Origin of the sequence: Microbispora sp. H10836, assembly GCF_012999525.1 — a bacterium.
GTDB lineage: Bacteria > Actinomycetota > Actinomycetes > Streptosporangiales > Streptosporangiaceae > Microbispora.
This window is the reverse complement of sequence record NZ_JABBWU010000016.1, coordinates 57,672-113,735: the sequence shown is the minus strand read 5'-3', so window position 1 is coordinate 113,735 and position 56,064 is coordinate 57,672. Positions and strand designations below refer to the sequence as shown.

The following is a 56,064-nucleotide window of genomic DNA, read 5'->3' as shown; positions in this document are numbered from 1 at the left end:
CACGCGACCTCTACCGGATCCCCGCGTTCCGCGAGACCACCGACTTCGCCGCGTTCCGGCTCGGCGCCAGGCCCGCCCGGCAGGGCGGCGGTCCGGTGCGGATCGCGGTCGAGCCACACGAGGCCGACTGGGACGAGCCGCACGGACGCGAGGCGCTCGCGGGGGAGCACGCGTGACAGAGGTGTCCTGGGGGTCACCCTCCCGCTGCCGGGACTCGGGCCGCACCTGCACAGAGAGATCGTCGAGGCGCCGGCCGCGTCGCGGGCGGCCCCGCACACCCTGCCGGACGTGCTGAAGGCCCTGCGGGCTCACCAGCGCGGTCAGAACAGGGCCGGGCCGGCGCCGCTGACGCGGTGCCGGCCCGGCCTTGGTGGCGGTGGCGATGTCCGTCAGGCGCCGGCGTCCGCCCACGCCTGCGCGAGCAGGTCCTGGGACCGGACGCGGTCCGTGTGGTCGTGCGCGATCGTGGTGACGAGGAGTTCGTCGGCCCCGGTCGCCTCCTTGAGCACCCGCAGCCCCTCCACCACCTTCTCGGGCGTGCCCGCGAACCGCGTGTCCAGCCGGTCCGCGACGAGGGCCCTGTCCTCCTCGGTCCACTCGTACGCGGACGCCTCCTCCGGAGAGGGGTACTTCATCGCCCCGGCGCCGGTGCGGATGCTCCTCACCCACAGCCCGTACGGCTCGCCGACGCGGCGGGCCTCCTCCTCGGTGGGGGCGACCAGGACGTCGGCGGACACCATGACGTGTGGCGCGGGATACGCCTGCGAGGGCTTGAACGCGTCGCGGTAGGCGTCCACCGCCTCCAGCACGGTGGCCGGGCTCACGTGGTAGTTCGCCGCGAACGGCAGCCCGCGCTCGGCCGCGACCTGCGCGCTCTGGCCGCCGCTGCTGCCCAGGACCCACAGCTCCAGTTCGGCGCCCTCCCCGGGCTGGGCGTGCGCCTCGTGGCCGTCGTCCGAGCGGTAGCTCCCGGAGAGGAACGCGACGGTGTCGTCGACCTGCTCGGCGAAGTCGGGGCTCTGGGCTCCCGGCTGCTGCAGCAGCGCCAGCGCCAGCGCGAAGATCGGCGCCTGCGTGATGGCCGGGGTGAACGAGAACGGCGGCGGGATCAGCAGGCCGTTGACCGTACGCGCCGCCGCGGGGGCGGCCGGCTCGGGCGGAGCCTCGCGCAACTCGCGCGCACGCTGCCCGGAGCGGCCGATCCCCAGATCGATGCGGCCGGGGTAGAGGGCGTCGAGCGTGCCGAACTGCTCCACCACGGTCAGCGGGGTCTGGTGCCCGAGCTGGACCGCGCCGGAGCCGACCCGGATCCGCCGGGTGGCGGCGGCCACCGCGCCGATGAGCACCGCCGGCGCGGAGCTCGCCACGCCGGGGGTGAGGTGGTGCTCGGCCAGCCAGTAGCGGTGGTATCCGGCGTCCTCCGCCCGGCGGGCGAGGTCGACGGTGTTGCGCAGGGCGTCCCCGGCGGTGCCGCCGGACGAGATGGGGGCGAGGTCGAGGACGGACAGGCGGGTCATGACGGACCTCCGGTGGGGAACGGCCTGCTGGGGATCTCCTTGCGCAGGACGGGGGCGATGTCGCTCTGGAACAGTTCGAGCGACGCCCGGTGCTGCGCGCCGGTCAGCCCGTCGGCCTCCGCCGACACGTGCATCACCTCGTGGCCCAGCCGTTCGTGGTAGCGGTGCACCTTGTCGATGATCTGCTGGGGGCTGCCGACGAGGATCGAGCCGCGCTCGATGGCGTCCTCCAGCGTGGGGAACACGGGGTCGAGCCCCTGCTTGCGCAGGAACGCCACCCGGGCGTCGAAGATCGGCCGGTAGGTCTCGACGGCGTCCTGCGATCTCGGTGTGGCGTAGTAGCCGGCGCTGCCCGCCCCGACCAGGGCGTCGGCCGGGTCGTGGCCGTGGTGCTCCCACCGCTCCCGGTAGTAGGCGACCAGCTCCGCGTACGGTTCGACGGAGTTGGTCACGTTCGCGGAGAACAGGGGATCGCCGTAGCGGGCGGCGAGCTCCACCGACTCCTTGCTGGTGGCGCTGCCGTGCCAGATCCGGATGGGCCGCTGCAGCGGCCGGGGGAGCACCTCGGCGTCGGTCAACGGCGGGCGGAAGCGGCCCGACCAGGTCACCCTGTCCTCCCGCCAGAGCCGCCGGAACAGCTCGTAACCCTCGCGGTTGCGGTCCCACTGGTCCTGGTCGGTCACGTGGAACAGTTGCGCCTGGGCGGCGCCGTTGCCCTTGCCGATGATCAGCTCCAGGCGTCCGCCGGACAGGTGGTCCAGGGTCGAGTAGTCCTCGAACGCGCGGACCGGGTCGAGCAGGCTCAGCGTGGTCACCGCGGTGAACAGCCTGATCGTGCTGGTGTGCGCCGCGACGTGGCTCAGCACCACGGGCGGGGCCGAGGACAGGAACGGCCGCTCGTGCCGCTCGCCGAAGGCGAACCCGTCGAAGCCCAGCTCCTCGGCGACGACGGCGGCGGCCACGATCTCGCGGAACCGCTCGGTCACCGGTTTCAGCTCGCCGGTCAGCGGGTGGGGCAGATGGAATCCGAGTGTCATCGCGAGGAACTTCACGACCGGCCGTCCTCCTTCGTCGCGTGGATCGTCCGCGCCGGCGCGGCGGCCCCTCGCGTCTTTCCCGTGCCGGATGCGGCGCTCATGACGCCTTCGCGTAGCGGCTGGCGGGGCGGGCGAGGCCGAGCCGTCCGCGCAGGTCCCCCGTGTCGTACGCGGTCCGGAACGCGCCTGCCGCCCGGAGCTCGGGCACCAGGCCGCGGGTGATCGCGGCCAGGTCGTGGGGCAGCACGCCCGGCCGGAGACGGAAGCCCGCCAGCCCCGCGTCGCGCCAGTCGAGCAGCAGCGCGGCGAGCTCCCCGGGGGTGCCGGTGAAGACGCGGGCGTCCGACTCGAGCTCGGCGCCGTCGAGGTCGTCCAGCCGCGCCTTGCGGCCGGCCGCGTCGCGGGCGTCGAGGAAGACCACCAGGTCCGCGAGGATCCGCAGCGGCGGCTCGGTGCGTCCGACGGCCGCCTCCGCCGCCCGGACGCGCTCGACGATCGCGGTGGCGTCCTCGCGGTCGCGCGGCGTGACGTACACGACGTCGGCCCCCTTCGCCGCGAACTCGTACGGCACCGTGTCGTGGGCGAGAGAGGTGACCAGCGGCTGGCCCTGGGGGGAGCGCGGCGTGATCGAGGGACCTTTCACGCTGAAGCGGTCGCCGCTGAAGTCGATGTAGTGCAGCTTGTCGCGGTCGATGAAACGGCCGGTGGCGACGTCGCGGATCTCGGCGTCGTCCTCCCAGCTGTCCCACAGACGGCGGACCACCTCGACCACGTCGGCGGCCTCGGCGAACAGGTTCCGCACGTGCTCGCCGAAGGCGCTGTCCCGATCGGGGGAGTAGTCCTGCGGCGGAAACGGCGGGCGGCGGCCGAAGTGGGCGACCTGGTCGGGGCGGCCGGAGACCTGGGGCCGCCACCCGGCCCTGCCGCGGCTGATGTGGTCGAGCGAGGCGATGCCGATCGCGACGTGGAACGGCTCGGTGTGGGTCGTGCCGGCGGTCGGCACGAGGCCGATCCGCGAGGTCAGCGGGGCCACCCGCGACGCGATCAGCACCGCGTCGAGCCGCCCGCGCACCTGGTCGAGGCGTCCGTCGGGCTCGTTGAGATGGGAGGACTGGAGGCCGAGGGCGTCTTCGAAGGTGACGAAGTCGAGCAGGCCGCGCTCGGCCTCCGCGACGAGGTCGGCCCAGTAGCCGGGGGTGAACAGCCGGTCCGGCCGCGCGCCCTCGGCCCGCCACGCGGCCGGGTGCCAGCCGGCCCCGTCCAGTGCGACGGCGAGATGCAGCGTCATCAGATCTCCTCGGTGCGGTTCGGAGTGCGGGGGGAGAGGCCGAGGTGGTCGCGGAGCGTGGGCCCGGTGTAGTCGGCCCGGAACACGCCCTTCTCCTGAAGCAGGGGGACCACCTTGCCGACCAGGTCGTCGAGCCCGCCGGGAGTCAGGTGCGGCACGAAGATGAAGCCGTCGGCCGCGTCGGTCTGCACGAAGCGATCGATCTCGTCGGCCACCGTGCGCGGTGTCCCGATGAAGGTCTGCGGTGCGGAGACCTCGATGGCGAGCTCGCGGATCGACAGGTTCTTCTCCTCGGCGAGGGCGCGCCACTTGGCCACCACCTCGCCGCGGTCGCGGCGGAACGCCGCGTGTCCCTTGGTGACGCCCTCGTCCAGGTTCGGCTCGACGTCGGGCAGCGGGCCGTCGGGGTCGTATCCCGACAGATCGCGGCCCCACACGGCCTCCAGGAAGTAGATCGCGGTCTGCGGGCTGACCTGTGCGCGCCGGATCTCGACGGCCCGTTCCCGGGCCTCGGCCTCGGTGTCGCCGAGTACGTAGGTCACCGCGGGGAGGATCTTCAGGTCCTCGGGCCGCCGTCCGTAGGCGGCGAGCCTGCGCTTGACGTCACGGTAGAAGGCGCGGCCCTCCTCCAGCTTGCTGTGCCGGCTGAAGATCACGTCAGCCGACGACGCGGCGAACTCCCGGCCCTCGGCGGAGTCGCCGGCCTGGATGATCACCGGGTGGCCCTGCGGGCCCCTCGGCGTGGTGAACAGCCCCGCGATGTCGAAGTGCCGGCCCTGGTGCCGGAAGGGCGCGACGCCGCCGGGCCGGAGGAACCGCCCCGACTCCCGGTCCGCGGCCACGGCGTCGGGCGCCCAGGAGTCCCAGAGCTCCCTCGCGGTCTGCAGGAACTCCTTCGCTCTGGTGTACCGGTCGGCCTCGGCGAGGAAGCCGCCCCGGCGGAAGTTCTCCCCGGTGAAGGCGTCGAAGCTGGTCACCACGTTCCACGCGGCCCGGCCGCCGCTCAGGTGGTCGAGCGTGGCGAGCCGTCGCGCCACCTCGTACGGTTCGTTGAAGGTGGAGTTGACCGTCGCGGCGAGCCCCAGGTGGGTGGTGACGGCGGCGAGGGCGGACAGGACCGTGAGCGACTCCGGGCGGCCCACGACGTCCAGGTCGTGGATGCGTCCCTTCGCCTCGCGCAGCCGCAGTCCTTCGGCCAGGAAGAAGAAGTCGAACTTCCCGCGCTCGGCCGTCTGGGCCAGCTGGCGGAACGAGTCGAAGTCGATCTGACTGCCCGACGCGGGGTCGGACCAGACCGTCGTGTTGTTCACGCCGGGGAAGTGCGCGGCGAGATGGATCTGCTTGGTCACGGGGACTCCTGACAGTTCGGCCCGGTGAAACCTATTAATACAGTAGGAAAATAAGGTTTTGTCGTCAATTGGCACCCATGTCGCCCAGGAAGGCGGCCTCAGGGTCGGCGGGCGTTCACGCGACCGGCACGTCGGCGGGCACGCGGACGGTCGCGAACGTCGTCCGGCGGCGAAGGTGGAAGCCGAGCCCCTCGTACACCCGGATCGCGGACGTGTTGCTCGCGGCGGCGTGCAGGAACGGGGTCTCGCCGCGGGCGCGGATGCCGGCGGCGACGGCCGGCACGAGCCGCGACGCCAGGCCCTGGCGGCGGTAGGCCGGATCGGTGCAGACCGCGCTGATCTCCGTCCAGCCGGGCGGGTGCAGCCGTTCCCCGGCCATCGCGACCAGTGCGCCGTCACGACGGATGCCCAGGTAGGTGCCCATCTCGACGGTGCGCGGCCGGAACGGGCCCGGCTGGGTGCGCGCGACGAGGTCCAGCATCTCCGGCACGTCCGCCGGCCCCAGGCGGACCGCCTCCTCGTCCGGTGCCGGGATCACGTCGTCGCCGGTCAGCTGCACGCCCGCGCCCTGTGCCACCACCTCCCACCCGTCCGGCGGTGCGAGGGCGCCGCCGGTGACCGGGACGATCGCGCCGGGTCCGGCGAGGGCGGCGAGGTCGTTCCAGTCCGTGGGGCCGGGTTCGCCGGGCAGCGCGAAGAACGGCGAGACGTCGTCCGGGTAGCGCAGCGCGTTGCCGTACCGTTCGGCGAAGCGCGCGTGTGGCCCGGTGAGCGACGCCCATACGGGGTTGTCCAGGAGGTGCCGGTCGCTCACCGCGGCTCTCCCCACGCCACGTCGCCGTGGCCGGCGCTCACGCGCCCTCCTCGTGCCGGCGCCTCCGTCTCGGGGCGGCCGTATCGGATGAACACGCATGTCCGCGGCATCGGACCTCCTGTCGCTCGTACGCCTGCGGAGAGATCGTAGACTATTACCTACTAAACAAGTAGGTCTTGACGGTATATCGATCTCTGTGCTGAAGATAGGGACATGTCGGGACGCCCGCGATCAGACGCGGTCGCCGGGAGGACTGATCCATGACCCCCGAGCCCCACGTGCTCACAACCGTCCGTTCGTTCGCCACCGCGGAGGCACGATGACCGCGCCCGCCGTGATCGAGGAGGAGGCGGCGGAGTCCGCCGGCTCCCTGACCGTCGTCAAGGCGCGTCACCCGGGGCGCTGGATCACCGGCGCCGTGGTGGCGGTGCTGCTGGCGATGGCGGTCAACGCGTTGATCACCAACCCGGCCTGGGACTGGCCGGTCGTCGGCGCGTACCTGTTCCATCCCTCGGTGCTGCACGCGGTGCTGTTCACCGTCGAGCTGACCGCGCTCGGCATCGTGCTCGGCTTCCTGCTGGGGACCGTGCTCGCGCTGATGCGACTGTCCCGGGTGCCGCTGCTCACGTCGGTGGCCTGGGGCTACGTGTGGCTGTTCCGCTCGGTGCCGCTCATCCTGCAGCTGCTGTTCTGGTACAACCTCGCCGCGCTGTACAAGCAGATCTCGTTCGGGGTGCCGTTCGGGCCCGCGTTCTTCTCCGTCGACTCGATGGAGCTGATCGGACCGGTGACGGCCGCCGCGCTCGGCCTGGCGCTGCACCAGGCGGCGTACGCCGCGGAGATCGTGCGCGGGGGCTTCCTGTCGGTGGAACCGGGTCAGCTGGAGGCGGCCGCCGCGCTCGGCATCCCGAGGGCCAGGCAGATCCTGCGGATCCGGCTTCCGCAGGCCATGCGTTCGATCGTCCCGGCCGCCGGCAACGAGATCATCGGCCTGGTCAAGGGCACCTCGGTCGTCTACATCATGGCGCTGCCCGAGCTGTTCTACCAGGTGCAGGTGATCTACAACCGCAACGGCCGGGTGATCGCGATGCTGCTGGTGGCCGCGATCTGGTACCTCGTCCTCACCACGGTCCTGTCGGCCGCGCAGTACTACGTGGAACGCAGGTTCGGCCGGGGCCTCGCGCGGGCCCTGCCGCCCACGCTGGTGCAGCGGGCGCGCCGGATCCTCACCGTACGGCGGGCCGCCCGGCGGCAGCGCCTGGCCGCGAACGGAGGCGGGCAGCGATGAGCACGCCCATGGTCGACGTGCGCGGCGTCCACAAGAGCTACGGCCCGCTGGAGGTCCTGCGCGGGGTGGACCTGCGGGTCCAGGCCGGCGAGGTGACGGTCGTCATCGGTCCTTCCGGCTCGGGCAAGTCGACGCTGCTGCGCAGCATCAACCATCTCGAGAAGATCGACCGCGGGTACGTCACCATCGACGGCGAGTTCGTCGGCTACCGGCGCTCCGGAGACCGTCTGTACGAGCTGCGGGAACGCGACATCCTGCGCCAGCGCACCCACATCGGCTTCGTCTTCCAGAACTTCAACCTCTTCCCCCACCTCACCGTCCGGCAGAACGTGACCGAGGCCCCGGTCTCGGCCCAGGGCCGGCCCCGCGACGAGGCCGAGGCGCTGGCGACCGAGCTGCTCGCGCAGGTGGGCCTGTCCGACAAGGCCGGCGCCTACCCGCGGCAGCTGTCCGGGGGACAGCAGCAACGCGTCGCGATCGCCCGGGCCCTGGCGCTGCGGCCCAAGGTCGTGCTGTTCGACGAGCCCACCTCGGCACTCGACCCGGAGCTGGTGGGCGAGGTGCTGGAAGTCATGAAGGCCCTGGCCCGCAGCGGCACCACCATGATCGTCGTGACCCACGAGATCGGCTTCGCGCGCGAGGTCGCCGACACCGTGGTCTTCATGGACGCCGGCCGGATCGTCGAGCAGGGCCCGCCCCCGCAGGTGCTCGACCGGCCGAGGCACGACCGTACCCGCGCCTTCCTCAGCAAGGTGCTCTGACCTCCAAGGAAATCGCATGTCTTCCGCATCCCGGTTGTCCGTGCTCGGCCTGTCCGCCCTGCTGCTGCTCGTCGCCTGCGGTACGGTCCCCGACGACGCCGTGACCGACGCGGCCCCCGCGGCAGCGGCCCCGCCCGGCGTACTGAAGATCAACACGAGTCCGGAGCAGAACCGGATCCGGGCCACGAAGGTGGAGGCGATCGCCGCACAGGTGCCCGCCGCGATCCGGGCCAAGGGGGAGCTCCTGGTCGGCACCACCACGTTCAACCCGCCGCTGTCGTTCCTCGCCGACGACAACGTCACCCCGATCGGGGTGGAGGAGGACATCGCCTCCCTCGTCGCCGACGTGCTCGGCCTGAAGCCACGCTTCGAGGCCACGTCGTGGGAGAACCTGTTCCTCGCCGTGCGGTCCGGCAAGTACGCGGCCGGCTTCTCCAACATCACGGTCACCGAGGAGCGCAAGGACATCTACGACTTCGCCACCTACCGCCTCGACCAGCTGGCCTGGGAGGTGCCGAAGGACGGCGCGATCACCTCGATCGCCAAGCCGGCCGACGTCGCCGGGCTCAGCGTGGCCGTGGGCTCGGGCACCAACCAGGAGAAGATCCTGCTGGGCTGGGACAAGCAGAACCGCACCGTCGGGCTGAAGCCCGTCCGGATCCAGTACTACAAGCAGCCGGCCGACACCTACCTCGCGCTGAAGTCCGGCCGGATCCAGGCGTACTTCGCACCCAATCCCACCTCCGCGTACCACGCCGCGGTGAGCGGCGACACGAAGATCGTCGGCACCTACTCCGGCGCCGGCCCGTCGCTCCAGGGGCTCATCGCCGCGATGACGCAGAAGGGCAACGGGCTGGCCGAGCCGATCAGCGACGCCGTCGACGCCCTCATCAAGGACGGCACCTACGGCAAGGTCCTCGCCCGGTGGGGCCTGCCCAACGAGGCCGTCCCCGAGTCCCTGGTCAATCCGCCCGGCCTGCCCCGCGAGCAGTAGGTTCCCCGGCGCGCCGGAAGCGAGGTTCTTCTTCAGGTGCGGGTTCCGTCCCGGAGACATGCCAGTGCCCGCCCCCGGCAGCCGGGGCGGGCACTGGAGTCGATGGGCCGTGAGGTCCGGTGGGGTTACTTGAGGATCGGGAGGCGGCGGACCAGGGTGGTGTTGGTCCAGGTCGTGCCGAGTCCGAGGGTGGTGCCGGCGCCGGTGAGGGTCAGGCCGATCAGGACGATGGCGTAGACGATGTGCTCGTCCATGAAGGGGTTGGTGGTCAGGGGGAGTTCGGCGGCCCACATCAGGAGCAGGAGCAGGGTGCCGGTGGTGGCGGCGATGCGCATTCCGATGCCGAGGATGAGGGCGGTGCCGATGCCGGCCAGGCCGGTCATGAACAGCCAGTCGACCCAGGGTTGTCCGGCGAGGGTGTTGAACAGGCCGCCGAAGGTGTTGTCGGCGGTGCCCTTGAGGAAGCCGGTGGTGGGGCTGCCTCCGTTGATCCAGGCCTTGGCGGCGGGGGTGGCGAAGCCGAAGCCGAAGGTCTTGTCGAGGAAGGCCCACAGGAACACCCAGCCGATGGCGATGCGGGCGGCGGCCCAGGCGTAGCGGGCGGGGCCGGCGGTCGTCCGGGGCGCAGTGGCGGGGGTCGTCTGGGGCGCGGTGGTGGCGGCGTCGAGGTGAGTCCTCTGGTTACGCCTCTCGATGGTGGCCATGACCGGCCCCTTTCAACGTTTCGCGTCTTTGCTCTGTTTTGACATCTCAAGCAAACCGCGATCACCGGCCCTGCCGCAGGAGCCGTACGGCACGCCACGGCCGCCCCGAAGTCCCATGATCGTGGGACCTTCGGCCCAGGCGGTTCTCCTCGCGCGGGCACACGCACATACCCCGGGCCTGGGCCCGGGCTTGTTGGACGAGCCGGGCGGAAGGTCCCGTACGACGGTGACCAGCGGCCCTGCGTCCCGGCTCGGCGCGGACGGTCGAATGGGGACGGATAGGAGGAGGAGTCATGACCAAGCCTGTCATCGTCGCCACCGACGGCTCCAGCGCGGCGGTCGCCGCGGTGGAGTGGGCCGCCGGCGACGCCGCACGCAAGGGCCTTCCGCTGCGGATCGTGCACGCCGTCGACCGGTCGCCGTTCGAGCCGGCCCGCCACCCCGTCCCCGGTGACGATCAACTGCTCTGGGCGGGCCGGCGCGTCCTGGAGGAGGCCGCGCGGACGGTCCGGGAGACCCATCCCGCTCTGCGTGTCGACACCGTCCTGCTGGAGGGCCGGCCGGTCACGGTGCTGCGCCGGGAGGCCGCCGGTGGCGTGGAGCTCGTGGTCGGCAGCAGGGGCCACGGCGGGTTCGCCGGCATGCTGCTCGGCTCGGTCAGCACGCATCTCGCCGGTCAGGTTCCGGTCCCGTTCGTGGTGGTGCGGCCTGAGGTGTCGGCGCCGCACGAGCTGATCGTGGCCGGTGCCGACGGCTCCGCCGAGGCGGAGGCCGCGTTGACCTACGCGTTCGAGGAGGCGTGGTCGCGTGGATGCCGTCTGCTGGTCCTGTACGCGTGGCAGTTGCCGGTGCACGCGTACGCGCCGGAGATCTCCTACGGGATCGACGAGGTGCGGCGGGCCCAGGAGGAGCACGTGGCCGCGGTGCTGGCGACCTACCGCAGAAGCTATCCCGATGTGGACGCCGAGATGCGTAGCGTGTGCGCCCACCCCGTCCCCGTGCTCGTCGACGCCGGTGAGAAGGCAGACCTCCTCGTGGTCGGATCCCGCGGCCACGGCGCCCTCGGTTCCGCGGTGCTCGGCTCGGTGAGCCGCGCGCTCCTGCACCACGCGCGCTGCCCCGTCGCCGTCGTTCGGCCTCCCGCAGCCGAGAAAACCGAGGAGTGGTGAGATGGCGCGGACCACGCTGACGTGGTCCGCGCTCTTCAACCGCGACAGAACCCGCGGACCACGGTCGTTCTCGCCCCGGGCGGCTCTTTCGCGCGTGGTGACGGGGCGGGGCCGACAGGACCGTGCCCGAGCGCGAAGCGCCATCACGGCGGAGGCGGAACGCTCATCGCCCGGGCCGGCCGGCTGAGCCGCGCAGCCGGCACCGGGCAGGGGATGCGTCAGCGGTGGCGCCAGGTGTGGGTGTCGTCCTCCTCCCACTCCAGCCGGTCGACCACGTCGACGACACCGTTGACCCCGCGCGCCAGCCGGGCGGCCGTCAGGGCGTCGCTGCGCCGGCGTAGACGGCCGGCCAGCGTAACGACGCCCTGGTCGACCGTCACGTCGACCATGCTCATGTCCCGGAAGAGGGAGCGGCCGAGGATGTCGGTCGTGATCTCGTGGGCGATGTCGGCGTCCGGGCGGGTGAAGACCCGCAGCAGGTCGTGCCGGCCGACCATGCCCTCCAAGGCGCCGTCGGTCCCGACGACCGGCAGGTGCGCGACGCCGTGCTCGTCCATGAGCCGGATGGCGAACACCACCGCCGTCCCCGGGCCGATCGTGACGGCGGGCGTGGTCATCAGCTCGGCGGCGGTGTCGCCGCGCGACTTCGCGCGGCCGCCGCGTCCTTCCCGGCCGAACAGGTGGCGCAGCCGGGCCCGCAGCGGCGGCCGGTAGCCCTCGTGGGCGTACTGGTCCTTGAACTCCTCCTTGAGCAGCAGGTCCGCGTCCGTGACGACGCCCATGACCCGGCCCTGGGCGTCGACCACGGGAACGGCTCCGACGTCCGCCGAGATCAGCGCCTGGGCGACCGTCTTGAACGGCGTGTCGCCCTCCACCACCGGAACGTCGCGGGCCATGACCTCGGCGACCTTCACACGCATCTCTTCCTCCTCCTGACAGCGCCTCCATCCCACTGCCGTCACCCCGCGCGGATGGAGAGGCGGAAGACCCACGTGTGAAGGCAGTTACGCCTCTGCCCGCGGCACTTAGGCCCCTACGACCGCTTCCGGCAGGGGCGGACGATTGCGGCACAGCCAGTGCTGAGGAGGATCACCATGAGAATCGGCATCAACGGATTCGGCAGGATCGGCAGGGCCGTGCTGCGCCGCGCGCTGCCCATGGGCATCGAGGTCGTCGCGATCAACGACCTCGCGGACGCGGTGACGCTCGCCCATCTGCTCAGGTTCGACTCCACGCACGGCCCCCTCGGCGTTCCGGTGACCGCGGGTGCCTCCTCCATCGACGTGGACGGCCGCAGCATCCCGGTCACCGCGCACAGCGACCCGGCGCACATCGACTGGGCCGCCTACGGCGCCGACCTGGTGATCGAGGCCACCGGCAGGTTCCGCACCCGGGACGACGCGGCCCGCCACCTGAAGGGCGGCGCCCGCCGCGTGCTCATCTCCGCGCCAGGCAAGAGCGTGGACGTCACGATCGTCCCCGGCGTCAACGACGCGGCGTACGACCCCCGCCGCCACGAGATCGTCTCGATGGCCTCCTGTACCACCAACTGCGTGGCCCCGATGGTGAAGGTGCTGCACGAGAACTTCGGCGTCGTCCACGGCTTCATGACGACCGTGCACGCGTACACCGGCGATCAGCGGCTGCTGGACGCCCCGCACAAGGACCCCCGCAGGGCCCGCTCGGCCGCCGTGAACATCGTCCCGACCACGACCGGGGCCGCTCGGATGGTAGGCGAGGTGCTGCCCGAGCTCGCGGGCCGGCTGGACGGCGTCGCGCTGCGCGTCCCGGTCGAGGACGGCTCGCTCACCGACCTCGCGGTGGTGCTGTCTCGCCCGGCCGGGGTGCGGGAGGTCAACCGGGCCTTCGCCGACGCCGCCGACCGGGAACTGAAGGGCGTGCTGCGCTACAGCACCGACCCGATCGTGTCCCGCGACATCGTGGGCGACCCCGCGTCCTGCGTGTTCGACTCCGCGCTCACCCAGGCGGACGGCGAACTGGTCAAGGTCTTCGGCTGGTACGACAACGAGTGGGGCTACGCCAACCGGCTCGTCGAGACGGCTGCCCGCATGGCCGAGTGACAGCGCCTAATCGCGCCGCCAGGCGGGGTTCAGCCGGATCTCGATGGCGTCGCACGTCGTCTCCGGCGCCGGGTCGGCGGTCACGCGGACCTGTATCGGACGGCCCGAACCGGCCTCGACGAACGACAGGGGCGGGCGGCCGTCCTGCAGGTACCTGTCACCCCACTGCAGGAGCGACAGGAACACCGGCAGCAGGTCCTCCCCGGCCTCGGTCAGCCGGTACTCGTCGCGGGCCCGGCTCCCCGGCTCCCGGTAGACAACGGATGCGACGATGCCCGCGGCCTTCAGCTGTTTGAGCGCCCGCGACACCGCGGGCGCCGAGGTCCCGGTCCGCGTCACGAAGTCGTCGAACCTGGTCGTGCCGTAGAAGCATTCGCGGACCACCAGGAACACCGTCTTGGTGCTGAGCAGGTCCAGCACCCGCCCCGCCGAGCATCCCTCGCCGATCGACCACGCGTCCCGGTCGCTCAGTCGTTCTTCGAATCTCATCGCCACCCCGTCATTGTAACTAACGCTTGCGTTATTCAGCGTGGCGTGATTCAATCCTCTCACTAACGAGGTCGTTACTCAGGGGGAGATGTCGTGGTCGCAGTAGCGGGCAGGGTGGTCGTGGTGACCGGGGGCCGGCGTGGTCTCGGCGCGGCGCTGGTCGACGAGGTGCTGGCGCGCGGGGCGCGGAAGGTGTACTCGACGGCGCGCTCGGCGTACACCGACGACCGTCCGGAGGTGGTCACCGCCGAGCTGGAGGTCGGCTCGGCGGCGTCGGTCGCCGCCCTCGCGGGGGCCGCCGCCGACGCCGAGATCGTGTTCAACAACGCCGGGATCCTGCTGCCGGCCCCGCTGCTGACGGGTGACCTCGAACGCGCCACCGTGACGTTCGACGTCAACGTCTTCGGGCCGCTGCGGGTGGCCCGGGCCTTCGCGCCGATCCTGGCCGCGAACGGCGGGGGCGCGCTGGTGAACATGCACTCCGCGCTGTCCTGGCTGGCCGGCAGCGGCGCCTACGGGGCGTCCAAGGCGGCGGCGTGGTCCCTCACGAACTCCCTCAGGCTGGAACTGGCGCGCCAGAACACCCAGGTCGTCGGCGTGCACGCGGGGTTCATCGACACCGACATGGTCTCCGCCGTCGAGGCGCCGAAGGCGACGCCGGCCGAGGTGGCCGCACGCATCGTCGACGGTCTGGAGGCCGGGGACGTGGAGGTGCTCGCCGACGACGCGTCGATCGCCGCCAAGGCGGCGCTGTCCGGCCCCGTTGAGCGCCTGACCTTCTCCGCCGCCCGCTGACGCCGCATCTCGAGGAGTACGGAACCGCTATGCCGCTGTGGAGCATTCATCACACGCCCGGGATTTTCACCGACGAGGAGAAGCACCGGCTCGCCTCCCGCATCACCGACCACTACGAACAGGTCGGGCTGCCCCGGTTCTACGTGGTCACCCTGTTCCACCAGACCCGGTCCGAGGATTTCCACGTTGGCGGGGAGCCCACCCCGGCCGGGGTCCGCATCGTCATCGACCACATCGCCCGCCGCAACCCCGACCGGGAGAGCCGGCGACGGACCGCCCGATGGATCGAGGGCATGCTGCGGCCCCACCTCGAACGGCACGCGGGACTGCATTGGGAGTTCCATGTCGACGAGACCAGTGAGGACATCTGGATGATCAACGGGATCGCGCCGCCTCCGGCGGGCTCCGACGCCGAGAGGCTCTGGGCGGAGCGCGACTCGGCCGCTCCCTACTGACCGTCTCCCCGACGTGTGGCGAGCGGGGCGTCGTAGGTGAGGAAGAAGTCGCGGACGTCCTCGGCGAGCAGTTCCGGCACCTCCATCGCGGCGAAGTGGCCGCCGCGCTCGAACTCCGACCAGTGCCTGATGTCGTACAGCCGCTCGGCCAGCGGCCGCACCGACTGCGTGATGTCGTGCGCGAACACCGCCACTCCGACCGGCACCGGGCACGGCTCGGTCCGCCGCGGGGCGTCGCGGTGCAGCCGCGCCGAGGAGGCCGCGGTGGCGGTGAGCCAGTACAGCGAGACGTCGGTGAGCATCCGCTCGTCGCTGATCCGCGAGCGAGGGTCGGTCCACTGCGCGAAGCGCTCGGCGATCCAGGCCAGCTGGCCGACCGGCGAGTCGGTCAGCGCGTAGCCGATGGTCTGCGGGGTGGTGGCCTGCAGAGCCTGGTACGGCGGGCGGTTGGCCATCAGCCGCCGCACCTTGTCCAACCGGGCTTCCTCCGTTTCGGACAGTTCGATGCCGGCGTCCGGGTCCGGCCGGGTCGGCAGGTAGTTCACGTGCACCCCGACGACCTGCCCGGGCGCCACCGCGCCGAGCGCCAGTGAGATGCCCGAGCCGAAGTCGCCACCCTGCGCGCCGTAGCGCTCGTACCCGAGACGGCGCATCAGTTCGGCCCAGGCCCGCGCGACCCGGACGATGTCCCAGCCGCGCTCGTGGGTCGGCCCGGAGAAGCCGTACCCGGGGATGGACGGGATCACCAGGTGGAAGTCGCGCGACAGCGGCTCGATGACGTCGAGGAACTCCAGGAACGAGCCGGGCCAGCCGTGCGTGAGGATCAGCGCGAGCGCGTCCGGCTTCGGCGACCGGACGTGGACGAAGTGGATGCTCTGGCCGTCGATCTCCGTCATGAAGTGCGGCAGCTCGTTGAGCTGGGCCTCGTGCTCGCGCCAGTCGTAGCCGGTGCGCCAGTGTTCGGCCAGTTCTCTGAGCCGCGCCAGCGGGAAGCCGTAGTCCCATCCGGCGTCGGCGACCTCGTTGGGCCAGCGGGTGCGGGTGAGCCGGTCTCGCAGGTCGTCGAGGTCGGCCTGAGGGATGTCGATGCGGAACGGCTTGATCATGCTGCTGACTCCAGGGGATTCGTCGTGCGCCCGGCCGTCCGGACGGCCGGCGTCTGGTCTCGGGAAATCGTTCGCCGGTGGACAGATTCGATGCGGTCGGCGATCAGAGTGTCCGTGGACATGACGGCCTCTTTTCGTTGGCGATGCCAATGTTGGTAGCGCCAACCATACAGGGATTCATTGGTTGCGCCAACAATGTAGGGTGGCTGACGTGGAGAAGACACCCGCACGCCTGACCGCGAAGCCGAGCTGGCTGCTCACCCAGCTGGCGGTGCACGCCCACCGGCTGGCGTCCGACGGCTTCGGCGAGGTGGGCGCGCGCGGGTACCACTACCGGATCCTGGCCGCGCTGCACGAGTTCGGGGTGGCCAGTCAGGCCGAGCTCGGCCGCCGATGCAGCATGGACCGCAGCGACGTGGTGGCGGCGATCAACCAGCTGGCCGGGCAGGGGTTCGTCGAGCGGACGCCGGACCCGGAGGACCGCAGGCGCAACATCGTGGCCCTCACCGCGGCGGGTGAGGAACAACTGCGACGTATGGACCGGGCACTGGACAAGGTGCAGGACGACCTGCTCGGACCGCTTCCGGCCGAGGACAGGCAGACCTTGACCCGCCTTCTCACCCGGCTGCTCGCGCATCACCAACGCAGGTGAGGCGGCCGGCCGCCCGGGGGCGAGGTGTCGATCACCCGTCCGGTCTTGGCGACGGCGGGCACCCGTAGCACGATCGGGGCAAGCGGTCCGCGGCTGGCGGGAGGTCCGGATGGCGACCGTCCTGCTCCCCGGCGACCCGCGCAGGCTCGGCGGCTACTGGCTCGCCGGCCGCCTGGGCGAGGGCGGGCAGGGCGTCGTCTACGAGGCGTACGACGAGGCCGGGCAGCGGGTCGCCGTCAAGGTCCTGCGCCCGGCGGGCGAGGTGGAGGACGAGCAGGCGCGGGCGCGGTTCGCCAAGGAGGTCGCCGCCGCGCGCCGGGTCGCGCCGTTCTGCACGGCCCGGGTCATCTTCGCCGACCTGGAGGGCCCCCGGCCGTACATCGTGAGCGAGTTCGTCGCCGGGCCCAGCCTGCGCGCGGCGGTCGCGCGGAGCGGGCCGTACGGGCCGGAGGAGCTGCACCGCCTCGCCACGGGCATCGCGACGGCGCTGGCCGCCATCCACGAGGCGTCGGTGATCCATCGCGACCTCAAACCGGACAACGTGCTGATCGGCCCGGACGGCCCGAGGGTCATCGACTTCGGCATCGCCAGGACCGCCGACATGTCGCTGACGACGACGGGGCACGTCGCCGGCACACCGGCCTTCATGGCCCCGGAGATCGTGGTCGGTGCCCGGGGTGGCCCCGCCGTCGACATCTGGGCCTGGGGAGCGGTGACGCTGTTCGCAGCCACCGGCCGGGAGCCGTTCGCCGGGGGGACCACGCCACTGCCGGTGCCCGGCGGCGCTCCCGGCCCGCCGGGGCAGGCGCTGACCGGGGTCGCGGCCCTGCTGCACCGCATCCTGGCCGCCGATCCGGATCTGACGGCGCTGCGGGAGCCGCTGCGCGGCCTGGTGGCCCGGGCGCTCGACAAGAACCCGGAGGCCAGGCCCGACGCGGCCGTCCTCCTCGCGGCGCTGCTCGGCCATCCGTCGCCGTACGGCCGGGGCGAGGGGCTGCTCGCGGAGGGCACCCGTACGGCCGAGGGCACCCGTACGGCCGAGGGCACCCGTAGGGCCGAGGGCACCGGGCCGTCCCGGGCCCTCGCGCCGCCCTCGCTCGCGGCCGTGGCCGAGGAGGCGTACGGCGCGCTCGCCCCGGCGGACCAGGCGCTGGTGCCGCGGATCATGCTGCGGATGGTCGCGCCGGGAGAGGGGGGCGACGACCTGCCCCGCCGGGTGCCCGAGGACGAGCTCCTCGACGGCGTGGTCGACCGGGAGACCGCCGCCCGGGTGCTGTCCGGCTTCGCCCGCGCCGATCTCGTCGTCCGGGACGGCGAGACGGTCGCCCTCGCCGCCGCCGCGCTGCTGCGGGCCTGGCCCCGGTTGCACGGGTGGGTCGACGCGGACCGCGCGGGCCTGCGCGTGCAGCGGCCCCTGACCGAGGCCGCCCGCCTGTGGGACCGGCACGGGCGGCGTCCCGGCGACCTCTACCAGGGGACGGCGCTGGAGACCGCGCTCGGCTGGGCGGCCACCACGCGCCACCACGTCACGCTGAACACGCTGGAGAAGGCGTTCCTCGACGAGTCCCGCGCGCTCGCCCGGCTCCGCGCCCGGCGGCGGCGCCGCCTCACCGCCGCGCTCGCCGTGCTCGTGGCGGTCGCGGCGGCCTCGGCCGGGCTGGCTCTCGACCAGAAGTCGTCCGCCGAGCGGCAGCGGGACGTGGCCGTCGCCAGGCGGCTCGCCGCCCTGGCCGAGACCTCGCGCTCGTCCGATCCCGCGCGGGCGATGGCGCTGAGCGTGGCCGCGTGGCGGCTGGCCGGGGTGCCCGAGGCCCGGGCGGCCCTCTACAGCTCGCTCGCCCAGCCCCTGCGGCGGATCGACCCGCCGCCGCCCGTCACCGCCGGCGCCCGGTTCGACCTGAGCGGGGACGGCCACCTGCTCGTGGTCGCCGACGCCGGCCAGGCGGTCCTGTGGGAGGTGGCCGCGCACCGCGTGGCCGGGGGCGCCCAGGGCATCGGGCCCGCTCCCGGCGCCGTCGCGCTCAGCCCCGACGGCCGCCGCCTCGCGGTTTCGAACGGCGGCACGCTGCGCGTGTGGGACCTGGGCAGCGGCCGCCCGCTCGGGCCGCCGTTCGGGAACGGCGCGCTGGAGATGGCCTTCGGCCCGGACGGCAGGCGTCTCGCCGTGCTCACGCCCGGTCACCGGGGCCAGGTCTGGGACGCCCTCGGCGGCGTCGAGCTGCTGGACGTGCGCGACGAGCGGGTGGAGGGCGTCGCGGTCTCCGGACGGCACGCCGCCGTGCTGCTGGACGACGGCCGGTTCCGGTTGTACGAGCCGGCGGCCGGGCGCTCCGGCCGGGCGCGGAGGCTCACCGCCCCCGCCGGCGGGCGTGCCGATGCCGTCGCCTTCAGTCCCGACGGCCGCACCCTCGCCGTCGGCCGCGGCGAGGAGGTGGGGTTCTGGGACCTGTCCACCGGCCGCCGCCGCGGCCCCGTCCTGGCGGGCGCCTCCGCCGTCTGGCTCGCGTACGGCGACGGCGGCCGCCTCGTCCTGACCTTCGACCGCACCGGCGTCGGCCTGTGGAGCGCGGACGGCGGCGGCCTGCTGGCCTACTCCACGCCGGAGGACACCACCGGCATGCCGGACATCAGGGTCACGACGGGCACGGCGGGCGGCCCGGTCCTGCGCTACCTGCTGAGCGGAGGCCGGGTCGCCACGGTGGACGCCGCGGCGGGCGCCCGTTCGACGGCGGTCGCTCCCTCGGCCGCCGCCGCGGCCTTCGCTCCGGGTGCCCGGACGCTCGCCGTCGCGCCGGACGGGACGGGACCGCTGCTGTGGGACCCGGCCACGGGCGCCCGCCTGGGGCCGTCCCTCGGCGGCGTCCCGGCCGGGGCGCTCGTCTTCGCTTCCGACGGCCGCACGCTCGCCTCCGCGCCCCGCCCGGACGGCACGGGAGCCTCGGGCGACGACGCCGCGACGGTGAGCCTGTGGAACGTGCCGGACGGCCGCCTGCTCCGCCGGGTCCCGATCGCGGGAGCCGCGTCCGTGGGCGGGCTGGCCGCCGGAGGCCACGTCCTCGCCGCGGCGCCCGTCGCGGGCGAGTACGGGCCCGTCCGGGTGTGGGACCTGTCCCGCGGCGTGGAGATTCCCGTCCCGCGCAGGACCGGATGGGACGTCATGGCGGTCGGTCCGGACGGCCGGGCCCTCGCGATCGGCGGGCGGGACGCCGCCCTGGTGGACCTGGCCGCCGGCACGGTCACCGGCCGTCCCTTCGGGCCGGTGCTCGACGGCGTGCGGTCGATCGCCTTCAGCCCGGACGGCTCGACGATCGCCACCGGCTTCCACGAGGCGGGCGTGGGCCTGTGGGACGCGCGCACGCTGCGGCGGGCGGGCACGCTCGCCCCGGAGAAGGGCCGGTTCGACGACGTCGTGGCGCTCGCCTACGCGCCCGGCGGGCGGCTGATCGCCACCGGGGGCACGAGCGGGGAGGTCCGCCTGTGGGACGCCGCCTCCCGGTCGCCGCTCGGCCTGCCGTACGCCGTCCACACCGGCCCGGTGCTCGCGCTCGCCTTCGACGCCGACGGGCGGTACCTCTACAGCGCGGGGAGGGACGGGACGCTGCGGCGCTTCACCGTCGACCCGGAACGTGCCGCGGCGGAGGCCTGCGCGCGGGCGGGCGGCCCCCTGGGAGAAGACGACTGGCGGCGCCTCGTGCCGGAGGCGCCCTACCGGAAGGTGTGCTGAGGGATATGAGGATCATCCGTCACCTGCTCGCGCGGCTCCCGCGGCGGCCCGCCCTCGGCGACGCTCTCGTGGAGATCGAGTCGGTCGAGGTGGATCCCGACCCCGTCCCGATCGGCGGCGAGGACGCGACCGAGGTGACCGTCGAGGTGGTCACCAGCGGCCGGGCCGACGAGGTCAGGGGCGAGCTGACGGCCCCGGACGAGTCCCGTACGGGGCTGCGCTTCGAGTGCGTGGAGCGCACACCCTTCGAGGAGCGGTGGCGGGCCGGGCACGTGTTCGGCCGGGACGCGGCGGCGGGCCGCTGGCGCGTCGAGGTCGCCGCCGGCGACGTCGTCGAGGAGCGGGAGTTCGAGGTCCACGCCGAGGACAAGCCGCGGCGGTCGAGGATCGACGGCGTCGAACTGTCCCCCGACCCGGTCGACGAGGGGAGCCCGCTGACCGTCTCCGGCCGCCTGCAGGCGACGACCGGCAAGGACGACTGGGGCGGTCTTCCCGAACGGACGGTCGCGCTGCTGTTCCGTGCCGACGACATGCTCGCCCGCAGGGAGGTGGCGCGGGTCGTCACCGGCAGGTCGGGCCGGTTCGACGCGACGGTGACGGCGACCGAGTCCGGCTTCTGGTCGGCGGAGTTCCGCGGCTCCACCGAGGACCGCGCGCGCCTGACCACCGCGAGGAGCGCCGAGGTCCGTTCGACGGTGCGATCCGCCGGGGCCCGGACCAGGATCATCTACTCGGCGAAACCCAGGAGCGGCAAGCGGGGCAGGAAGGCGACCCACACCGGCACGCTGCTCGTCCGGGTGGAGCCCACCGGGCAGCCCGCCCGGTGGGACCCGCTGCCCCAGCAGCGCGTCCGGCTCTGGTTCGACCCCGCGGGCTCGGGCGCCGGCGCCGTACAGGGGTCCGCGACGACGGGGTCGAACGGCGGGTTCACCCTGCGGAAGAAGGTGCCGTCCACGGGCGACTGGCACGTCCGCTTCGACTCGCAGGCGCCCGCGCAGCGCCGGTCGTGCAAGTCGCCGGTCCGCAAACTGACCGCAGACTGACCGTGAGCTGACCGCGCGAATGTCCCGAAGGCTGTGCCGCCGCTGATCGTGACCGGCGGGGGGACGATGGCTCTCAGGGCCGCCACCAGGGCCTATACCTCGCGTATACCGGTCTCTTCGACGCTCGGAAGAGCCCGCAGAAGGTGACCATGCGACGGGGGCTGCCACGGCAGAGCATGGCCGGGGGAGGAAGTCGGCGGGCACCCCCGGCCCATCGGAGGCTCGCCAGGGTTACCGGCCTCGCGGGAGGTGACGGTGTTCGAGTTCGACGTTCTGGGGCCGCTGCGGATGAGCCGCGACGGGATGACCGTCCCGCTGGGCGCGGCGATGCTGCGACGCCTGCTTGCGGCCCTGCTGTGTACGCCGGGCAGGCAAGTGGCGGTGCCGGCGCTGATCGAGGCCCTGTGGGGGAGCACGCCGCCGCGCAGCGCGAACAAGACCCTGCAGATATACGTGCTGCGGCTGAGGCGGGCGATGGGGGAGCGCGACCGCGTCGTCCACGGGACCGGCGGCTACGCCGTCGCCGTACTGCCGCCGGAGCTGGACGCGCTGCGCTTCCGGGAACTGACGACGGCGGGGCGGGCCGCCAGGAGAAACGCCGATCTGGCGACGGCGGGCATGCTGTTCGAGCGTGCGCTCGGCCTGTGGCGGGGCCCCGCCTTCGCCGACGTCGGGGACGTGGCGCCGGTGGCCGACGAGGCCCGGCGGCTCGAGGAGGAGCGGCTGCTGACCTGTGAGGAGCTGGCCGCCGTCGATCTGGCCCGTGGCCGCCACGCGGAGCTGGTGACCGGCCTGGCCGAGACGGCCGGGCTGCATCCGTACCGGGAGCGGCTGCACGCCTGCCTGATGCTGGCCCTGAGCCGGGCCGGGCGCCAGGCCGAGGCGCTGGGGGTCTACCAGCGGACGCGGGCCGTGCTCGGCGAGGAGCTCGGCGTGGAACCCGGCCGGTTGCTGCGGCGGGTTCACGAGGCGGTCCTGCGGGACGAGGCGACCGGTCCGATCATCGACGAGATCCTCGGGGCGGAGGGGACGGCCTGCGCGGACGAACGCGCCACGTACCCAGAAGCGCGACACACCGCGGGCGGCGACGCCGGGAGCGACGCGGAGGGCCCGGCGGAGGAGGGGCGGACGGGGGCCGCGACGACCGTGCCGTGCCATCTGCCACCGGACATCGCGGACTTCACCGGCCGCCGGGACACGGTGGAGTCGCTGCGGCTGTGGCTCACCGGCGCGGGCGGGCACGCGTCCGCGACGCCGGTCGTGACGCTCTACGGCGGGGCGGGCACCGGCAAGACGACGCTCGCGGTCCACGTCGCGCACCGCCTGCGGGGGACGTTCCCCGACGGCCGGCTCTACGCCGACCTGCGCGGGACCGGCCCGCGGCCGGCCGACCCGGCCGAGGCGCTGGCGCGGTTCCTGATCGCCCTCGGCGTGGACGCGCGGGCGGTGCCGGACGGGGCCGAGGAGCGCGGCGAGCTGTTCCGCACCCTTCTGGCCGATCGCCGCGTGCTGGTCGTGCTGGACGACGCCGCGGGCGAGGAGCAGGTCAGGCCGCTCCTGCCGGGCGGCCCGGGCTGCGCCGTGCTGGTGACGAGCAGGCGCGCGGTCGCGGGCCTGAGCGCCCGCGCCGTACGCGTCGGCCCGCTCGACCCGGCATGCGCGTCCGAGCTGCTCGCGCGCATCGCCGGGCCGGACCGGGCGGCGGCGCGGCCCGCGGTCGCGGCCGAGATCGTCCGGCTCTGCGGTCATCTGCCGCTGGCGATACGGATCGCCGGGGCGAAACTGGTGCTGCGCGAGCACTGGCACCTCGGACACCTGGCGGATCGCCTGCGCGAGGAGCGGCGGCGCCTGGACGAGCTCGCCGTCGGCGACCTGTCGGTCCGGGCAGGGCTGGCCGCCGACTACGGCAGTCTCGGCGAGACCGCCCGGCGGGCGCTGCGGATGCTCGGCCTGCTCGACGTTCCCGACATCGCCGCCTGGATGCTCGCGGCGGCTCTCGACGTGCCGGTGCGCGACGCCGAGACGTACGCCGACCAGCTCGTCGACGCCCAGCTCCTGAGCTGCGCGGACGGCGAAGGGAACGGGCGGTTCCGCTACCGCCTCCCCGGCCTCGTACGGCTCTACGCGCGGGAACGCGCCGAACTGGAGGAGACCGCCGGCGAGCGGGACACGGCGATCGCCCGCGTCCTCGGCGCGCTGCTCGGGCTGGCGGAGGCGGCGGAAGACGGCCTGCCGGAGCAGGCGGCCTCCGCCATCCGCGGCGCGGCCCCCCGCTGGTACGCCGACCCCGCCACCACCAGAGCCCTGGTGGGCGATGCGGCGGCCTGGTTCGACAGCGAGCGGGAGACCCTGCTGGCGGGGGTGGCGCAGGCCTGCCGGCTCGGGATGAGCGAGGCGGCCTGGGAGCTGTCCGCCCGCGCGGCCGGCTACTACGCCTTCCGCGGCCACTACCGGGACTGGTCGTCCTCCCACGAGCTGGCGCTGCGGGCGTGCCAGGTGGGCGGCGACCAGTGGGGGGAGGCGGTGATGACGCGCGGCCTCGGCCACCTGCGCATGATCGGCGTGGACGTGCGGCGCGGCGCCGACCCGGAGGCGATCGAGGCGGCACTCGCGGTGTTCCTCGCGGCAGGTGAACGGCACGGCGCGCTCGACCTGCTGTGCCTGCGGGCGTTCGCGCTGCGCCGCGCGGGCGACCCCGACCAGGCCCGCGCGGCGGCGGACGAGGCCATGACCATGGCCGAGGAGATCGGCGACGAGCCCGCCCTGAGCCGTCTGTGGTGCCTGCGCGCCGTCGCGGCCCGGGAACAGGGGCTCCACGAGGACGCGGCCGCCTGCGCGGACCACGCGCTGCGCCTGGCGATCCGCGGGAACAGCCTCGTGGCCAGGACCCTCGCCCTGCGGGAAGTGGCCGCCGCCTGCCGCGACCACACCGCGTTGACGCGCGTCTCCCAGCAGATGTGGGAGGGCCTGCGGATATGCCGGCGGCGGAACGAGCGGCTGCTCGGGGCCCGCCTCCTGCTCGCCCTCGGCGATCTGTCCCTGCGGTTCGGGCGCCGGGACCCGGCGAAGCTCATCGCACAGGCGATGCCCGTGTTCGACGAGTACGCGGTCCCGTCAGGACGGGCCACCGGGCTCCGCGTCCTGGGCGAGTCCCACCGTCTCGGCGGCCGGGCGGACGAGGCGGTCCGCGCACTCACCGAGGCGGTGCGCATCACGCGGGGACTGCATGATCTCCACGAGCAGGCTCTCGCGCTGAGGGCCCTCGGCCGGGCCCAGCGGGACCGCGGCGACCAGAGGAGGGCCGTACGGTCCTGGGCGGCGGCCCACCGGCTGTTCCAGCGGCTCGGCAACACCGCCGAGGCCACCGAGATCACCGTGTTGCTGACGGACCGGGCGTCCCCCGCCGGAATCCCGATGGCTCGTGTCCCGAACTAGGGAGGTGTTCCGCACGCCTGTCGTCGACCGGCCTCGGCGTATCGGCCCCCGCTCTCGCCCGAGGCGGCGGACAGGTGTCTCACGACAACCTGCGGATGACGACGCCCAGCACCTCGCTCACCGGCAGGTAGCCCCAGTGCCGCGAGTCCCGGCTGGTGGGTCCGTCGCCGAGGACCACCAGCCGGTCGGCCGGGACCACGTCGCCCGGCGCGGCGTGCACGCCCGGCGCGACCTGGTCGGGCACCCTGTCGCCCGGCATCGCGGCGACCCGCTTGATCAGCCACTCCGTCCCGCGCAGTCCGGACGCGCGTCCAGAAGAGCCGACGCCGTCCGGCTGTAGGCGCCGGAAGACCACGACCTGGCCGCACCGCAGGACCGCCCGCCCGCCGCGCCGTATGAGCACCCGATCTCCCGGCTGGTACGTCGGAACCATGCTCGTCCCGGCCACCCGTACCACGACGAAGCGTCGCCGGGCCGCGACCACCCCGGCGACCACGGCCAGCGACAGCAGCGAAATCACGAAATATTGCATGATCAACCTTTCGGCCTGTCAGCCGATCGCGATTCTGTCCCGCCGAGGTAGCGCCGCGGTAGCGCGGCGCCTGCGCCGCACCCGCGACCGGCCGCAACCGCGGCGAAGGCCGCGCCGAGCATCCTCACAGGGCGGGCGGCCTACCACGCCCGAACCCAGCAAAGGGAGAAACCATGATCCGTAAGCTGAACCGCCTGGGAGACAGGCTGCTCGAAAAGCTCCTCCCCGGTGCCGAAGCCCAGGCCGACAACTGTTTCGAATACTGGCCGTCGGGTGGCTGCAACCGCTACAAGGACTGCTACCCCAACCCGACCGGCTTCCTCTGCATCACGTACTGGCGGAGCAGCTGCGGCGGCGCCTGGCAGAACATCGGTTACTGCTGACGCCGGCCGACACGTCCAATGGCCTACGCCGTGCTGACTGTCCGGCTCGTGCTGATGGGGGTCTTCCTGGTCTCCGTCCTCACGAAGCTGCGCACGCGGCGGGCCTTCGGCGATTTCACCACGGCGGTACGGCGGCTCGGGGGTCTTCCCCCGCGTCTCGGGACGCCCGCCGCCGTGGTGGTCGTCGCCGTCGAGGCCGGAACCGTCGCCATGCTGGCGGTGCCCGGCCTCGACGGCGACGGCAGGGCGGGCCTCCTGCTCGCCGGGGGCCTGCTCCTCGGGTTCGCCGCGGTCCTGGTGACGGCGCTGCGGCGCGGAACGACCGTCGCGTGCCGATGCTTCGGCGGATCGGACGAGCCGGTCAACCGCCGGCACGTGGCGCGCAACGCCGTTCTCGTCGCGTGTGCGGTGGCCGGGGCCGCCATGACGCCCGCGGCGGGCGGCACGCCCGTCGCGCCGCCCGCCGCCGTGCTCTGCCTGCTCGGGGCCTCGATCGCCGTCGGCGCCGTCGTGCTCCTCGACGACCTGCTCCATCTCCTCCGTTGACCCTCGAATGACCCTCGAATCGAAGGGAACGCCCATGGCCGTCCTGGCCGCCGCCGTCGTCCTGCTCGGCGGGCTCGTCCTGGTGAACCTGCTCCTGACCGGCGCGGTCATCAGGAAACTCCGAAAGATCACCAAGGACTCCCTTGCCGGGAGGGTTCCCGGAAGCCCCGGACTCGCCGTGGGCGCCGAGGTCCCGGCCTTCTCCGCGCTCACGGTCACGGACACGAAGGTCACCGCGGACGACTTCGCGGGCGAGCGCACCCTCGTCGGGTTCTTCAGCACCGACTGCCCGCACTGCCTGCCGAAGGCACCCACCTTCGTCGCAACCGCACGTGACGCCGCCGCCGACGGCATACGAGTACTGGCGGTGGTGGTGGAGGGCGAGCAGAGATCCGCCGAGCTGCTCGCCGCCCTCACGGACGACGTGAGCGTCGTCGTGGAGAGCGAGGGCGGCGCGATGGCGGACGCGTTCGAGGTCAGGGCCTTCCCGTCGTTCTTCCTGGTCGGCCCCGACGGGACCGTCGCCGGCAGCAGCCTGAAGCCGGAGCTGCCGACGGCCGTGCCGTCCCCGGCCTGACCGGCGTGGGGTCACGACTCGGGCCGCTGCGGCTCACCCTGGCGCTCGTCTGGCGGGCCGGGCCGGCTCTCGCCCTGTCCCAGGTCGCCATGGCGGTTCTGAACGGCGCTTCCCCCGTCGCGATCACGTGGCTCACCAAACTTCTGATCGATCGCCTGACCACCGGGTCAGGCCCCTCGACGACGCCGCTTGCCGCCGCGATGGCCGTGCTTGGAGCCCTGAGCGCGCTGCTGCCCCACCTGTCCGGGTACGTCCAGCGGGAGCAGCAGCGCCGCATCGCGTGGCGCACCAGCGACGAACTGTTCACCGCGGTGTGCCGCATGCAGGGCCTGACCAGGCTGGAGAACCCGGATTTCCACAATCGACTCCAGCTGGCCCAGCAGTCCGCCCAGACCGCCCCGCAACTCGTCACCGAGTCGGCGCTCGGAGCGGCACGTGGCGGTATCACCGTCGCCGGGCTCCTGGGCGCCCTCGCCACGCTCAGCCCGCTCCTCGCCGCCGTCGTGGCCGCGGCCGCCGTGCCCGAACTGATCGTCCAGCTCAGGCTCGGCCGCCGGCGGGCGTACCTCCGCCTGGAGATGGCCCCCGCGGAACGCCGCCGGATGTTCTACCAGACGCTGATGTTCGACCATCAGGCCGCCAAGGAGATCCGGCTGTTCGGCATCGGAGGCTTCCTGCGGCGGCGCATGCTGGGCGAACTGGCCGCCGAGCAGGGGGCGGAACGCCGGATGGACCTGACGGCCATCCGCTACAACGGCGCGCTCACCGCCCTCAGCACGGTCATCGCGGGCGCCGCGCTGATCGTGCTGGTCTCCCGGATAGCGGGGGGTCAGGCCGGCGTCGGCGACCTGGCAGTCCTCACCGCCGCCCTCGCGGGCACCCAGTCCTCCCTCTCCGGCGTGGTGATCCAGCTGGCCCACCTGAACGAGGCACTCGTCCTGGCCGGCCACTACGCCCACGTCGTCACCATCGGACCCGACCTGCCCGAGCCCGTCACCGGTGGGGACGTGACACCGCTACGGCACGGCATCGAACTCCGCGATGTCTGGTTCCGGTACGACCCCGGCCACCCGTGGGTGCTCCGCGGCCTGAACCTGACCATCCCGTACGGGCGGAGCGTGGCCCTGGTCGGCCTCAACGGCGCGGGCAAGAGCACGATCGTCAAGCTCCTGTGCCGCCTGTACGACCCCGAGCGCGGCAGCGTCCGCTGGGACGGCGCCGACCTGCGCGACCTGCGCGTCGACGACCTGCGCCGCCGGATCGGAGCGGTGTTCCAGGACTACATGGCCTACGACCTGACCGCGGCGGAGAACGTGGCCGTCGGCGACGTCGGCTCCCTCGACCGGCCGGAACGCATCCACGAGGCGGCCCGCCGGGCGGACGTCCACGACACGCTGGCGAGCCTTCCCCGCGGCTACGACACCCTCCTGTCGCGCTTCTTCGCCGCCGAACAGGACGAGGACCCCGGCCAGGGCGTGCTGCTGTCCGGGGGGCAGTGGCAGCGCGTCGCCCTCGCTCGCGCCCTCCTCCGCGCGGACACCGCCGACCTGCTCATCCTCGACGAGCCCAGCTCGGGACTCGACCCCGAGGCCGAGTACGCCGTCCACCAGCGGCTCCGCGACTACCGCAGCGGCCGTACGAGCCTTCTCATCTCGCACCGCCTCAACACGGTACGCGCCGCGGACCACATCGTCGTCCTCGCCGACGGCCGGACAGCCGAGGAGGGCACCCATGACGAGCTGATGGCCCTCGGCGGAGAGTACGCCCGCCTGTTCACCCGTCAGGCGGCCGATTTCCAGCTCACGCAGCCCTGACCTGTCCGCCAGTCCGCTTTCGCTCACCGCGCCACGCGCTGTGTGAGACGATGATCGGCCCCGGACTGTGACGCCGGGGAGCACGGGGACGGGACGCCGACGGAGGCCTGCACGGTATGGCTGTCATTCATCACACCACTCTGACGCCCAGCAAGCTGGAGCTGCTCACGTCGTGGCTGCCCACCCGGCCCTGGTACCAGGCGCCGGGGCGCCGGCCGGAGCTGACGAAGGCCGGCGGCTTCCGGCTCGACGATCCCGAGGGTGAGGTCGGGATGGAGTTCATGGTGGTCAACGACGCGAGCGGCGACCGGCCGGTCTCCTACCACGTCCCGCTCACCTATCGGGGGGCGCCGCTGGAGGGAGCCGAGCACGCCCTCATCGGCACGGGGGAGCACGGGGTCCTGGGCCGGCGATGGATCTACGACGGAACCCACGACCCGGTCCTCCTCGCCCAGCTTCTCGCCGTGTTCCGGGGCGATGCCAAGCCGCAGCACCAGAACGAGAGCGACACCCCCGATCCCACCGTGACCAGGAGCTTCACAGGAACTCCCGCCTGGGGGCCGATCCTGTCGGCCACCACGGACGACGGGCCGCACGGCACCGACGTCGTCGTGCACACCGCAGCGGACGGCGAGCCGGGCGAGCGGCTGGCCGTGCGGGTGACCCGCGTCCTGAGGCCCGGCGCGGAGGACGCCGCCGAGGCGCGGGGCCACATCACGGCCGGATGGCGTCTGCCGGACGAGGCCGAGGTCCGCGGGGTGTTCGCCGTCGTCAGGGACGTCTGACCCCCGGTCGCGACCACCAGGCGTTCTCACCGGTCGCGGACGCGGCGGAGAATCCGGACCTGCCGGGGGGCCAGGGTCGTGCCGGCGGCCAGGGCGGGGCCGTGGAGGGGCTCGCCGGGAATCGCGGACAGGTCGACGTGCCGGTCGGTGCGGTTGACCAGGAACCAGTAGTCGTCGGTGCCGTCGGTGCGTACGGCGAGGTCGACCAGGCCGCGGGCCTCCGAGGGCAGCTCGGAGGAGACTTCGGCGACGTCCAGCAGGCGGGGGAGGACGACCCCGAGCCCCTCGGGGCCGAGGCGGGTGGAGACGTACGACGCCGAGCCCGCTCCCGCGCGGCGCGTCGTGACGGCGGGGCGCCCGGCGTGGTCCCCGGTCTTGTACGTCGCGAGGACCTCGGCCGCTGGGTCGATGAGGTCGATCCGGTCGGTCCACAGGGTGCCGGACACGCCGAGGTCGAGGTCGACGGCGTCGCCGTCCGGCAGGGGACAGAACTCCTCGACGCGGATGCCGAGCAGGTCGCGCAGGGCTCCGGGGTAGCCGCCGAGCCACACGTGGTCGTCCTCGTCGACGATGCCGGAGAAGTAGGTGGTGACGACGTGGCCGCCGGAGGCGGCGTAGTCCTCCAGCCTGCGGGCGAGCGAGCCGGGCACGACGTGCAGGATCGGCGCCACGAGCAGCCGGTAGCCGCCGAGGTCGTCGTCCACGTCGACCACGTCCACCCGGACTCCCGCGTCGAGGAGCGCCGAATACCAGTCGAGGGCCTCCTGTCGGTAACGCAGCAGCGAGGTGGGGTGGGAGTCGAGTTCGGCGGCCCACCACGAGTCCCAGTCGAACACGATCGCCACGTGCGCGCGGCGGCGCCGGGTGCCCGCGACCGGCGCGAGGGCGGCGAGCGTCGCGCCGAGGTCGGCGACCGACCGGAACACCTCGCTGTCGGTGCCCGCGTGGGGGACCATCGCGGAGTGGTACTTTTCGGCGCCCCCCGCCGACTGCCGCCACTGGAAGAAGCAGACCGCGTCGGCGCCGTACGCGACGTGGGTGAGGGAGTCGCGGGCCAGGCCGCCGGGCCTCTTGGCCAGGTTGACCGGCTGCCAGTTGACCGCGCTGGTGGAGTGCTCCATCAGGAACCACGGCCGTCCGCCGGCGAGCGAGCCGGTGAGGTTCGCGGAGAAGGACAGCTCGTCCTGGGCCTGCGGACCGGTCAGCAGGTAGTGGTCGTTGGAGACGAAGTCGACCTCGCCGGCCCAGTCGGCGTAGTCCATGCCCTTGGTCTCACCCATGACCATGAAGTTCGTGGTCACGGGGACGTCCGGGGTCAGCTCGTGCAGGATGTCCCGTTCCGCGCGCAGGTGGTCCTTCAGCGCGTCGGAGGAGAACCGCTTGAAGTCCAGTTGCTGGGTGGGGTTGGGGAAGGAGGCCGCCAGACGCGGCGGCAGGATCTGCGACCAGTCGCCGTAGCGCTGGGACCAGAACGAGGTCGCCCAGGCGCGGTTCAGCTCGTCCAGGGTTCCGTACCTGGCCCGCAACCACTCGCGGAAGGCGGCCGCCGCGTCGTCGGAGAAGTCGTAGACGTTGTGGCAGCCGAGTTCGTTGGAGACGTGCCAGGCGGCGAGGGCGGGATGTCCGCCGTAGCGCACGGCGAGGGCCCGGGTCAGCCGTAGTGCGTGCGCGCGGAAGACGGGCGAGGTCGGCCGCCAGTGCTGCCGCGCACCGGGCCACACCGGGTGGCCGTGCCGGTCCACGGGGAGGATCTCCGGGTGCCTGGTCGTCAGCCACGGCGGCGGCGAGGCCGTCGCCGTGGCCAGGTCGACCGCGATCCCGTTGGCGTGCAGCAGGTCCATCGCCTCGTCGAGCCAGTCGAAGTCCCAGACGTCCTCGTCCGGCTGGATCCGCGCCCACGAGAAGATCGCCAAGGAGACGATGTTCACTCCGGCCGCGCGCATCGCGCGCATGTCCTCGTCCCAGATTTCGCGAGGCCACTGCTCCGGGTTGTAGTCGGCGCCGAACGCCATCCGGGCCCGTCCGGGCTCGGACGGCCAGCGGAGCCACCGGTGGCCGTGGTCAGAGTGCACAACGTCTCCTTCGAGTGATGGTTACGTGGTCTTCCACTGCTGGTCGGCCCCGCCGTGCGTGGCCCCAGGCGTACCTGACCCGGTTCCTGAAGTCGGTGACCCGGTCGGCGGACGCCGAGGAAGCACGTATGCGGTGAACTCGGTGGGCGCGGGGGAGACGCGGGCAGGGTGGTCTCGGGCCGGTGACTACCGCCTGACGGTGAAGCCCTGCTCCTCGCCGTACTTGAGCGAGGCGTCCTGCCAGGCCTTCAGGCCGTCCCGCAGCGTGGTGGAGGAGGTGTAGGCCTTGCCGACCGTGTCGTTGAAGATGCTGTTGGCGTAAACCTGGAAGGGCAGGTACGACCAGCCGCTCACGACCTGCGAGGCGGACTCGGCGAGCACCTGGTTCACCTTCTGGCCGCCGAAGTAGGGGAACTCCTTGTCCTGGAACTTCGGGTCCCGCAACTGGGCGGTGGTGGCGGGGAAGGCGCCTCCGTCCACCCGGGCCTGCACCCCCTCGTCGACCGTGGCGTACTTGAGGAAGGCGTAGGCGAGGGTCTTGTTCGGGCCGGCCTCGGGGATCGCCAGCGAGCTGCCGCCGTTCTCGGCGGTGGCCCCGCCTCCGGATTCCCACTGCGGCATGGGCGCGACCTGCCACTTGCCCTCGCCGGCCTTGACCCCGGACTCGAGGTTGGCGGGCATCCACGCGCCGATGACCAGGCCGGCGATGGTGCCGTCGCCCAGGCCCTTGTACCACTCGTCGCTCCAGCTGGTGACCGGCGCGAGCAGCTTGCCGTCGATCAGTTTCTGCCAGAGGGCGGTGAACTTCTGCGTGCCCGGCTCGGCGAAGTCGATCCCGACCGTGGTGCCGTCGACGGTGTACGGCTTGCCGCCCGCCTGCCAGATCATGCTGGTGGTGAAGCCCGCGTCGCCCGCGTCGTTGGTGATGTACGCCTTCGGGTTCGCCTTGTGCAGGCTCTCCGCGGCCGCCGCGAACTCGTCCCAGGTGGCGGGCACCTTGAGGTCGTACTTGTCGAAGACCTCCTTGTTGTAGAACAGGGCCATCGGGCCGGAGTCCATGGGCAGGCCGTAGATGCCGCCGCCGACGTGCACGGAGCTCCACGGGCCGGGGGTGAAGGTGCCGTCCAGCGTGCCCGCGCCGAGGGCGCCGAGGTCGGCGACCGACTTGGCGAGGGCGAACTGCGGCAGCGCGTAGTACTCCACCTGGGCGACGTCCGGAACCCCGGAGCCGGCCTTGACCGCGTTCTGCAGGGCGGTGTACTGGTCGTTGCCGGTGCCGGCGTTGACCAGGTTGACCTTGACCTTCGGATACTTGGCCTGGAAGTCCTCGACGACCTGCTTCAGCGTCGGCTCCCACGCCCACACGGTGATCGAGCCGCCGGTGTCGAGGGCCTTCCTGATGTCGGCGTCGGAGACGGCCGCGGACGCCGCGGGGGCGGCGGCGTCGCCCGCGGAGCCGCCACCGCCGGAGGAGCCGGAGGAGCCGCAGGCGCCGGCGGTGAGCGACACGGTCAGGGCCGCGCCCAGCAGGAGGGCGCGACGGCGGGTTATCGCCATGGGGAGTGCCTTTCTGGGTTGTCGGGGGGAGGCAGACGTCGATGGGGGCGGTCATTCCATGCCGGGTCGTCCCTCGCCGGTCACTCCTTGACGCTTCCGGCGGCCAGGCCCGACTGCCAGTAGCGCTGGAGCAGCAGGAACGCCGCGATCAGCGGGACGATGGTGAGCAGCGATCCGGTGATCACGAGGTTGAAGACGGCCTCGCCGCCCGCCGTGAGGGCCTGCTGGTTCCACGACTTCAGCCCGACGGTGAGGGGGTACCAGCCGGGGTCCTTCAGCATGATCAGCGGAAGGAAGTAGTTGTTCCAGGTGGCGACCACGTTGAACAGCAGGACCGTGACCAGGCCGGGCGCCAGCAGCGGCAGGCTGATCCGGAAGAAGGTGCGGAGCTCGCCCGAGCCGTCCACCCGCGCCGACTCCAGGATCTCCTCCGGCACGGCGTCGGTGGCGAAGGTCCACATCAGGTAGAGCCCGAACGGCGAGACGAGCGACGGGATGATGATCGCCCACGGCGTGTCGGTCAGGCCCATCTTCGAGAACATCAGGAACGTGGGGACGGCCAGCGCCGTGCCGGGCACCGCGACCGCCCCGATCACGACGGCGAACACCGCCTTCTTGCCGGGGAAGTCGAACTTCGCCAGCCCGTAGCCGCCGAGGGCCGCCAGCAGGGTCGCCCCGCCCGCCCCGGCGACCACGTACAGCAGGGTGTTGAGCAGCCAGCGGACGAAGATGCCGTCGCCGTAGGTGAAGGTCGCGCCGATGTTGTCGAACAGGGCGAAGTCGCCGGCGAACCACAGGCCGAAGGAGCCCAGCAGCCCCTCCTGGGTCTTGGTGGCGTTGACCGCCAGCCACACCAGGGGAAGCAGCGTGTAGACGAGCATGAGCGCGGTCAGCACGGTCAGTATCGCGCTGCGGCGGCCCTGCGGGGACCGGCGCCGCCGGACGACCAGAGGGCCCCGGGCCGCGACGGCCTTCGGGCGGCCGGCGGTGGGAGTGGAGGTCGCCATGGATCAGACCGCCTTCCGCATGCCGCGCAGCTGGACCAGGTAGGCGACGACCATCGTGATGATCCCCATGACGATGGCCACGGTGGCGGAGTAGTTGAACTGCTGGCCCTGGAAGGACAGCGAGTAGGCGTAGTAGTTCGGCGTGAAGTACGTGATGATCGAGTTCGGCACGATCGTCTTGAGGATGCTCGGCTCGTTGAACAGCTGGAAGCTCCCGATGATCGAGAAGATCGTGGCGATCAGCAGCGCGCCGCGCAGGGCGGGCAGCTTGATCGCCCAGATGATCCGGAACTGGCCGGCTCCGTCGAGCGCGGCGGCCTCGTACAGCGAGGGGTTCACCACCCGCAGCGCCGAGTAGAGGATCAGCATGTTGTAGCCCACGAACTCCCAGGTCACGATGTTGCCGACGGAGGCGAGGATCAGGTCGGGCGACAGCGGATCGGGCAGCGAGAGCCCGAACGCCTCGTTGACGTTGCCGATCAGGCCGAACCTGGTGCCGTACATGAAGCCCCACATCAGCGTGGCGACGACCGCGGGCACCGCGTACGGCAGGAACACGGAGATCCGGAAGAACGCCGACCCGTAGAGCCTGCCGCTGTCGATCGCGAGGGCGACCAGCAGTGCGAGGAAGAGCATGATCGGCACCTGGACGACCAGGAAGAGCGCGACGCGCCCGAACGCCGACCAGAACTGCGGGTCCTGCAGGACCTTGAGGTAGTTGTCGGCGCCGACGAAGGACGTCCCGCCGATCAGCCGGGTGCGGAACAGGCTCAGGTAGAGCGAGTACGCGATCGGAGCCAGGAAGACCAGCGCGAACACCGCCATGAACGGCGCGACGAACTGCCAGCCGGCCCATGACCGGCGTCTGACGGCCCGGCCTCCCCGAACGTCCGAATACCCTTCCGAGACCACCGGTTCGCTCCTCTCCGCGGCGTGTCCGTCGGTCGTGGCTCCCATGCGTTTACGTGAACACCGTGTTTACGTGAACATCGCGAGCGAACGAGTGTGGGGTCGGTTCGTCGCGGAGCGTGGTCTCTCGAGTCGCCGAGGTTATGTTTACGTAAACTTCTGCTGCGGTATGGTGGCACCGGCCCTACGGGAGGTCAAGGGCCCCCGGGTCACATCCGGTCGGATCGCGGCGTACGATCTCCGGCGACGGGGGCGAGCAGGCGGGAGCGACACAGGAATGGATCCGGACGGCCCGGCTCGGCAGGTCGCGGCGCCGATCGGCGGGGCGCAGCGGGGCGGCTCGGGCATCCCCGGCGGGCGGCGCAAGCAACGGGTCTCGATGGCCGACGTGGCCAGGCTCGCGGGTGTCTCGTCCCAGACGGTCTCCAGGGTCGCCAACGGTCATCCCGGCGTCGTCGGCGCGACCCGCGAGCAGGTGCTGGCGGCCATGCGGGAGCTGGGCTACCGGCCCAACAGCGCCGCCCGGGCGCTGCGGTACGGGCAGTTCAACACGATCGGCGTGATCCTCTTCGGGCTGGCGTCGACCGGCAACAGCCGCACCGTGGAGGCGATCGCCACCCACGCCGCGGCCGAGGGCTACGCGATCACGCTGATCCCCATCGGCATCCCCACCCAGGACAACGTGCTGGGCGCTTTCACCCGGATGGGCGAGCTCGCCGTCGACGCCGTCATCGTCATCATCGAGATCCACCTCCTCGACGCCGGCACGGTGACGCTGCCCCCCGGAGTCCACGTCGTCGTGGTGGACTCCGACGCGGGAGACCGCTACAGCGTCGTCGACACCGACCAGGCCGAGGGCGCCCGGCTCGCCGTACGCCACCTCCTCGGCCTGGGCCACGAAACGGTCTGGCACGTCACCGGCCCGGAGACGTCCTTCGCGAGTCAGCGCCGCGCCCAGGCGTGGCGGCTGGCCCTGGAGGAGGCCGGGCGGCCGGTGCCGCCGCCGTTGCACGGCGACTGGTCCGCCGAGTCCGGCTACGCCGCCGGGCTGGCGCTGACCGGCGAACCCGGCTGCACGGCGGTGTTCGCCTCCAACGACCAGATGGCCCTCGGCCTGCTGCGCGCCTTCCACGAGCGGGGGCTGGCGGTCCCCGCCGACGTCAGCGTGGTCGGCTTCGACGACATCCCCGACGCCTCCTGCTTCGTCCCGCCGCTCACTACCGTCCACCAGGACTTCGCCGAGGTCGGCCGGCGCTGCGTCCAGGGCGTCCTGCGGCAGATCCGCGAAGGCGGAGCCGCTCGGCCGGGCACCGACCTCGTCCCCACCCGTCTGGTCGTCCGCCACAGCACGGCGCCGCCGCGCCCCCGGGCCTGAGGGAGGCCTCGGGCGCGGGGATCAGGTCAGCGGCAGCCGCCGGCGCAGCCGTCGTCGTGAGCGGTGTCGGCGGGTGCGGAGACCGAGGCCGCCGGGACGGCACAGCAGGAGTCCCCGCGCCAGGCTTCGCGACCTTCCTTGACCGCCACGGCGGCGATGACCAGCGCGGCGATCGGGTCGGCCCAGGACCAGCCGAAGGCGCTGTTGAGCGCCAGTCCCGCCAGGAGCACCGCGGACAGGTAGGTGCACAGCAGGGTCTGCCTGGAGTCGGCGACCGCCGAGGCCGAGCCGAGTTCGCGGCCGGCGCGGCGCTGGGCGTACGACAGCAGCGGCATGACGACCAGCGACAGGGCGGCCAGTATCAGGCCGGGGGTGGAGTGATCGGCCTCGCCGGCGCCGAGCAGGGTCCGCAGCGCGTCGACGGTGACGTAGGCGGCCAGGGCGAAGAAAGAGAGCGCGATGACTCTCAGGGCGGTCTTCTCCCGCTTCTCGTGCTCGGGTGTGGAGAACTGCCAGGCCACCGCCGCGGCGGAGGCGACCTCCACTACGGAGTCCAGCCCGAATCCGACCAGAGCGGCCGAGGAGGCCAGGGTGCCGGCGGTGATGGCGACGACGGCCTCGACGACGTTGTAGGTGATGGTGGCGGTCACCAGGAGCCGGACGCGCCGCCGGAGCGTGTCGCGGCGGGCCGGGGTGGGGCCGAGGGAGACCGCGGTCATCGGCAGCAGCCTTTCTCGGCCGCGTCCGGGCAGGTGCCGTCGGCGGCGACCGCGATCACCACGGTGCGCAGGTCGTCCAGGGCGCGGCCGAGCCGCTCGTCGGCCAGTTCGTAGCGGGTGCGGCGGCCGACGGGCACGGCCACGATGAGACCGCAGTCGCGCAGACAGGCCAGGTGGTTGCTCAAGCGGGTGCGGGAGACGCCCAGCAGCTCGGCCAGGTCGGCGGGATGGGCCGGGGCCTCGCGGAGCGCGAGGAGGATGCGGCAGCGGATCGGGTCGGCCAGGGCGCGGCCGAAGCGGGCGAGCACCTCGACGTCGGGAGCGATGATGAGCACCCTTCGACAGTACAGGAGATGTTGAATTCAGCTGATCCTGAACTCAACGCGTCTACGGACGGGCGGTCAGCGACGGCAGGGCGGGGATCACGGCGGCGAGCCAGCCATCCGGATCCGCGGTGAAGTGCGGCGCCTCCCGCACCTCCCACCAGGACCGCGTGGTGAGGATCGTCTCCGCCTTCCCCGTCCGGCCGTCCCGGTAGCCGGTCTCGCGTCGCCCGGTCTCCCGGACGACGACGCGGCCCCGCTTCGCGCCGGCGTCGTAGTCGTTCCAGTTGACGCCGTGACCGGCCCACAGCATCTCCTGCATCTGCCCGGTGGACCTGCCGTGGAGCTCCCGGTGGGAGAACTTCGCCTGGGCGGCCATGGTGATGCTGTTGCGTACGCAGTCGTTCTGCCGCCACAGGAAGTAGTTCGCGACCTCGATGGGGTCGGCCAGGGTGAACGCGCGGGCGTCGAAGGTGGCGCGCCGGCCCTCGGCGGCGTACGCCTCGTTGAAGGCGGCCGTCGCGATGCTCGCGGCCACGCTGACGATCTTCTGGGTGACGCCGCCGAACCACGGCTGGGTGGACGGGGTGGCGAAGTCGGTGACGAGGACGCTGCACTCGTCGGACTGGACGTACGCGAACACGCTGCCGGTGATCTCCTCGCACAGCGCTCCGCCGACCCCGTTCATGGCGTCCATGACCGCGGGGTCGAAGGGCCGGCGGGCGTCGCGGAGGAAGGTGTGGAACGCGCGGCCGTCGACACGGAGGATCGTGTACGCGCGGCGCGGCAGCACGCTCCTGGTGACGCGCTCATACGCCTTCATGCGGTCGCCGAGGGCGGTCTTGTCGCTCATGACGTCGTCTCCTCGGCCTCCGCCGCCTGGCTCGATCTCGGGGTGGACGCAGGATCTCACCCCATGGTGGAGGGGCCGCCACTGCTTATCGCGGAACGTCCTGAGCCGGAACGTCCTGATCCGGAACGTCTTGAGCCGGAACGGCGGGGCCGGTTTCGCCGGGGACCTGGAGACGGCCCAGGAGCATCAGCAGGAGCTCGTCGACGATCTGGTCGAGGGTGGCGTCGACCCAGCCGACGGCCCAGTCGTGCATGAGGCCGTTGATCGCTCCGATGAAGGCGGCGGCCGTCACGCGGAAGTCGCGAGCGGGGATCTCGCCGCGGCCCGCGGCGTCGTCCAGCTGCTCGCACAGGAAGGCTATCCAGCGGGCCCGGCGGTCCAGGCGCTGCCGGTCCAGGCGGGGGCTGACGCCGATGATCTCCACGAAGGCGATGCGGGTGTGGCGGGGGTCGGCGGTGGCCCCGGCGGCGTACGCGCGGAACAGCCGGCTGCAGCGTTCGATGGGCTCCAGGTGCCGCACCTGGGGGAGTACGCCGAGGACCGCCTGCTGCGCGACGTCGTTGACGTACAGGTGCAGCTCGGCCAGCAGGTCCTCCAGCGTGTGGAACTCCTCGTAGAACTGGCGGCTGGACAGCCCGGCGGCCCGGCACACGTCCGTGATCCTGGTGGCGCGGTAGCCGGGCCCGGCGCCGAACAGGTCGAGGCCCGCCTCCAGGAAGCGCCTGCGGCGCTCGGCCTGCCGTTCCGCCGCGGGCCTGCCGCCGTACCGGCCCGCCGCCGGTGTGATCCTGCCCGCCACCGCGCCCTCCGCTCCGTTGTCATGAATTTTGGGCCTTGTAGCGGAGGTCAGACGTGCCTACTATCCAGTAACACAGTCTGAATATTGAAATGTTCAGACTTGTGCGAGTCCACGCGCCGAAGGCGCGCGGACCCTCGGCCGGCCATGCTCGCTCACCGCCCACCTCCCACCCCCCGGAGGAAGCACATGCACGCTTCGGCCCTCGCACGCCTGCGCAGATCCCTGCTCGCCGCCGCCGTGGCGGTCGGAGGCGCCGTCGTCTGCGGCGTTCCGGCCGCTCCCGCGAGCGCCGCCGACGGACCGCGCGAGGTGATGTTCGTCGGCAACAACTGGGACGGCACCGCGGACGTCATCGAGTCGAGCGGCGACTTCGCCAGGATCGGCCGGATCGACGTCATCCCCGACAAGGCCCGGCGGCTGGCCGAGATCTACCTCAACCCCATCAAGCTGGCCTTCTTCCTGGGCATCCGGCAGGGTCCGGGCGAGGGGCACGACCAGTTCGTCGACGACATGTACGCCACCCCGGACGGCACGGCCATGGTCGTCTCCCGCCCGAGCTTCGCCGACGTGGTGTCCATCGACCTGACCACCGGCGCGATCAGATGGCGCTTCCCGGTCTCCGGCTTCCGCGCCGACCACATGGCCGTGTCCCCCGACGGGACCCGGGTCGCGGTGTCGGCCTCCACCTCCAACACCGTGCACGTCCTGGACATCGCCACCGGCAGGCAGCTCGGCTCGTTCCGCACGGGGGACAAGCCGCACGAGAACATCTTCACCGGCGGCGGCAGGTACATCTGGAACATGTCGATCGGCGAGGTCGACAACGACTTCGACAGCCCGTCGCAGGACTGGCTGAAGGGCGACCGCCACATCACGATCGCGGACGCATCGACGTACAAGGTCGTCAGGACCATCGACATGCGCGACCGGCTGGACGCCTTCGGCCGCAAGGACCTGTCGGACGCGGTGCGGCCCGCCGTCCTCACCCCGGACGAGTCGAAGCTGTATTTCCAGGTCTCGTTCTTCAACGGCTTCGCCGAGTACGACACGGCCACCGACACGATCACCCGGATCAAGACCCTGCCGAAGAACCCGGCCACCAGCGAGGACCGCACCACCTGGGTCAACGACTCCCGGCACCACGGGTTGTCGATCAACCCCGCCGGCGACAAGCTGTGCGTCGCCGGGACGATGGACGACTACGCCACCGTCGTCGACCGGGCCACGCTGCGGGAGGGCCCGCTGGTGAGCGCCTCGAAGCCCTACTGGGCGACCGTCAGCGGCGACGGGCGGGCCTGCGTCATCTCCGAGAGCGGCGCCGACCGGGTCACCGCCATCGACTTCGCGACCGGACAGAAGATCACCTCGGTGCCGGTCGGCGACCACCCGCAGCGCGTACGCATCGCCCGCGTCCCGGCCGGCTGGATCCCTCCGGCCGCCGGCTGAGGCCCCCCCGGTGCCGGGACGGATCGTCCCGTCCCGGCACCATCGGGCGTGCTCCCGGGTCAGAGGCGATGGGGGTTCAGGCGTCCTCGTCCACCTGGATGGCGGCGGCGGGGCAGACGGCGGCGGCCTCGCGGACCGCGTCGTGCCGGTCCTCGGCGGGCTCGGGCTCCAGCAGGACGACGACGCCGTCCTCGTCGCGCTGGTCGAACACCTCCGGTGCGATCAGCACGCACTGCCCGGCGCCGCAGCACCTCGCCTCGTCGACGACGACCTTCATGTCCATGTCCTCCTTGCCGATCGAGCCTCTGTGGTCAGGGGTCACCAGCGGACCGGGACCTCGCGCAGGCCGCCGACGGCGAGCCCTTCCACGCGTTCCAGTCCCTCCACGGGCACGGCCGGCTCCAGCGTCGGCAGCCTGCGCAGCAGCACCTCCAGGACGACCTGCAGCTCGGTGCGGGCCAGCGCCTGCCCCAGGCAGGAGTGGGCGCCGGAGCCGAAGGACAAATGGGGGTTCGGGCTGCGGGTCAGGTCCATCTCGCCGGCGTTCTCGAAGGCGGTCTCGTCGCGGTTGGCGGCGGCCATGCTGCACACCACGGTCGTGCCGCGGGACAGGATCGTGCCGCTGACCTCGGTCTCCGCGTTCAGGTAGCGGGGCAGGCCGAAGCCGGAGTTGGCGTCGAAGCGCAGCGACTCCTCCACAGCGGTGCGGATCAGCGACGGGTCGGCCAGCAGCCGCTCCCATCGGGAGCGGTCGGCCAGCAGCATGGAGACCATCTTGCCGATCATGTTGGCGGTGGTCTCGTGCCCGGCGACCAGCAGCGCCATGCCCGTGACCAGGATCTGGATGTCGGACAGCCCGCCGTTCTCAGGACCGCCGGCCGTGATCAGCTCGCTCAGCAGGTCGTCGCCGGGCTCGGCGCGCTTGGCCGTGACGAGGTCGGACATGTACTGGAAGAACTCGCCCTGGGCGGCCTCGGTCTCGGCCTTGCCGTAGCGGGTCAGGTTGAGCAGTGTGTCGGACCAGTAGGAGAACCGGTCCCGGTCGGCGGCGGGCACGCCGAGCATGTCGCAGATGACGTAGACCGGCAGCGGGAAACCGAGGCTCGCCCTGAGGTCGCCGGGCGCGCCGCGCTTGACCATGTCGTCGACGAGATCCTCGGCGATCTGGATCATGGCGGGCCGCATCGCGTTCATGCGCTTGGCGGTGAACCACCTGCCGACCAGGCGCCGCCAGTGCTGGTGCTCCTCGCCGCTGTCGGGGATGATCGTCGCCATCTCGCCGCTGAACACCCCGCCGCCGTCCGCCGACAACCGGGCGGCGTCGGGTGCGTTGAGCTGGCGGGTGAAGCGCGGGTCGGCCAGCACCTGCTTGACGTCCTCGTACCGGGTCAGCAGGGTCGCCCGGTCGCCGCTGGGCAGCGTGACGTGGGCCACCGGGCACGTCGCGCGCAGCTCGGCCCACTCGGCGGGCGGGTCCAGCGCCGCGTCGTTGGGGATCGGGTAGCTCAGGACCTGCTCGTCGGTGCTCATTCGGCATCTCCTCCTGTAGACGGTCGGCCGCCGTGCACCCTCCCGGTTGGAGGGGCGGCGCCCCTCACGTATGCCCGGGGCGGCGTGAAGGCCGGTCGTGCCTGTGCCCGTCCGCGTGCAAAGTTCCTTCGTTTCCAGGGGGCGGGTGTCTCAGCGGGGCACGTCCGCGCGGGCATGGGCCCTGCTCCGCAGGGGCATGGACGCCTGACCGGGCGGTCCGGGCGGCACCTGGGTGAACCACGCCCGGCCTGCGGCGCGCGTACGCGCGCCTGCTCGGGGACACGACAACGGGGAGGCGCATGGAGGACGGGTGGACGCGATCATCAACTGGCTCTGGGGCCTGTCGGGGACGGTGCTGTACGCGGTCGTGGCGGCGCTGGTCTTCGCCGAGGACGCGCTGTTCGTGGGGTTCGTCGTGCCGGGGGAGACGGCCGCCGTGCTGGGCGGCGTGCTCGCCAGTCAGGGCAGGCTGTCGGTGTACTGGGTGGGGCTCGTGGTGACGCTTGCCGCGATAGCCGGCGACAGTGTGGGCTACTTCATCGGCCGTCGCCTCGGTCCCACGGTCCTGAACGTACGGGTCCTGCGCCGCCGTGGCCACCGCGTGGAGAGGGCCCAGGCGCTGATCCGCCAGTGGGGTCCTCAGGCGGTGTTCTTCGCTCGGTTCGCCGCGTTCCTCCGCGCCATGATGCCGACCCTGGCCGGGGTCTCGCGTATGAGCTACCGGCGGTTCTTCCTGTTCAACGTCCTGGGCGGGGTGCTCTGGGGAGTCGGTTACACCCTCCTGGGCTTCTTCGCCGGGGCGGCGTACGAGCAGGTGCAGTCGGCCGTCGGCGGTGTGGTCGCGGCCGTTCTCGCCGCGGTCGTCGTGGCCACCCTGGTCGTGTGGCGCGTCCGGCGGCACCGCGGCATGCGCTAGGAGGTTTCGGGCAGGTGCGCGGCGGCGTGCGGGCCCGTCCGGTGGACGGGCCCGCACCTGCCACGACCGGTGCCCTCTGACGCCGGCGCCGTGGACCCCTACGCCCTTCGGGATCAGGCCGGAGCGGTTTCGAGGCCGAGCCGCTCTCGTGCCGGACCGGGCGGGGTGTCTGTCAGTCCTTGTTCGACTGCCGCCAGTCCCGTACGACGTCGCGGATCTTGTCGAACACGGCCACCGGGGGGCCGGCCAGCAAGTTCGCGGTGGCGGACTCACCGGCGCCCGGATGGGGCCTGGTCGGCGAGATCGCCTCGGCGGCCCGGACCGCACCGGCCATGCGGCGCAGTCGTTCGGGGGAGGTCTCCTGACGCAGCCGGGGGAACTCCTCCCGCTCCTCGTGCGTGGCGTGGTCGACGACCGCCTTCTCCAGGGCGGCCAGCCGGGTGCCGAACTCGGGGTGGTCGACGCCGAGGTCGTACAGGTCGGACAGGGCGTGCTTGGCCTCGTCCTCCTCGTGCAGCCGGGCCTCGACGACCTCGTCGCCCGCCTTCGACCGCGCCGCCGGGTGCACGACCTGCTCCTCCGCGGCCTCGTGCACCGCCAGCAGCCGTACGAGGTCGTTGAACAGCTCACGTCTGCGCTCGCCCCGCGCGGCCGCGACCTCCGCGAACATCGTCTTGATCTGGTTGTGCTGCGCCAGCAGCAGGTCGATTACGTCCTGTTCCGTAGCTGTGGTCACTGTCGTCACCTTTCGACTCGGAGACCGGACCCGCCTGCCCGGGCTCGGCCGCCCTACACCCGCACGTTCACCGTTGAGCCGGATGGCGTCGTGATGCGTCATAGAGAGCATGAGGATTTCGCGTGTCGCACTGCTGCCGCTGGCGGCTCTGCCCGTCCTGGCCGTCACGGCTCCCGCCGAGGCGGTCACGGCACCCAGGAAGCTGGTCGTGGAGTTGCGGGAGGAGGGCGGGTTCGCCGGACTGCGCAATCGGATGGCCGTCTACACGGACGGCTGCGCCGTGCTGAGCCGCCGCACCGGACCCACCGTGCGCAAATGCCTGACTGCCGCCGAGTGGCGGGGCCTGCGCGGCTCACTCAAACATCTGCGGCTCGGCCGTTCCGAGTCCCGGCCGCAGGGGGCCGACTTCCTCGCCTACAGCCTGACCTACAAGGGCCACCGGGCCACCCGCTACACGCTGCCCCCGACCTGGCGACCGGTCGTGAGCAGGCTGGAGAAGGTCCTGGTCAAATACTGGGCGCCCGACTGACCGTCTCGGCTCAGCTGCGCAGGTAGGAGGCTCCGTTGAGGTCGACGATCGTGCCGCTGGCCCACTCGGCGGCCGGTGACGCCAGGTACAGGACGGCGGCCGCGATCTCCTCGGGCCTCGCCACTCTCCCGAACGGGCTCTGGGCGCGGATCTCGTCGCCCCGCGGCGGCTTGAGGTGCTCCTCGGTCATGTCGGTCTCGACGAAGCCGGGCGCCACGGTCGCCACGGCGATGCCGAGGGGCGCCAGGGCATGACGGCCAGCGTCTCGCGCCACACCGCCTGCCACTCCTCGTAGGAGGTCCGCGTGATCGGGTGGTGCAGGAAGACCCCCGCGTTGTTGACCAGCACGTCGATGCCGCCGAGGGCGGCCGCCGCCTCCTCGACCATCCGCCGTGCCTCGCCGGGATCGGCGAGGTCGGCCCGGACGACGGCGTGCCCCTCTCCCGGCAGCTCGGCACGGAGCCGTTCGGCAAGTTCGGGGGAGCCGCGGTGGTGGATCGCGACGCGGTCGCCGGCCGCGGCGAAGGCCACCGCGATCGCCCGTCCGATGCCGCGCGACGCGCCGGTGACGAGGACTGCCCGCTCACTCACAGGAGGAGATTAACGTCCGGTCGGTCCTGGTCGTCATGATGCCCGCCGGTTTGTCCCTTCTGTCGCATCGAGGGTGCGCAGGGGGACCTCCAGCCGGGAGGCGAGCTCGGCCACGCTCGTGCCGTACGTCTCGGCCACCGTGACGCCCTCGGGGCCGATGTGGAAGACGGCGCGGTCGGTGTAGAGGCGGCTCACGCAGGCGAGCCCGGTGAGGGGATAGGTGCACTCGGGGACGAGCTTGGGCGTGCCGTCCTTGGCGAACAGGGTCATCATGACGAACACCTGCTTGGCGCCGGTGGCCAGGTCCATGGCGCCGCCGACGGCGGGGATGGCGTCGGGGGCGCCGGTGTGCCAGTTGGCGAGGTCGCCGCGTCCGGAGACCTGGAAGGCGCCCAGCACGCACACGTCGAGGTGACCGCCGCGCATCATCGCGAAGGAGTCGGCGTGGTGGAAGTACGACGCCCCCGGCAGCTCGGTGACCGGGAACTTGCCGGCGTTGATGAGATCGGGGTCGATCTCGTCCCCGTGGGCGGCGGGCCCCATGCCGAGCATGCCGTTCTCGGTGTGCAGGACGACCCCGGAGGCGGCCGGGAGGTGGTCGGCGACCATCGTCGGCTGGCCGATGCCGAGGTTCACGAAGGAACCGGGCGGGATGTCCCGGGCGACGCGCGCCGCGAGCTCGTCGCGCGCGAGGGGGCCGCGGTCCAGGTGCTCCACGGTGCTCACTGGTTTCCCTCCGTCGCGCTCAGGTCCAGGATCCGGTCGACGTAGATGCAGGGGGTGACCACGCTCTCGGGGTCCAGCCCGCCGGTCTCGACGACGTGGTGCACCTGCGCGATCGTCAGCGTCGCGGCGGTCGCCATGACGGGCCCGAAGTTGCGGGCCGTCTTGCGGTAGACGAGGTTGCCCATCCGGTCGCCGACGTGGGCACCGATGAGGGCGACGTCCCCCCTGATCGGATATTCCAGCACGTGGTCGCGGCCGTCGATCGTGCGCGTCTCCTTGCCCTCGGCCAGCGGGGTGCCGACCCCGGTGGGGCAGTAGAAGGCGCCGATGCCGGCCCCGGCCGCGCGCATGCGCTCGGCCAGGGTGCCCTGCGGGACGACCTCCAGCTCGATCTTCCCGGACCGGTAGAGGCCGTCGAACACCCATGAGTCGCTCTGCCGGGGGAACGAACAGATCATCTTGCGCACCCGCCCGGCGGCGAGCAGCGCCGCCAGCCCGGTGTCGCCGTTGCCCGCGTTGTTGCTGACGACGGTCAGGTCGGTCGCGCCCTGCCGGATCAGCGCATCGATGAGCCCGATGGGCATGCCGGCCAGGCCGAAACCGCCGATCAGGACGGTGGAGCCGTCCGCGATGCCCGCCACGGCCTCGTCCGGGTCGGTGAACACGGCGGTCATGAGGCGCTCACGTTCTCGAGGACGACGGCCAGGCCTTGGCCGACGCCGATGCAGATGGCGGCCACACCCCACCGCCGGCGGCGTTCGCGCAGCACGTGGGCGAGCGTGCCGAGGACGCGCCCGCCGGAGGCGCCCAGCGGGTGGCCGATGGCGATGGCGCCGCCCCTGGTGTTGACGATCCCGGGATCGACCTTCCAGGCGTCCAGGCACGCCAGCGACTGGACGGCGAACGCCTCGTTCAGCTCGACGGCGCCGACGTCGTCCCAGCCGATGCCGGCCCGGCGCAGCGCCTGGTCGGCGGCCTCGACCGGCGCGTACCCGAACATCTGGGGTTCCAGCGCGCACGCGGCGCGGCCCGCGACACGGGCGATCGGGTCCGCGCCGATCCGGCCGGCGGCCGCCTCCGACCCGAGCACGACCGCCGAGGCGCCGTCGTTCAGCGGGGAGGCGTTGCCGGCCGTGATGGTGCCGCCGGGGCGGAAGGCCGGCTTGAGCCCGGCGAGGATCTCCGGCGTCGTGCCGGGCCTGATCCCCTCGTCCCGGGTCAGGGCGGCGCCCTCGACCGGGACGACCAGGTCGTCGTAGAAGCCGTCGTTCCAGGCCGCGTCGGCCAGTACGTGCGACCGTGCGGCGAAGGCGTCCTGCCGCTCGCGCGAGATCCCGAACCTCTCCTGAAGCTGCTCGTTGGCCTCGCCGAGGGAGACCGTCCACTCCTTGGGCATTCGCGGGTTCACCAGTCGCCAGCCGAGCGTCGTGGACACGGCCGTCACGTCACCGGCGGGGAAGGCCCGCGACGGCTTGGGCAGCACCCAGGGGGCCCGCGTCATCGACTCCACGCCACCGGTCACGACGACGTCGGCGTCGCCGCTCTCGACGGTCCGGGAACCGATCATGGCGGCGTCCAGGCTCGACCCGCACAGCCGGTTCACGGTGGTGGCGGGCACGGTCACCGGCAGCCCGGCCAGCAGGACGGCCATCCGGCCCACGTTGCGGTTGTCCTCGCCCGCGCCGTTGGCGTTGCCCCACACCACGTCGCCGATCTCCGCCGGATCCAGCCCGGGCAGCTTGGCCAGCACACCGCGCAACGCGGTGGCCGCCAGGTCGTCCGGCCGGACGTCGGCGAGTGCCCCGTTGAACCTGCCGAACGGCGTGCGCGCCGCGGCGTAGACGAAGGCCGAGCCCATAACCACCCCTTCTTGTTCGCTATGCGAACGCCGGTTCATTTTGCGAACAACGCGAGCATAGTCCATGCCGCCGATGTGCCACCGGCGCGGGCCGAAACGGGCGTCCGTTGTCCTAGCCTGAAGCGATGTCGATCGACGGCACGGCGGCATACGACCGCCTCACGGGACTGCCTCCACTGGTCGGGCGCGCGGTCGAGGCGGCGCGGCAGGCGGGCTTCGTTCCTTCCTGCCGGCCTGAGCAGGGGCGCCTGCTGTACGCCTTGGCGGCCGGAGCCGAGATGATCGGGGAGACCGGCACCGGATGCGGAGTCGGCCTGGCCTGGCTGGCCTCGGGCGCCCGGCCCGGGGCCCGGCTGGTCAGCGTCGAACGGGACCCGCGACGAGCCTCCCTGGCGGCCCAGGTCTTCCTCGACCACCCGCAGGTGTCGGTGATCCGCGGCGACTGGCGGGAGATCCACCGGGACGGGCCGTACGACCTGCTCGTGCTCGACGGCGGCGGCCAGGGCAAGAGCGGTGAGGAGCCGGCCGATCCGCACCGGCTGCTCAGGCCGGGAGGCACGCTGGTCGTCGACGACCTGACCCCGGCCCGGCACTGGCCGCCGCGCTTCGAGGGCGTAGTCGACCAGGCACGGATGCACTGGCTCGGCCATCCGGGGCTGGACGCGGCGGAGCTGCGGCTCGCGCCTGATCTGGCCGCGGTCGTCGCCACCCGTCGCTTCCCCGAGACGTCCGGCACGGCGGATCGCTGAGCGGGCTCGTGCGTTCAGGGCTTGGCGGCGGGGCTCGGCGCAGGAGACCGCACCCATGAGCGCGGCTTCCGGCGAATGCCGCTTTCAGGGCGTGAGGTTGGCATCGGGCTGTTTCAGCGCGCGACGTGGCCGCTGAGCCGGGCGTAGGCGGCAGGGGGCATCCCGACCGCGGCGGTGAAGTCACGGGTCAGGTGGGCCTGGTCGGTGTAGCCGAGTTCAGCGGCCAGCGTGGCGAGGTCGAGGCCCTGGTGGATCCGCTCCGCGGCCTCGTGCAGCCGGAAGCGGCGGATCACCCACTTGGGGCCGACACCGACATAGTCCCGGAACAACCGCTGCAGCGAGCGCACCGACCGCCCCGATCGGGCGGCCAGCTCGTCGACCCTGGTCACGGACATGTCGTCCTCGACCATCGCCACCAGGGCCGCGGCCTCTTCCGCCAGCGGATCCTCGGACGGCCCCAGCCCCTGCAGGAACGTCTCGACGAGCGCGACGGCGGCCCGGGAGTCGGGCTCGGCCAGGACCCGTCCGACCAGGGCCGCGCCGGCCGCTCCGAACATCTCCCCGACCTCCACGAAGCGGCCGGACAGCCGGGACACGGAACCGTCGAGGAACGGCCGGAAGCCGCCCGGGCGGAAGCGGGTGCCGAGCACGCGGCCGCTGCCCCGCATGGTGTAGGAGAAGCCACCCTTGATCACGCCCGCGATCCGATGGAAATCCCGGGTGATCGTCATGTTCACCGTGGGGTGCGAGATGATGCGCTGTTCGTACGGCTCGCGGAGATCCGTCCACGTGACGACCCAGAAGTGCTCCACGTACGCTGAGATCCCGGACGACGGCGCCTGCCGGACGAAGTCGAAGGCGTCGAGCCCCGCGTACGGGTTCACCCAGCCGCGCTGTCGCGTTTCTACAAGCCGCGCCTCGGGCGGGCGCGGCACGATGGCTGCCATGCAAGAGATGATGCCGTTGATGACGGGCGCCACCGGACGTACCGCGGGCTTGGTGCGCTCGGTGCGGCAGGAGCAGCTCGGGCTCCTGACGCCCTGCGAGAAGTTCGACGTCAAGGACCTGATCAACCACCTCGAGTGGGTGGCGGAGCTGTTCGAGTCGCTGGCTCGCAAGGGACCGCGCGTCGAGCAGGGACCTTACACGGGCGACTTCCCCGAGCGGGCGGAGCGTGCGCTGGCCGCCTGGTCACGGCCGGAGGCGTGGGAGGGCACCAGCCCCGCCATGGGCATGCCGATGACCACGCTGGCCCACATGTACCTCGTCGACATGGTCGTGCACGGCTGGGACCTGGCCAGGGCCACCGGCCAGGAGTACGAGCCGGACCCGGAGGCCGTCTCACGGGCGTTGGGCTTCACCGAGAACATGGTAGAGATGGGCAGGCGACGCGGCGCCTTCGGAGCGCCGGTGGCAGTCCCGGACGACGCCGCACCGTTCGACCGTCTGCTCGGCGTCATCGGCCGGGATCCGGCCTGGACACCGTGATCAGCTCCGGCGCTGTCGCCGGCCGATGAGCAAGGGCGTCTGCCGGGCGCGCTCCTTGATCTGGAACATCACCGGAACCAGGTTGCTGTCCAGGCTGTTCGAGCAGCGGATCCCTCCTCGAACAGCGACGAGCCCTGGCGCCGGGCAGGCGGGCCGGCACCGTGGCCAGGGGGTCCGGGGCCCGGGCCGAGGTCGATCGTCTCCACGGGATCCTGGCACGCCGGCTGAGCAGTACCAGGCGGCCGTCCCGGACCTGCGGGACGCGCGAGATCCTCCCGCCGAGCATGCGCCACGCCCGGATCTCCTGCGGTGGCGGCCTCGGGCCGCCCCCGTAACTCAACCGGCCCAGGCGGCGAGGGTCCTGCCCTCGTCGTGGTGTCGCATGCGGGCCAGCGCCTCGCGCTCCAGCCGGCTCATCCACTGGTGCGGCACCCCCACCGTCTCGGCGGTCTGCCGCCGGGTCTGCTCCGCCGTGCCGTCGAGGCCGAACCGCAGCCGTACGATCAGCGCCTGACGGGGCGCGAGTGCGGCTCTGGCCGAGCGGAGCGCGTCCGTCAGGGCGGCCCGTTCCAGCGCCGCCTCCGGACGGGCCCATGTCGCGTGCTCCACCGGTTCGCTCTGTGGGGACGGATCGGGGGATGGAGGGCCGCCGGCCCGCCGCGCGTCGAGGGCGACGCAGTCGCGCGCGAGCAGCCGCCAGGCGAGGACGCGCTCCACCGGCCTCCCCAGTTCCTCGGCCAGGCGCTCCGCGGAGGGCTCGTGACCCGTCTCGCCCACGAGTTTCTCCTCGGCCCGGGCCAGCCGGTGCAACTCATCCCGGACGTGCCCGGGAATGCGGACGAGCCCGCTCGTTTCCTGCCCCTTCTGAATCGCCTTCCGGATCCACCAGGCGGCGCAGGTGGAGAAGCGGAACCCCCGGCTGTGGTCGAAGCGGTCCACCGCCTCGATGAGGCCGAGGTTGCCGTCCTGGATGATGTCGGGGAGCGACGCGCCCCGGTGGAGGTACCGCTTGGCCATCGACACCACCAGGCGGAGGTTGGCACGGATGAGGTGGTCGCGTGCCCGCAGGCCGTCGGCGGCCAGGATCTCCAGCTCGGCCGCCTCCGGCCGGCCGGGGTCCTCGCCGAGCAGGTGGCGGGCGTACACGCTGGCCTCGATGCGCCGGGCCAGCTCGACCTCCTCCCGCGCGGTCAGCAGCGGTGTCTTGCCGATGCGAGACAGGTACGCATCCAGCAGGCCTGGCTCGAACGCTCCCGGGATGTATCCGTGCTCGTCCACCGTCACTCCTCCAACCGCCGTGTGCGCGGGCCGTGTGCGGCACCTTCACGGTGACGCGGCGGCGAACGTGGCGAACGCGGCGATGGGCCCGGAACGGCGTGACGAACGTCCTCGGTCACCGCACGGCCGCCGGGACGCGGTGTCCGGGGCCGCGGGTGCGTCGCCGAAGGTCCCCGCCGGAGGGGACCCACGGCCCGGTGGCGGCGGGTGGTTCGAGGTCCTTCGGCCGGGACGTCCGGCCCTGCCGGAGGGGAGGCGCCGGGTGTGTGCTTGAGGCGTCGTCATCGAGACAAGGAGGTCACGATGAACCTCACGGAGCGGAGCCAGGGCCGGTTCCCCTTCCCGGAACTGCTGGAACTGCTGGAGAGCCCGGTCTACGGGTTCCGGCCGTTCGGCCAGATCATCAGAGTCGAGGACCGCGTCGCGGACGGCCGCTACACGCTGCGGGCGGAGCTGCCGGGCATCGACCCCGACAAGGACCTCGAGGTCACCGTGGGCCACGGGATGCTGCACATCCGGGCCGAGAAGACCAAGGAGATCACGGACGCCAGGGAGCCGCGCCGCTCCGAGATCGCCTACGGCGCGTTCTCCCGCTCGGTCACGCTTCCCCCGACGGCCAAGGCCGAGGACGTGACGGCCGTCTACAAGGACGGGGTCCTGGAGATCACGGTCGGTCTGGAGGAGGAGAAGAAGACCGACGACCGCAGGATCCTCGTCCAGCACTGAGCACGGGACACGGCATCGCGACCAGCGCGCGGCCGTAGGAGATGGGCGGGGGAGCGCTCGGCCCCCGCCCAAGCCCCGGAGGCGCGACGGTCGCCGGCGGCCGGTCGCCGTCGGTCCGCGGCGTCATGTGAACCACTCAATCACCGCGCCTCGCCCGGCTGCCAGAGGGCGGCGCGGATCTTTCCGTCGTCCCTGCCGATGACGAGGGCGGGTTTCCCGCCGAGGCGGCCGAGGGCGATCCGCATGACCCCGTGGCCGGGTTCGGAGCCCGGAACCTCCAGCTCGGTGAGCTGACCGCTCTTCAGATCGCACAGGCGCAGGTTCTCGCCGGCGGAGACGAGGAGCATTTTCCGCCCGCCGACGGTTGCGAAGGAGAGGTCGTTCACCTGACGGCCGGGGAACCGGGTCTCGCAGGAAGTGCTCACGCGCTTGCCGGTGGCGAGGTCGGAAATCCGGACGGCGCCGCTCGTGTCGCCGGACGCCAGGAGCCGCCGACCGGAGCCGGATCCCGTCGTCACCACGCTGATCTCGACACCGTTCTCCTCCGTGTTGTGGTCGACGGTCTTGCCGACCCGTTTGCCGGTGGCGACGTCGAAGACGCGCACGCGTCCGTCGCGGGCGCCGGCCACGACGACGTCCCGCCCGTCCACGTGGCCGAGAGCCAGGTCGTTCACCTGGAAGTCCAGGAAGGGCGATCCCTTGGCGAGCAGCGGCCTGCCGATCAACGACCGCGCCCGCACGTCCCCGACGAGCACACCGGCGCTGCTGTGCGCGAACGCCACCACGGGCCGGCCGTGGTACGTGCCGAGCGTGAGCGCGTGGATCTGGCCTGTCCATCCGGTGGTGACCTTGGGCACCAGGACGTCTCCTGTCGCCGCGTCCCACACGCGGACGGTGCCCAGGCTGCTGGCGGTGGCCACGTACGGACGGCCTTCGGCCACGGTCGCCGCGACGTGCACGACGAAGGCGTCCATGGTGCCGAGGATTCGCCGGGACGATTTCTCCCCGGTCAGCGCGGAGAGCCACACCCTGCCGTCCGGGCCGCCGGACACGACTCGCTGCTCGCCGCCGACCTCCACGACCGCCAGGTCGCCGGCGCCCCTGGTTCCGGTGAGCGCGAAGGGTCTGCCGGCTGCCGCGAGGCTCCACGTCGGCGCCGTCTCCTCGGCCCGCACGTCATCCGTCTGCTCCTCCTCGATCTGTTCGTCCTCCGTCTGTTCGTCCTCCTCCGACGCGTCCTCCTCCGGCGTGGAAGGGGAGGGCGGAGGGCTCGCGGGTTCCGAGGGAGACGGCAGAGGGGAGGACACCGGCAGGGAAAGCACGGTCGGTGTCGTGGCGGCGGGTGGCTGGACCTGAACGGCGGCCGGCATGTCGTCCGGCTCGGAGACGGAGTCCCGAGGGACGAGGGCGGCGGCCGCGAACACCGTGATCGCGCCGCCCGTCGCCACGATGCCTGCCGTCAACCCCCAGCGGGCGCGCGGCGACCAGTGGACCCGGTGGAGGAAGGGCGCCCTCCGGGTGACGCGTAGCGTACGGCCGGGGTGGACGGCCGGAGCGGCGGCAGGACGTGCGGCGGACGCGGTCGCGTTCCGGGTGAGGGCGGAGAGGAGATCGGTGGTGGCGGGCCGTTCCCCCGGGTCCTTGGCCAGACACCGGGCGAGCAGCGGACGGAGGAAGTCCGGCACACCGGTCAGGTCGGGCTCGTGGTTCGTGATCCGGTTGAGGATCGCCGGGACGCTGTCGCCGCCGAAGACCATACGTCCGGTCGCGGCGTACGCCATGGTGACCGCCCAGCTGAAGATGTCGGCCGGCGGCCCGACCCGCGCGCCCGCGATCTGCTCCGGGGCCATGAACGCGGGAGTGCCGATGGGTGCACTCGTCCGGGCCGACGAGGCGTCGACGACCTTGGCGATGCCGAAGTCGATGACGACGGGACCCTCAGGGCCGAGCAGGATGTTGCCGGGTTTCAGATCTCGGTGCACGATGCCGGCCGCGTGGACGGCGGACAGCGCGGTGAGGGTGGCGAGCGCCAACCGCGTGAGCCCGCCCTCGTCCCTGGGTCCCTCCTGACGGACGAGCTCCTCGAGGGAGCCGCCGTCCACGAACTCGCTGACCACGTACGCCTGGCCCTCGGTGATGCCGGCGTCGAGCACCCGGGCGGTGCAGAAGGCCGCGACCCGCCGGGCGATGGCCGCCTCGCGCAGCAGCCGTTCCCGGTCGCCGGCGCCGAAACGGGCGTGCAGCACCTTGACGGCGACCTTCCCGCCGCCAGGAGCGGTGCCCAGATACACCACTCCCTGCCCGCCCTGGCCGAGGACATCGGTGATCGTGTAGCCGCCGATCGTCCGCGGGTCGTTCGGCCTGAGCGGCTGCGTGTTCCCGACGGGGCTCACGGCTCGCCGTCCGACGGGCCGGCCGAACCCCGGCCCTGAGCCGGCAACTCAGTCCTCGACAGACAGCGCCGCGCGGAGGGCGGCGGCACGGTGGAAGAGTTCGGGGTGCGCCGCAGCCAGGTCCTGGTACTGAGGGATGACTATTGACATGTCCGCAGGACATCTCCAACCAGCGTGGAACGTGACAACGTCCAGATCATGGCGCAATCCGGACAGAGTTGTATAGATCAATCCCGGCGGGGACCTCAGCAGCACGATCAGTGCGCTTTCACGCGCTGGACCCCCACGTCACGGCTCGTGTGCTGACGAGGTCACATAGGCGATCGGGCCGCCCGAGGTGGATCTGAGCCGCTTGCCGAGAACGAGATCGGCGATCCGCAGGTCCTCGGGTGAGCCGCTCCGGACCGTGTTGACGGCACATGCTCAGGGATTCAGCAGCGAGGCGAGGAAGTCCTGGGTTTTGGCATCCGCCGAGTAGACGGCGGTGCCGATCATGCCGCGGGTGAGCAGCACCTTGTAGGTGTTGCGAATCAGCCGGTCGGCCTGCTCGTCGGTGACGCTCTTCTTCATCAACTCCGGGTCCTTGCTGGCGGCGCGTACGGTGACCAGGCGACCGTCGCGGTAGACGAGGTCGGGACCGAGGATGACGCCGTTCCAGTCGTACTCGAAGCCCTGGGCCGTGTACACGCAGCCGACCTGCTCGAAGCCGCCCGGCATGGTGGCCCACAGCGCGCTGGGAGGGGCGTCGCCGACGGCGCGGTCACCCTTGACGTTCCACGGCTTGGACCAGCCGTCGACCTGTACGTCGGATACGAGGCGGTCGTCCACCGGGTTGCTCCACTGCCAGCAGTAACCGGCCGTCATCCGTGCGGAGTGACCGTCGTTCAGCTTGCCGCGCAGCAGTCCCTCGAGTTCGTACGGCGACTCTGCGAGAGTGACCTCGAAGTGCGAATCACCGGTCCACGGCTGGGGCTCCTCACCGTTCAGGCCGAGCAGCCGCAGCACCCACTCCTCGTACGCCCGGCTGCCGCCGCAGCGGAACTGGGCGTCCAGGTCCACCTGGTGCACGGTCAGGCCGAGCGACTGCGCGTGCGCCCTGATGTCGGCAACGGTGCCGGTCTCGCCCGGCCGTACTACCTGGTGCTCGTCCAGGAGGAAGACGGGCACGCGGGCCGCGGCCATCAACTCGTCGAGTTGGGACCGTCCCGTGCGGTCGGCGGCCCTGGTGAAGCGGCTTGCGGAGGTCTCGCGGATCCGGTGAGCCTCGTCGCAGATGAGTACGTCGAGCTCGTTCGGCCTGGCGGCCATGAAGTTGTTGAAGTACTTGAACATCGCCTTCGTCCGCGGGGAGCCCTTGGCCACGTGACGGCGCATCGTCTGGGTGAAGGATCGCGATCCCGTGGCGTGGTGTGCCGGGTAGCCGCGCTCGGCCAGCTCGCCGAGCAACGACAGGGCGATGACACTCTTTCCGGAGCCGGGACCGCCGGTGACGATCACGACTTCCTTGGAGTCGGCCGCCCTGGCCTTCTCCACCGCGTGCAGCACGATCTCGTACGCCAAGCGCTGCTGGTCCAGCAGGACGAACTGGTCACGATGCTTGATCTCGGCCGCGGCCACCTTCAGCAGTTGCTTCGACGGCCGGACCGCGGACGACAGCAGTCTGTCCGCCGCGGGGGCGCCGGGCTCGGGCGCGAACTGGGCGCGCAGGTAGTCGATGAACCGGCCACGACGGCTCTGGCTGAACAGGCGGGTCCGCTCGTCCTCCACGCGGTCGTAGAGGTCGTGGATGTCCAGGTCGTTCGCGTTGTGCAGGTAGGCGACGCCGCGGACGGCGTCACGGCGGTGCTCCAAGGTGCTGACGAAGTCGGCGAGGTAGTCACAGTAGCCGCGCACCTGCAGGACCGGATGGAGTTTGGGGTGGTAGCCCATGCCCGGGACGAGTACGAGGTCGGCGTCGTCCTCGTACAACTCGGCGTGGCTCCACTGCTTGAGCTCCACGATGACGTACGTGTCGTCGCCGCTGTGCCGGTCCACGCCGGCCAGGATCACGTCGGCCCGCTTGCTGGTGAGGGGTAACTGGTATTCCAGCAGCATCTCGACGCCGCCGAGCCCGGCCTCGACAAGGTCCCGGGCGAGGACGGGCAGG

Annotated in this window: 53 protein-coding genes and 1 pseudogene (2 of these 54 running past the window's edge); 24 read left to right on the top strand and 30 right to left on the bottom strand. The window is 72.3% G+C overall.

Going from position 1 to position 56,064, the window contains the following annotated elements; translation table 11 throughout:
* Window positions 1-295: the 3' portion of a hypothetical protein gene (locus tag HHX30_RS27275; RefSeq protein ID WP_211592587.1), read on the top strand. It extends 653 nt beyond the left edge of the window; 295 of the gene's 948 nt are visible here — the last part of the coding sequence; its start codon lies beyond the left edge, outside the window; it ends in the stop codon at window positions 293-295.
* Window positions 296-389: 94 nt separating this feature from the next.
* Here HHX30_RS27275 and HHX30_RS27270 read toward each other — a convergent pair whose 3' ends face one another.
* The 5 genes from HHX30_RS27270 to HHX30_RS27250 all read right to left on the bottom strand — a co-directional run bounded on the left by HHX30_RS27270 (window position 390) and on the right by HHX30_RS27250 (window position 6,005).
* Entirely contained in the window at window positions 390-1,517 is a 1,128-nt protein-coding gene (locus HHX30_RS27270; RefSeq protein WP_169984957.1) for an LLM class flavin-dependent oxidoreductase, read from the bottom strand.
* Window positions 1,514-2,569, bottom strand: coding sequence for an LLM class flavin-dependent oxidoreductase (locus HHX30_RS27265; protein WP_169984956.1), 1,056 nt, complete (start codon window positions 2,567-2,569; stop codon window positions 1,514-1,516). Before HHX30_RS27265 ends, HHX30_RS27270 begins: the two co-directional genes overlap by 4 nt.
* Window positions 2,570-2,651: 82 nt before the next feature.
* Window positions 2,652-3,842, bottom strand: a complete 1,191-nt coding sequence (locus HHX30_RS27260; protein WP_169984955.1) for an LLM class flavin-dependent oxidoreductase — start codon at window positions 3,840-3,842, stop codon at window positions 2,652-2,654.
* On the bottom strand, window positions 3,842-5,191 hold the full coding sequence (locus HHX30_RS27255) for an NtaA/DmoA family FMN-dependent monooxygenase (protein WP_311922885.1): 1,350 nt from the start codon (window positions 5,189-5,191) through the stop codon (window positions 3,842-3,844). Before HHX30_RS27255 ends, HHX30_RS27260 begins: the two co-directional genes overlap by 1 nt.
* 115 nt (window positions 5,192-5,306) lie before the next feature.
* A complete protein-coding gene (locus HHX30_RS27250) occupies window positions 5,307-6,005 on the bottom strand; it encodes a GNAT family N-acetyltransferase (RefSeq protein WP_311922884.1) in 699 nt (232 codons plus the stop codon).
* A gap of 319 nt (window positions 6,006-6,324) precedes the next feature.
* On the opposite strand from HHX30_RS27250, the gene HHX30_RS27245 reads away from it, so the two are divergent.
* From HHX30_RS27245 to HHX30_RS27235, 3 genes are read left to right on the top strand one after another with little or no spacing between them, the layout of a single operon-like run.
* The gene (locus HHX30_RS27245; protein ID WP_169984953.1) at window positions 6,325-7,293 is read left to right on the top strand and encodes an amino acid ABC transporter permease; all 969 of its coding nucleotides are present in this window, start codon (window positions 6,325-6,327) and stop codon (window positions 7,291-7,293) included.
* Window positions 7,290-8,054, top strand: a complete 765-nt coding sequence (locus HHX30_RS27240; RefSeq protein WP_283246883.1) for an amino acid ABC transporter ATP-binding protein — start codon at window positions 7,290-7,292, stop codon at window positions 8,052-8,054. Before HHX30_RS27245 ends, HHX30_RS27240 begins: the two co-directional genes overlap by 4 nt.
* A 16-nt stretch (window positions 8,055-8,070) precedes the next feature.
* Window positions 8,071-9,048 (top strand): ABC transporter substrate-binding protein, encoded by a 978-nt coding sequence (locus tag HHX30_RS27235; protein ID WP_169984952.1) that lies wholly within the window; start codon window positions 8,071-8,073, stop codon window positions 9,046-9,048.
* A gap of 125 nt (window positions 9,049-9,173) precedes the next feature.
* Here HHX30_RS27235 and HHX30_RS40870 read toward each other — a convergent pair whose 3' ends face one another.
* Window positions 9,174-9,752 carry a hypothetical protein gene (locus HHX30_RS40870; RefSeq protein WP_211592586.1) on the bottom strand — a complete coding sequence of 193 codons (579 nt, stop codon included), beginning with the start codon at window positions 9,750-9,752 and terminating at the stop codon, window positions 9,174-9,176.
* A 293-nt stretch (window positions 9,753-10,045) separates the two neighbouring features.
* Between HHX30_RS40870 and HHX30_RS27225 the strand changes: the two genes are divergently transcribed.
* Entirely contained in the window at window positions 10,046-10,921 is an 876-nt protein-coding gene (locus tag HHX30_RS27225) for a universal stress protein (RefSeq protein ID WP_169984951.1), read from the top strand.
* A 218-nt stretch (window positions 10,922-11,139) separates the two neighbouring features.
* Here the strand turns inward: HHX30_RS27225 and HHX30_RS27220 are convergent, their stop codons facing one another.
* Entirely contained in the window at window positions 11,140-11,841 is a 702-nt protein-coding gene (locus HHX30_RS27220) for a CBS domain-containing protein (RefSeq protein ID WP_169984948.1), read from the bottom strand.
* A 129-nt stretch (window positions 11,842-11,970) separates the two neighbouring features.
* Here HHX30_RS27220 and gap point away from each other — a divergent pair.
* Window positions 11,971-13,002 (top strand): annotated as a pseudogene (gap, locus tag HHX30_RS27215) (type I glyceraldehyde-3-phosphate dehydrogenase); the annotation flags it as partial.
* 6 nt (window positions 13,003-13,008) lie between these two features.
* Here gap and HHX30_RS27210 read toward each other — a convergent pair.
* The gene (locus HHX30_RS27210; protein WP_211592613.1) at window positions 13,009-13,491 is read right to left on the bottom strand and encodes a helix-turn-helix domain-containing protein; all 483 of its coding nucleotides are present in this window, start codon (window positions 13,489-13,491) and stop codon (window positions 13,009-13,011) included.
* A gap of 93 nt (window positions 13,492-13,584) precedes the next feature.
* Here HHX30_RS27210 and HHX30_RS27205 point away from each other — a divergent pair, with 93 nt between their 5' ends.
* Together HHX30_RS27205 and HHX30_RS27200 are read left to right on the top strand one after the other, a co-directional pair.
* Complete coding sequence (locus HHX30_RS27205) at window positions 13,585-14,286, top strand: SDR family oxidoreductase (protein WP_169984945.1); 702 nt, start codon at window positions 13,585-13,587, stop codon at window positions 14,284-14,286.
* 29 nt (window positions 14,287-14,315) lie between these two features.
* Window positions 14,316-14,741, top strand: a complete 426-nt coding sequence (locus HHX30_RS27200; RefSeq protein WP_169984944.1) for a tautomerase family protein — start codon at window positions 14,316-14,318, stop codon at window positions 14,739-14,741.
* Here the strand turns inward: HHX30_RS27200 and HHX30_RS27195 are convergent.
* The gene (locus HHX30_RS27195) at window positions 14,735-15,847 is read right to left on the bottom strand and encodes an epoxide hydrolase family protein (protein ID WP_169984943.1); all 1,113 of its coding nucleotides are present in this window, start codon (window positions 15,845-15,847) and stop codon (window positions 14,735-14,737) included. The genes HHX30_RS27200 and HHX30_RS27195 overlap by 7 nt on opposite strands.
* A 211-nt stretch (window positions 15,848-16,058) precedes the next feature.
* On the opposite strand from HHX30_RS27195, the gene HHX30_RS27190 reads away from it, so the two are divergent.
* The 4 genes from HHX30_RS27190 to HHX30_RS27175 all read left to right on the top strand — a co-directional run bounded on the left by HHX30_RS27190 (window position 16,059) and on the right by HHX30_RS27175 (window position 24,701).
* Window positions 16,059-16,499: a MarR family winged helix-turn-helix transcriptional regulator gene (locus tag HHX30_RS27190; RefSeq protein WP_169984942.1), complete on the top strand. Its 441-nt coding sequence runs from the start codon at window positions 16,059-16,061 to the stop codon at window positions 16,497-16,499.
* Between the two features lie 109 nt (window positions 16,500-16,608).
* A complete protein-coding gene (locus HHX30_RS27185; protein ID WP_169984941.1) occupies window positions 16,609-20,223 on the top strand; it encodes a WD40 repeat domain-containing serine/threonine-protein kinase in 3,615 nt (1,204 codons plus the stop codon).
* 5 nt (window positions 20,224-20,228) lie between these two features.
* Entirely contained in the window at window positions 20,229-21,266 is a 1,038-nt protein-coding gene (locus tag HHX30_RS27180) for a hypothetical protein (RefSeq protein WP_169984940.1), read from the top strand.
* A gap of 255 nt (window positions 21,267-21,521) precedes the next feature.
* A complete protein-coding gene (locus HHX30_RS27175) occupies window positions 21,522-24,701 on the top strand; it encodes a BTAD domain-containing putative transcriptional regulator (protein WP_169984939.1) in 3,180 nt (1,059 codons plus the stop codon).
* Between the two features lie 79 nt (window positions 24,702-24,780).
* Here the strand turns inward: HHX30_RS27175 and HHX30_RS27170 are convergent, their stop codons facing one another.
* The gene (locus tag HHX30_RS27170; RefSeq protein ID WP_169984938.1) at window positions 24,781-25,233 is read right to left on the bottom strand and encodes a S26 family signal peptidase; all 453 of its coding nucleotides are present in this window, start codon (window positions 25,231-25,233) and stop codon (window positions 24,781-24,783) included.
* Between the two features lie 173 nt (window positions 25,234-25,406).
* Between HHX30_RS27170 and HHX30_RS27165 the strand changes: the two genes are divergently transcribed.
* The 5 genes from HHX30_RS27165 (at window position 25,407) to HHX30_RS27145 (ending at window position 29,338) form a co-directional block, all read left to right on the top strand.
* Complete coding sequence (locus tag HHX30_RS27165; protein WP_169984937.1) at window positions 25,407-25,616, top strand: hypothetical protein; 210 nt, start codon at window positions 25,407-25,409, stop codon at window positions 25,614-25,616.
* Between the two features lie 30 nt (window positions 25,617-25,646).
* Window positions 25,647-26,162 (top strand): MauE/DoxX family redox-associated membrane protein, encoded by a 516-nt coding sequence (locus HHX30_RS27160; RefSeq protein WP_169984935.1) that lies wholly within the window; start codon window positions 25,647-25,649, stop codon window positions 26,160-26,162.
* A 7-nt stretch (window positions 26,163-26,169) separates the two neighbouring features.
* Entirely contained in the window at window positions 26,170-26,739 is a 570-nt protein-coding gene (locus tag HHX30_RS27155; RefSeq protein ID WP_169984934.1) for a peroxiredoxin, read from the top strand.
* Between the two features lie 5 nt (window positions 26,740-26,744).
* A complete protein-coding gene (locus HHX30_RS27150; RefSeq protein WP_311922883.1) occupies window positions 26,745-28,553 on the top strand; it encodes an ABC transporter ATP-binding protein in 1,809 nt (602 codons plus the stop codon).
* Window positions 28,554-28,669: 116 nt separating this feature from the next.
* Window positions 28,670-29,338 (top strand): maltokinase N-terminal cap-like domain-containing protein, encoded by a 669-nt coding sequence (locus tag HHX30_RS27145; RefSeq protein WP_169984933.1) that lies wholly within the window; start codon window positions 28,670-28,672, stop codon window positions 29,336-29,338.
* A 26-nt stretch (window positions 29,339-29,364) separates the two neighbouring features.
* On the opposite strand, the gene HHX30_RS27140 is transcribed toward HHX30_RS27145, so the two are convergent.
* The 4 genes from HHX30_RS27140 to HHX30_RS27125 all read right to left on the bottom strand — a co-directional run bounded on the left by HHX30_RS27140 (window position 29,365) and on the right by HHX30_RS27125 (window position 34,886).
* Entirely contained in the window at window positions 29,365-31,410 is a 2,046-nt protein-coding gene (locus tag HHX30_RS27140) for a beta-galactosidase (protein WP_311922882.1), read from the bottom strand.
* Between the two features lie 186 nt (window positions 31,411-31,596).
* A complete protein-coding gene (locus tag HHX30_RS27135) occupies window positions 31,597-32,967 on the bottom strand; it encodes a sugar ABC transporter substrate-binding protein (protein ID WP_169984932.1) in 1,371 nt (456 codons plus the stop codon).
* Between the two features lie 80 nt (window positions 32,968-33,047).
* Entirely contained in the window at window positions 33,048-33,974 is a 927-nt protein-coding gene (locus HHX30_RS27130) for a carbohydrate ABC transporter permease (protein WP_169984931.1), read from the bottom strand.
* Window positions 33,975-33,977: 3 nt separating this feature from the next.
* Entirely contained in the window at window positions 33,978-34,886 is a 909-nt protein-coding gene (locus HHX30_RS27125) for a carbohydrate ABC transporter permease (protein ID WP_169984930.1), read from the bottom strand.
* Window positions 34,887-35,160: 274 nt separating this feature from the next.
* On the opposite strand from HHX30_RS27125, the gene HHX30_RS27120 reads away from it, so the two are divergent.
* Window positions 35,161-36,258 (top strand): LacI family DNA-binding transcriptional regulator, encoded by a 1,098-nt coding sequence (locus tag HHX30_RS27120; protein WP_211592583.1) that lies wholly within the window; start codon window positions 35,161-35,163, stop codon window positions 36,256-36,258.
* Between the two features lie 26 nt (window positions 36,259-36,284).
* Here the strand turns inward: HHX30_RS27120 and HHX30_RS27115 are convergent, their stop codons facing one another.
* The 4 genes from HHX30_RS27115 to HHX30_RS27100 form a co-directional block, all read right to left on the bottom strand.
* Window positions 36,285-36,977, bottom strand: coding sequence for a cation transporter (locus HHX30_RS27115; protein ID WP_169984929.1), 693 nt, complete (start codon window positions 36,975-36,977; stop codon window positions 36,285-36,287).
* Window positions 36,974-37,312 carry a helix-turn-helix transcriptional regulator gene (locus HHX30_RS27110; RefSeq protein WP_169984928.1) on the bottom strand — a complete coding sequence of 113 codons (339 nt, stop codon included), beginning with the start codon at window positions 37,310-37,312 and terminating at the stop codon, window positions 36,974-36,976. The genes HHX30_RS27115 and HHX30_RS27110 overlap by 4 nt, the downstream gene beginning before the upstream one ends.
* A gap of 52 nt (window positions 37,313-37,364) precedes the next feature.
* On the bottom strand, window positions 37,365-38,153 hold the full coding sequence (locus tag HHX30_RS27105) for a tRNA(His) guanylyltransferase Thg1 family protein (RefSeq protein WP_169984927.1): 789 nt from the start codon (window positions 38,151-38,153) through the stop codon (window positions 37,365-37,367).
* 85 nt (window positions 38,154-38,238) lie between these two features.
* The gene (locus HHX30_RS27100; protein WP_169984925.1) at window positions 38,239-38,952 is read right to left on the bottom strand and encodes a TetR/AcrR family transcriptional regulator; all 714 of its coding nucleotides are present in this window, start codon (window positions 38,950-38,952) and stop codon (window positions 38,239-38,241) included.
* 186 nt (window positions 38,953-39,138) lie between these two features.
* Between HHX30_RS27100 and HHX30_RS27095 the strand changes: the two genes are divergently transcribed.
* Window positions 39,139-40,398 (top strand): YncE family protein, encoded by a 1,260-nt coding sequence (locus HHX30_RS27095; RefSeq protein WP_169984924.1) that lies wholly within the window; start codon window positions 39,139-39,141, stop codon window positions 40,396-40,398.
* 76 nt (window positions 40,399-40,474) lie between these two features.
* Here HHX30_RS27095 and HHX30_RS27090 read toward each other — a convergent pair whose 3' ends face one another.
* On the bottom strand, window positions 40,475-40,675 hold the full coding sequence (locus HHX30_RS27090; protein WP_169985118.1) for a ferredoxin: 201 nt from the start codon (window positions 40,673-40,675) through the stop codon (window positions 40,475-40,477).
* Between the two features lie 41 nt (window positions 40,676-40,716).
* Window positions 40,717-41,928, bottom strand: coding sequence for a cytochrome P450 (locus tag HHX30_RS27085; protein WP_169984922.1), 1,212 nt, complete (start codon window positions 41,926-41,928; stop codon window positions 40,717-40,719).
* A 310-nt stretch (window positions 41,929-42,238) separates the two neighbouring features.
* On the opposite strand from HHX30_RS27085, the gene HHX30_RS27080 reads away from it, so the two are divergent.
* Window positions 42,239-42,844, top strand: a complete 606-nt coding sequence (locus tag HHX30_RS27080; RefSeq protein ID WP_169984920.1) for a DedA family protein — start codon at window positions 42,239-42,241, stop codon at window positions 42,842-42,844.
* Between the two features lie 172 nt (window positions 42,845-43,016).
* Here the strand turns inward: HHX30_RS27080 and HHX30_RS27075 are convergent, their stop codons facing one another.
* The gene (locus HHX30_RS27075) at window positions 43,017-43,580 is read right to left on the bottom strand and encodes a hemerythrin domain-containing protein (RefSeq protein WP_311922881.1); all 564 of its coding nucleotides are present in this window, start codon (window positions 43,578-43,580) and stop codon (window positions 43,017-43,019) included.
* Window positions 43,581-43,689: 109 nt separating this feature from the next.
* Between HHX30_RS27075 and HHX30_RS27070 the strand changes: the two genes are divergently transcribed.
* Window positions 43,690-44,109 (top strand): hypothetical protein, encoded by a 420-nt coding sequence (locus HHX30_RS27070; protein WP_169984916.1) that lies wholly within the window; start codon window positions 43,690-43,692, stop codon window positions 44,107-44,109.
* Window positions 44,110-44,119: 10 nt separating this feature from the next.
* Here HHX30_RS27070 and HHX30_RS43425 read toward each other — a convergent pair whose 3' ends face one another.
* Genes HHX30_RS43425 through HHX30_RS27050 form a run of 5 tightly spaced genes read right to left on the bottom strand, consistent with a single transcriptional unit; the run spans window position 44,120 to window position 47,284 of the window.
* Window positions 44,120-44,299, bottom strand: a complete 180-nt coding sequence (locus HHX30_RS43425) for an SDR family oxidoreductase (RefSeq protein ID WP_311922880.1) — start codon at window positions 44,297-44,299, stop codon at window positions 44,120-44,122.
* Window positions 44,296-44,700, bottom strand: a complete 405-nt coding sequence (locus tag HHX30_RS27065; protein WP_311922879.1) for an SDR family NAD(P)-dependent oxidoreductase — start codon at window positions 44,698-44,700, stop codon at window positions 44,296-44,298. Before HHX30_RS27065 ends, HHX30_RS43425 begins: the two co-directional genes overlap by 4 nt.
* Window positions 44,701-44,733: 33 nt before the next feature.
* Window positions 44,734-45,426, bottom strand: a complete 693-nt coding sequence (locus HHX30_RS27060; protein ID WP_169984915.1) for a 3-oxoacid CoA-transferase subunit B — start codon at window positions 45,424-45,426, stop codon at window positions 44,734-44,736.
* Window positions 45,423-46,100, bottom strand: a complete 678-nt coding sequence (locus HHX30_RS27055) for a 3-oxoacid CoA-transferase subunit A (protein ID WP_169984913.1) — start codon at window positions 46,098-46,100, stop codon at window positions 45,423-45,425. The genes HHX30_RS27060 and HHX30_RS27055 overlap by 4 nt, the downstream gene beginning before the upstream one ends.
* Window positions 46,097-47,284, bottom strand: a complete 1,188-nt coding sequence (locus tag HHX30_RS27050) for a thiolase family protein (protein WP_169984912.1) — start codon at window positions 47,282-47,284, stop codon at window positions 46,097-46,099. The genes HHX30_RS27055 and HHX30_RS27050 overlap by 4 nt, the downstream gene beginning before the upstream one ends.
* 125 nt (window positions 47,285-47,409) lie before the next feature.
* Here HHX30_RS27050 and HHX30_RS27045 point away from each other — a divergent pair, with 125 nt between their 5' ends.
* Entirely contained in the window at window positions 47,410-48,033 is a 624-nt protein-coding gene (locus tag HHX30_RS27045) for an O-methyltransferase (protein WP_169984911.1), read from the top strand.
* A gap of 113 nt (window positions 48,034-48,146) precedes the next feature.
* Here HHX30_RS27045 and HHX30_RS27040 read toward each other — a convergent pair whose 3' ends face one another.
* On the bottom strand, window positions 48,147-48,980 hold the full coding sequence (locus HHX30_RS27040) for a helix-turn-helix domain-containing protein (protein WP_169984910.1): 834 nt from the start codon (window positions 48,978-48,980) through the stop codon (window positions 48,147-48,149).
* On the opposite strand from HHX30_RS27040, the gene HHX30_RS27035 reads away from it, so the two are divergent.
* Window positions 48,979-49,521 (top strand): TIGR03086 family metal-binding protein, encoded by a 543-nt coding sequence (locus HHX30_RS27035; RefSeq protein ID WP_211592582.1) that lies wholly within the window; start codon window positions 48,979-48,981, stop codon window positions 49,519-49,521. The genes HHX30_RS27040 and HHX30_RS27035 overlap by 2 nt on opposite strands.
* Before the next feature lie 336 nt (window positions 49,522-49,857).
* On the opposite strand, the gene HHX30_RS27030 is transcribed toward HHX30_RS27035, so the two are convergent.
* Window positions 49,858-50,799 carry an RNA polymerase sigma factor RpoD/SigA gene (locus tag HHX30_RS27030; RefSeq protein WP_169984909.1) on the bottom strand — a complete coding sequence of 314 codons (942 nt, stop codon included), beginning with the start codon at window positions 50,797-50,799 and terminating at the stop codon, window positions 49,858-49,860.
* A gap of 303 nt (window positions 50,800-51,102) precedes the next feature.
* On the opposite strand from HHX30_RS27030, the gene HHX30_RS27025 reads away from it, so the two are divergent.
* Entirely contained in the window at window positions 51,103-51,525 is a 423-nt protein-coding gene (locus HHX30_RS27025) for an Hsp20/alpha crystallin family protein (RefSeq protein ID WP_169984908.1), read from the top strand.
* A 140-nt stretch (window positions 51,526-51,665) separates the two neighbouring features.
* On the opposite strand, the gene HHX30_RS27020 is transcribed toward HHX30_RS27025, so the two are convergent.
* Window positions 51,666-53,918, bottom strand: a complete 2,253-nt coding sequence (locus tag HHX30_RS27020) for a WD40 repeat domain-containing serine/threonine protein kinase (protein WP_169984907.1) — start codon at window positions 53,916-53,918, stop codon at window positions 51,666-51,668.
* A gap of 423 nt (window positions 53,919-54,341) precedes the next feature.
* Window positions 54,342-56,064: the 3' portion of a DUF2075 domain-containing protein gene (locus tag HHX30_RS27015; RefSeq protein WP_311922878.1), read on the bottom strand. The gene runs 98 nt beyond the window's last position; 1,723 of the gene's 1,821 nt are visible here — the last part of the coding sequence; the start codon falls outside the window, past its right edge; its stop codon occupies window positions 54,342-54,344.

Bases quoted from the DNA above. Each gene is read 5' to 3' on its own strand.
- HHX30_RS27270 (WP_169984957.1), bottom strand. From the start codon at position 1,517: ATGACCCGCCTGTCCGTCCTCGACCTCGCCCCCATCTCGTCCGGCGGC.
- HHX30_RS27260 (WP_169984955.1), bottom strand. From the start codon at position 3,842: ATGACGCTGCATCTCGCCGTCGCACTGGACGGGGCCGGCTGGCACCCG.
- HHX30_RS27245 (WP_169984953.1), top strand. From the start codon at position 6,325: ATGACCGCGCCCGCCGTGATCGAGGAGGAGGCGGCGGAGTCCGCCGGC.
- HHX30_RS27240 (WP_283246883.1), top strand. From the start codon at position 7,290: ATGAGCACGCCCATGGTCGACGTGCGCGGCGTCCACAAGAGCTACGGC.
- HHX30_RS27235 (WP_169984952.1), top strand. From the start codon at position 8,071: ATGTCTTCCGCATCCCGGTTGTCCGTGCTCGGCCTGTCCGCCCTGCTG.
- HHX30_RS40870 (WP_211592586.1), bottom strand. From the start codon at position 9,752: ATGGCCACCATCGAGAGGCGTAACCAGAGGACTCACCTCGACGCCGCC.
- HHX30_RS27225 (WP_169984951.1), top strand. From the start codon at position 10,046: ATGACCAAGCCTGTCATCGTCGCCACCGACGGCTCCAGCGCGGCGGTC.
- HHX30_RS27220 (WP_169984948.1), bottom strand. From the start codon at position 11,841: ATGCGTGTGAAGGTCGCCGAGGTCATGGCCCGCGACGTTCCGGTGGTG.
- HHX30_RS27210 (WP_211592613.1), bottom strand. From the start codon at position 13,491: ATGAGATTCGAAGAACGACTGAGCGACCGGGACGCGTGGTCGATCGGC.
- HHX30_RS27200 (WP_169984944.1), top strand. From the start codon at position 14,316: ATGCCGCTGTGGAGCATTCATCACACGCCCGGGATTTTCACCGACGAG.
- HHX30_RS27195 (WP_169984943.1), bottom strand. From the start codon at position 15,847: ATGATCAAGCCGTTCCGCATCGACATCCCTCAGGCCGACCTCGACGAC.
- HHX30_RS27185 (WP_169984941.1), top strand. From the start codon at position 16,609: ATGGCGACCGTCCTGCTCCCCGGCGACCCGCGCAGGCTCGGCGGCTAC.
- HHX30_RS27180 (WP_169984940.1), top strand. From the start codon at position 20,229: ATGAGGATCATCCGTCACCTGCTCGCGCGGCTCCCGCGGCGGCCCGCC.
- HHX30_RS27170 (WP_169984938.1), bottom strand. From the start codon at position 25,233: ATGCAATATTTCGTGATTTCGCTGCTGTCGCTGGCCGTGGTCGCCGGG.
- HHX30_RS27165 (WP_169984937.1), top strand. From the start codon at position 25,407: ATGATCCGTAAGCTGAACCGCCTGGGAGACAGGCTGCTCGAAAAGCTC.
- HHX30_RS27155 (WP_169984934.1), top strand. From the start codon at position 26,170: ATGACCCTCGAATCGAAGGGAACGCCCATGGCCGTCCTGGCCGCCGCC.
- HHX30_RS27145 (WP_169984933.1), top strand. From the start codon at position 28,670: ATGGCTGTCATTCATCACACCACTCTGACGCCCAGCAAGCTGGAGCTG.
- HHX30_RS27135 (WP_169984932.1), bottom strand. From the start codon at position 32,967: ATGGCGATAACCCGCCGTCGCGCCCTCCTGCTGGGCGCGGCCCTGACC.
- HHX30_RS27130 (WP_169984931.1), bottom strand. From the start codon at position 33,974: ATGGCGACCTCCACTCCCACCGCCGGCCGCCCGAAGGCCGTCGCGGCC.
- HHX30_RS27120 (WP_211592583.1), top strand. From the start codon at position 35,161: ATGGATCCGGACGGCCCGGCTCGGCAGGTCGCGGCGCCGATCGGCGGG.
- HHX30_RS27115 (WP_169984929.1), bottom strand. From the start codon at position 36,977: ATGACCGCGGTCTCCCTCGGCCCCACCCCGGCCCGCCGCGACACGCTC.
- HHX30_RS27105 (WP_169984927.1), bottom strand. From the start codon at position 38,153: ATGAGCGACAAGACCGCCCTCGGCGACCGCATGAAGGCGTATGAGCGC.
- HHX30_RS27095 (WP_169984924.1), top strand. From the start codon at position 39,139: ATGCACGCTTCGGCCCTCGCACGCCTGCGCAGATCCCTGCTCGCCGCC.
- HHX30_RS27090 (WP_169985118.1), bottom strand. From the start codon at position 40,675: ATGAAGGTCGTCGTCGACGAGGCGAGGTGCTGCGGCGCCGGGCAGTGC.
- HHX30_RS27085 (WP_169984922.1), bottom strand. From the start codon at position 41,928: ATGAGCACCGACGAGCAGGTCCTGAGCTACCCGATCCCCAACGACGCG.
- HHX30_RS27070 (WP_169984916.1), top strand. From the start codon at position 43,690: ATGAGGATTTCGCGTGTCGCACTGCTGCCGCTGGCGGCTCTGCCCGTC.
- HHX30_RS43425 (WP_311922880.1), bottom strand. From the start codon at position 44,299: ATGACCGAGGAGCACCTCAAGCCGCCGCGGGGCGACGAGATCCGCGCC.
- HHX30_RS27055 (WP_169984913.1), bottom strand. From the start codon at position 46,100: ATGACCGCCGTGTTCACCGACCCGGACGAGGCCGTGGCGGGCATCGCG.
- HHX30_RS27050 (WP_169984912.1), bottom strand. From the start codon at position 47,284: ATGGGCTCGGCCTTCGTCTACGCCGCGGCGCGCACGCCGTTCGGCAGG.
- HHX30_RS27045 (WP_169984911.1), top strand. From the start codon at position 47,410: ATGTCGATCGACGGCACGGCGGCATACGACCGCCTCACGGGACTGCCT.
- HHX30_RS27035 (WP_211592582.1), top strand. From the start codon at position 48,979: ATGCAAGAGATGATGCCGTTGATGACGGGCGCCACCGGACGTACCGCG.
- HHX30_RS27040 (WP_169984910.1), bottom strand. From the start codon at position 48,980: ATGGCAGCCATCGTGCCGCGCCCGCCCGAGGCGCGGCTTGTAGAAACG.
- HHX30_RS27025 (WP_169984908.1), top strand. From the start codon at position 51,103: ATGAACCTCACGGAGCGGAGCCAGGGCCGGTTCCCCTTCCCGGAACTG.